At 51.3% G+C, this 57,259-nt stretch carries 55 protein-coding genes; 32 read left to right on the top strand and 23 right to left on the bottom strand.

The features are described 5' to 3' along the window. Positions 1-719 precede the first annotated feature (719 nt). Positions 720-1,001, bottom strand: coding sequence for a hypothetical protein (locus tag DCW36_RS21140; RefSeq protein WP_114783058.1), 282 nt, complete (start codon positions 999-1,001; stop codon positions 720-722). A gap of 530 nt (positions 1,002-1,531) precedes the next feature. On the opposite strand from DCW36_RS21140, the gene DCW36_RS21145 reads away from it, so the two are divergent. The 9 genes from DCW36_RS21145 to argH all read left to right on the top strand — a co-directional run bounded on the left by DCW36_RS21145 (position 1,532) and on the right by argH (position 11,559). After that, positions 1,532-2,170: a GNAT family N-acetyltransferase gene (locus DCW36_RS21145; RefSeq protein ID WP_114783059.1), complete on the top strand. Its 639-nt coding sequence runs from the start codon at positions 1,532-1,534 to the stop codon at positions 2,168-2,170. Positions 2,171-2,180: 10 nt separating this feature from the next. Then, positions 2,181-3,377, top strand: coding sequence for an argininosuccinate synthase (locus DCW36_RS21150; RefSeq protein WP_114783060.1), 1,197 nt, complete (start codon positions 2,181-2,183; stop codon positions 3,375-3,377). Continuing rightward, positions 3,377-4,378 carry an N-acetyl-gamma-glutamyl-phosphate reductase gene (argC, locus tag DCW36_RS21155; protein WP_114783061.1) on the top strand — a complete coding sequence of 334 codons (1,002 nt, stop codon included), beginning with the start codon at positions 3,377-3,379 and terminating at the stop codon, positions 4,376-4,378. Before DCW36_RS21150 ends, argC begins: the two co-directional genes overlap by 1 nt. 186 nt (positions 4,379-4,564) lie before the next feature. Continuing rightward, complete coding sequence (locus DCW36_RS21160; protein WP_114783062.1) at positions 4,565-5,692, top strand: aspartate aminotransferase family protein; 1,128 nt, start codon at positions 4,565-4,567, stop codon at positions 5,690-5,692. Between the two features lie 12 nt (positions 5,693-5,704). Next, positions 5,705-6,658, top strand: coding sequence for a Rossmann-fold NAD(P)-binding domain-containing protein (locus tag DCW36_RS21165; protein ID WP_114783063.1), 954 nt, complete (start codon positions 5,705-5,707; stop codon positions 6,656-6,658). Positions 6,659-6,665: 7 nt separating this feature from the next. Next, entirely contained in the window at positions 6,666-7,460 is a 795-nt protein-coding gene (argB, locus tag DCW36_RS21170; protein WP_114783064.1) for an acetylglutamate kinase, read from the top strand. Positions 7,461-7,678: 218 nt separating this feature from the next. Continuing rightward, a complete protein-coding gene (proC, locus tag DCW36_RS21175; protein ID WP_114783065.1) occupies positions 7,679-8,497 on the top strand; it encodes a pyrroline-5-carboxylate reductase in 819 nt (272 codons plus the stop codon). Between the two features lie 424 nt (positions 8,498-8,921). Then, positions 8,922-9,992, top strand: a complete 1,071-nt coding sequence (locus tag DCW36_RS21180; protein WP_114783066.1) for a M20 family metallo-hydrolase — start codon at positions 8,922-8,924, stop codon at positions 9,990-9,992. A gap of 232 nt (positions 9,993-10,224) precedes the next feature. Beyond that, positions 10,225-11,559 (top strand): argininosuccinate lyase, encoded by a 1,335-nt coding sequence (gene argH, locus DCW36_RS21185; RefSeq protein ID WP_114783067.1) that lies wholly within the window; start codon positions 10,225-10,227, stop codon positions 11,557-11,559. A gap of 250 nt (positions 11,560-11,809) precedes the next feature. Here argH and DCW36_RS21190 read toward each other — a convergent pair whose 3' ends face one another. Continuing rightward, a complete protein-coding gene (locus DCW36_RS21190; protein ID WP_114783068.1) occupies positions 11,810-12,559 on the bottom strand; it encodes a metallophosphoesterase family protein in 750 nt (249 codons plus the stop codon). A 132-nt stretch (positions 12,560-12,691) separates the two neighbouring features. On the opposite strand from DCW36_RS21190, the gene DCW36_RS21195 reads away from it, so the two are divergent. The 6 genes from DCW36_RS21195 to DCW36_RS21220 all read left to right on the top strand — a co-directional run bounded on the left by DCW36_RS21195 (position 12,692) and on the right by DCW36_RS21220 (position 18,859). Continuing rightward, positions 12,692-13,570: a peptidase-C39 like family protein gene (locus tag DCW36_RS21195; protein WP_240676269.1), complete on the top strand. Its 879-nt coding sequence runs from the start codon at positions 12,692-12,694 to the stop codon at positions 13,568-13,570. Positions 13,571-13,573: 3 nt separating this feature from the next. After that, positions 13,574-15,043, top strand: coding sequence for a RimK family protein (locus DCW36_RS21200; protein ID WP_114783070.1), 1,470 nt, complete (start codon positions 13,574-13,576; stop codon positions 15,041-15,043). Next, positions 15,036-16,289, top strand: a complete 1,254-nt coding sequence (locus DCW36_RS21205) for a carboxylate-amine ligase (protein ID WP_114783071.1) — start codon at positions 15,036-15,038, stop codon at positions 16,287-16,289. The genes DCW36_RS21200 and DCW36_RS21205 overlap by 8 nt, the downstream gene beginning before the upstream one ends. Before the next feature lie 4 nt (positions 16,290-16,293). Further along, entirely contained in the window at positions 16,294-17,028 is a 735-nt protein-coding gene (locus tag DCW36_RS21210) for an N-formylglutamate amidohydrolase (protein ID WP_114783072.1), read from the top strand. A gap of 167 nt (positions 17,029-17,195) precedes the next feature. Continuing rightward, on the top strand, positions 17,196-17,801 hold the full coding sequence (locus tag DCW36_RS22910; protein WP_240676270.1) for a YqaE/Pmp3 family membrane protein: 606 nt from the start codon (positions 17,196-17,198) through the stop codon (positions 17,799-17,801). Positions 17,802-17,938: 137 nt separating this feature from the next. Continuing rightward, positions 17,939-18,859 (top strand): DnaJ C-terminal domain-containing protein, encoded by a 921-nt coding sequence (locus DCW36_RS21220; protein ID WP_114783073.1) that lies wholly within the window; start codon positions 17,939-17,941, stop codon positions 18,857-18,859. 6 nt (positions 18,860-18,865) lie between these two features. On the opposite strand, the gene DCW36_RS21225 is transcribed toward DCW36_RS21220, so the two are convergent. After that, positions 18,866-19,579, bottom strand: a complete 714-nt coding sequence (locus tag DCW36_RS21225) for a pseudouridine synthase (RefSeq protein ID WP_114783074.1) — start codon at positions 19,577-19,579, stop codon at positions 18,866-18,868. A 162-nt stretch (positions 19,580-19,741) separates the two neighbouring features. Here DCW36_RS21225 and DCW36_RS21230 point away from each other — a divergent pair, with 162 nt between their 5' ends. Beyond that, positions 19,742-19,954, top strand: a complete 213-nt coding sequence (locus tag DCW36_RS21230; RefSeq protein ID WP_114783075.1) for a hypothetical protein — start codon at positions 19,742-19,744, stop codon at positions 19,952-19,954. A 16-nt stretch (positions 19,955-19,970) separates the two neighbouring features. On the opposite strand, the gene DCW36_RS21235 is transcribed toward DCW36_RS21230, so the two are convergent. Further along, complete coding sequence (locus DCW36_RS21235) at positions 19,971-20,234, bottom strand: hypothetical protein (protein WP_114783076.1); 264 nt, start codon at positions 20,232-20,234, stop codon at positions 19,971-19,973. A gap of 352 nt (positions 20,235-20,586) precedes the next feature. Between DCW36_RS21235 and DCW36_RS21240 the strand changes: the two genes are divergently transcribed. The 6 genes from DCW36_RS21240 to DCW36_RS21265 all read left to right on the top strand — a co-directional run bounded on the left by DCW36_RS21240 (position 20,587) and on the right by DCW36_RS21265 (position 25,180). Continuing rightward, positions 20,587-20,877 carry a GIY-YIG nuclease family protein gene (locus DCW36_RS21240; protein WP_114783118.1) on the top strand — a complete coding sequence of 97 codons (291 nt, stop codon included), beginning with the start codon at positions 20,587-20,589 and terminating at the stop codon, positions 20,875-20,877. A 152-nt stretch (positions 20,878-21,029) separates the two neighbouring features. Beyond that, the gene (locus DCW36_RS21245; RefSeq protein ID WP_114783077.1) at positions 21,030-22,028 is read left to right on the top strand and encodes a cation diffusion facilitator family transporter; all 999 of its coding nucleotides are present in this window, start codon (positions 21,030-21,032) and stop codon (positions 22,026-22,028) included. Between the two features lie 70 nt (positions 22,029-22,098). After that, positions 22,099-22,773 carry a peptide-methionine (S)-S-oxide reductase MsrA gene (gene msrA / locus DCW36_RS21250; RefSeq protein WP_114783078.1) on the top strand — a complete coding sequence of 225 codons (675 nt, stop codon included), beginning with the start codon at positions 22,099-22,101 and terminating at the stop codon, positions 22,771-22,773. Positions 22,774-22,961: 188 nt separating this feature from the next. Then, positions 22,962-23,366: a phage holin family protein gene (locus tag DCW36_RS21255; protein ID WP_114783079.1), complete on the top strand. Its 405-nt coding sequence runs from the start codon at positions 22,962-22,964 to the stop codon at positions 23,364-23,366. A gap of 252 nt (positions 23,367-23,618) precedes the next feature. Next, a complete protein-coding gene (locus DCW36_RS21260; RefSeq protein WP_114783080.1) occupies positions 23,619-24,734 on the top strand; it encodes a CapA family protein in 1,116 nt (371 codons plus the stop codon). Positions 24,735-24,907: 173 nt separating this feature from the next. After that, complete coding sequence (locus DCW36_RS21265; RefSeq protein ID WP_114783081.1) at positions 24,908-25,180, top strand: hypothetical protein; 273 nt, start codon at positions 24,908-24,910, stop codon at positions 25,178-25,180. A gap of 105 nt (positions 25,181-25,285) precedes the next feature. Here DCW36_RS21265 and DCW36_RS21270 read toward each other — a convergent pair whose 3' ends face one another. Next, on the bottom strand, positions 25,286-26,425 hold the full coding sequence (locus DCW36_RS21270; RefSeq protein ID WP_114783082.1) for a putative sensor domain DACNV-containing protein: 1,140 nt from the start codon (positions 26,423-26,425) through the stop codon (positions 25,286-25,288). A 203-nt stretch (positions 26,426-26,628) separates the two neighbouring features. Between DCW36_RS21270 and DCW36_RS21275 the strand changes: the two genes are divergently transcribed. After that, positions 26,629-26,898 (top strand): hypothetical protein, encoded by a 270-nt coding sequence (locus DCW36_RS21275; RefSeq protein ID WP_114783083.1) that lies wholly within the window; start codon positions 26,629-26,631, stop codon positions 26,896-26,898. Between the two features lie 146 nt (positions 26,899-27,044). On the opposite strand, the gene DCW36_RS21280 is transcribed toward DCW36_RS21275, so the two are convergent. Next, positions 27,045-27,260, bottom strand: coding sequence for a hypothetical protein (locus DCW36_RS21280; protein WP_125185449.1), 216 nt, complete (start codon positions 27,258-27,260; stop codon positions 27,045-27,047). Positions 27,261-27,582: 322 nt separating this feature from the next. Here DCW36_RS21280 and DCW36_RS22670 point away from each other — a divergent pair, with 322 nt between their 5' ends. The 4 genes from DCW36_RS22670 (at position 27,583) to DCW36_RS21300 (ending at position 30,692) form a co-directional block, all read left to right on the top strand. Continuing rightward, the gene (locus tag DCW36_RS22670; RefSeq protein WP_164891206.1) at positions 27,583-27,906 is read left to right on the top strand and encodes a hypothetical protein; all 324 of its coding nucleotides are present in this window, start codon (positions 27,583-27,585) and stop codon (positions 27,904-27,906) included. 280 nt (positions 27,907-28,186) lie between these two features. Then, entirely contained in the window at positions 28,187-29,452 is a 1,266-nt protein-coding gene (locus tag DCW36_RS21290; RefSeq protein ID WP_114783085.1) for an asparagine synthetase B, read from the top strand. A 124-nt stretch (positions 29,453-29,576) separates the two neighbouring features. After that, positions 29,577-29,810 carry a hypothetical protein gene (locus tag DCW36_RS21295; protein ID WP_114783086.1) on the top strand — a complete coding sequence of 78 codons (234 nt, stop codon included), beginning with the start codon at positions 29,577-29,579 and terminating at the stop codon, positions 29,808-29,810. Positions 29,811-29,837: 27 nt separating this feature from the next. After that, positions 29,838-30,692 (top strand): Mut7-C RNAse domain-containing protein, encoded by an 855-nt coding sequence (locus tag DCW36_RS21300; protein ID WP_114783087.1) that lies wholly within the window; start codon positions 29,838-29,840, stop codon positions 30,690-30,692. Here the strand turns inward: DCW36_RS21300 and DCW36_RS21305 are convergent. From DCW36_RS21305 to pbpC, 3 genes are all read right to left on the bottom strand, one after another. Further along, the gene (locus DCW36_RS21305) at positions 30,599-31,909 is read right to left on the bottom strand and encodes an NCS2 family permease (protein ID WP_114783088.1); all 1,311 of its coding nucleotides are present in this window, start codon (positions 31,907-31,909) and stop codon (positions 30,599-30,601) included. The genes DCW36_RS21300 and DCW36_RS21305 overlap by 94 nt on opposite strands. Positions 31,910-32,004: 95 nt before the next feature. Next, a complete protein-coding gene (locus DCW36_RS21310) occupies positions 32,005-32,880 on the bottom strand; it encodes an alpha/beta hydrolase (protein ID WP_114783089.1) in 876 nt (291 codons plus the stop codon). Between the two features lie 52 nt (positions 32,881-32,932). After that, complete coding sequence (gene pbpC / locus DCW36_RS21315; RefSeq protein WP_114783090.1) at positions 32,933-35,287, bottom strand: penicillin-binding protein 1C; 2,355 nt, start codon at positions 35,285-35,287, stop codon at positions 32,933-32,935. 215 nt (positions 35,288-35,502) lie between these two features. Between pbpC and DCW36_RS21320 the strand changes: the two genes are divergently transcribed. Beyond that, positions 35,503-35,745 carry a hypothetical protein gene (locus tag DCW36_RS21320; protein ID WP_125185450.1) on the top strand — a complete coding sequence of 81 codons (243 nt, stop codon included), beginning with the start codon at positions 35,503-35,505 and terminating at the stop codon, positions 35,743-35,745. A 23-nt stretch (positions 35,746-35,768) separates the two neighbouring features. On the opposite strand, the gene DCW36_RS21325 is transcribed toward DCW36_RS21320, so the two are convergent. The 5 genes from DCW36_RS21325 to DCW36_RS21345 all read right to left on the bottom strand — a co-directional run bounded on the left by DCW36_RS21325 (position 35,769) and on the right by DCW36_RS21345 (position 44,433). Then, positions 35,769-36,257, bottom strand: a complete 489-nt coding sequence (locus tag DCW36_RS21325; RefSeq protein WP_114783092.1) for a 3'-5' exonuclease — start codon at positions 36,255-36,257, stop codon at positions 35,769-35,771. Between the two features lie 72 nt (positions 36,258-36,329). Further along, positions 36,330-37,340 carry a pseudouridine synthase gene (locus DCW36_RS21330; RefSeq protein ID WP_114783093.1) on the bottom strand — a complete coding sequence of 337 codons (1,011 nt, stop codon included), beginning with the start codon at positions 37,338-37,340 and terminating at the stop codon, positions 36,330-36,332. Positions 37,341-37,502: 162 nt separating this feature from the next. After that, a complete protein-coding gene (locus DCW36_RS21335; protein ID WP_114783094.1) occupies positions 37,503-38,648 on the bottom strand; it encodes an efflux RND transporter periplasmic adaptor subunit in 1,146 nt (381 codons plus the stop codon). A gap of 2 nt (positions 38,649-38,650) precedes the next feature. Then, entirely contained in the window at positions 38,651-43,018 is a 4,368-nt protein-coding gene (locus DCW36_RS21340) for a CusA/CzcA family heavy metal efflux RND transporter (protein ID WP_114783095.1), read from the bottom strand. A 206-nt stretch (positions 43,019-43,224) separates the two neighbouring features. After that, positions 43,225-44,433: an MFS transporter gene (locus tag DCW36_RS21345; RefSeq protein ID WP_114783096.1), complete on the bottom strand. Its 1,209-nt coding sequence runs from the start codon at positions 44,431-44,433 to the stop codon at positions 43,225-43,227. Between the two features lie 566 nt (positions 44,434-44,999). Between DCW36_RS21345 and DCW36_RS21350 the strand changes: the two genes are divergently transcribed. The 4 genes from DCW36_RS21350 (at position 45,000) to DCW36_RS21365 (ending at position 47,961) form a co-directional block, all read left to right on the top strand. After that, positions 45,000-45,323, top strand: coding sequence for a hypothetical protein (locus tag DCW36_RS21350; protein ID WP_114783097.1), 324 nt, complete (start codon positions 45,000-45,002; stop codon positions 45,321-45,323). A gap of 166 nt (positions 45,324-45,489) precedes the next feature. Continuing rightward, positions 45,490-45,957, top strand: coding sequence for an Hsp20/alpha crystallin family protein (locus tag DCW36_RS21355; RefSeq protein ID WP_114783098.1), 468 nt, complete (start codon positions 45,490-45,492; stop codon positions 45,955-45,957). A gap of 292 nt (positions 45,958-46,249) precedes the next feature. Next, entirely contained in the window at positions 46,250-47,653 is a 1,404-nt protein-coding gene (locus DCW36_RS21360) for an FAD-binding oxidoreductase (protein WP_114783099.1), read from the top strand. A gap of 11 nt (positions 47,654-47,664) precedes the next feature. Continuing rightward, on the top strand, positions 47,665-47,961 hold the full coding sequence (locus DCW36_RS21365) for a hypothetical protein (RefSeq protein ID WP_114783100.1): 297 nt from the start codon (positions 47,665-47,667) through the stop codon (positions 47,959-47,961). Between the two features lie 172 nt (positions 47,962-48,133). Here the strand turns inward: DCW36_RS21365 and DCW36_RS21370 are convergent, their stop codons facing one another. From DCW36_RS21370 to DCW36_RS21410, 9 genes are all read right to left on the bottom strand, one after another. Next, the gene (locus tag DCW36_RS21370; RefSeq protein WP_114783101.1) at positions 48,134-48,613 is read right to left on the bottom strand and encodes an RES family NAD+ phosphorylase; all 480 of its coding nucleotides are present in this window, start codon (positions 48,611-48,613) and stop codon (positions 48,134-48,136) included. Positions 48,614-48,615: 2 nt separating this feature from the next. Next, entirely contained in the window at positions 48,616-49,032 is a 417-nt protein-coding gene (parS, locus tag DCW36_RS21375; RefSeq protein WP_114783102.1) for a type II RES/Xre toxin-antitoxin system antitoxin, read from the bottom strand. A gap of 571 nt (positions 49,033-49,603) precedes the next feature. After that, positions 49,604-49,879, bottom strand: coding sequence for a Txe/YoeB family addiction module toxin (locus tag DCW36_RS21380; protein WP_114783103.1), 276 nt, complete (start codon positions 49,877-49,879; stop codon positions 49,604-49,606). Continuing rightward, the gene (locus DCW36_RS21385; protein WP_114783104.1) at positions 49,869-50,159 is read right to left on the bottom strand and encodes a type II toxin-antitoxin system Phd/YefM family antitoxin; all 291 of its coding nucleotides are present in this window, start codon (positions 50,157-50,159) and stop codon (positions 49,869-49,871) included. Before DCW36_RS21385 ends, DCW36_RS21380 begins: the two co-directional genes overlap by 11 nt. A gap of 75 nt (positions 50,160-50,234) precedes the next feature. Continuing rightward, positions 50,235-51,848: an arylsulfatase gene (locus DCW36_RS21390; RefSeq protein ID WP_114783119.1), complete on the bottom strand. Its 1,614-nt coding sequence runs from the start codon at positions 51,846-51,848 to the stop codon at positions 50,235-50,237. Positions 51,849-52,170: 322 nt separating this feature from the next. Then, a complete protein-coding gene (locus DCW36_RS21395) occupies positions 52,171-53,304 on the bottom strand; it encodes a tetratricopeptide repeat protein (protein WP_114783105.1) in 1,134 nt (377 codons plus the stop codon). Positions 53,305-53,406: 102 nt separating this feature from the next. Next, the gene (gene gyrA / locus DCW36_RS21400; protein ID WP_114783106.1) at positions 53,407-55,986 is read right to left on the bottom strand and encodes a DNA gyrase subunit A; all 2,580 of its coding nucleotides are present in this window, start codon (positions 55,984-55,986) and stop codon (positions 53,407-53,409) included. Between the two features lie 76 nt (positions 55,987-56,062). Then, entirely contained in the window at positions 56,063-56,311 is a 249-nt protein-coding gene (locus DCW36_RS21405; RefSeq protein WP_125185451.1) for a hypothetical protein, read from the bottom strand. A 125-nt stretch (positions 56,312-56,436) separates the two neighbouring features. Then, positions 56,437-57,210: an SDR family oxidoreductase gene (locus DCW36_RS21410; protein WP_114783120.1), complete on the bottom strand. Its 774-nt coding sequence runs from the start codon at positions 57,208-57,210 to the stop codon at positions 56,437-56,439. Positions 57,211-57,259 lie beyond the last annotated feature (49 nt).

Below are 57,259 nucleotides of genomic sequence, written 5' to 3' on the forward strand. Positions count from 1 at the left end.
ATGCGCCGATGGTACTGGAGTCACATCCGGGAGAGTAGGTAGCCGCCAACACCATTCCAACAGCCCCTGTACAGCAATGTGCAGGGGCTGTTTGCATTTTAGGATGATTGTAGTATGTTTAACTGCTCCTACTTAAGGAGCAAAGGCTGTGGTGAGAGTGGCAGCAGGATTCCTGAGCTACATTACTACACGGGAGTGTGTCGTAAAAAGGAAGCTAAGCAACAGCAGCGGCTGTGGTGGCAGGTGCAGTAGATTGTCTGCACCACGAATCAACAGATGGGTAGCATCTACTTTGCCACACCATTTTGTGTTTTCTTGTCAGCTTGTAAAAATTTTGTGGCCAAGATCCAAACAGGTAGTACCATTACCCACTTCCGTAAATATAAGCCCTCTTGTCATCCCTAAAGATGACAAAGTAACGAATAGTTTTGTGGGACTGCGAAAAAACAATCTGCTGTAAATTGTACTATTCCATTGTGTCTTCTAGCCTGCAATCACCTGAAGCTGTCTTTTACTGAATGCAAATTTCTTTAAAAGATTCAATTTGTCTCTTGTTGCTCTATTGACTATCTGTGGTTATTGAAGCAACATCATCCCAGTCTTTATCCTAACAAAGTGATTGCAACCACGGCACCGGTACATAATTGAGAAGACCAAAAGCTATGCACCACCAGCCACCAGACCCACTGCTGCTGCTCTAAGGCAGTATCCACCAAATCCTACTCCACCTGCTGCATATCCAGGTAAATCTGGAAGAATAAGAGTAGCACCGCAAAAACGATCAGGAAAAGCCCCGTATAGAATCTCGCTTTTGGAACAGGCGCAAACGAGACGGTACCATCTTCATTCTTGCGTTTAAATTTATAATCGGTGAGAATGAGGCCGTTACCAAAACTTAACCAGATAGCGGAAGTTAAAATTTCTCTTGTAAGAAAAAGGGAAGCAGTACCGATAGCCGAAAAAGCAATACCGATGAACAACCTGATAGAGTAACCTTTCATTATTGAACTTAAATATAGAAATGAAAGTTAAGGCTTTGTGTTTAAACAAAAATAAAAATTTAGAAATTTCCTTAAAATTGGCTGAGTTTTTGTTAATTTTAAAGCGCAAAAACTGGTAATTTCTGAACACATAACAATATATTTTATTTGCCTGTTGTTTTTTACAAAAATTATAAGAAACATTTGCGCCGATATCTGGTATAAACAAGGCAGATACAATTACCATAGATTATAAAATGAAAAAAAAGACGCTTTTATCATCTGAAATGATAAAACACTCCTTACAAGCGAGTGCGACTTTTTCTACCTTCTCCGACAAGGTAGTTTTGCAGGCTTTTGTAACACCTTTCTTTTACAGGCCGTAGGCCGGCACGCATTCCGATTGCCTAAGCGGTAGTCATTTTATTCCCACACTTTCCTTTATTTAATAATAAGCCGGTAGTTATACTGCAGGTATAACTTGATTATTGCTGTCATTTTATAAATCAGAATTTTTCTTTCGCTGTTTCATAAACAGCGCTTATGTTAAGATGAATAATCAAACTTCTTTTATAATTACAGTTGCCGATGAGCAACATGTTAAATATGCCTCTCAGATCTGTGACGAGATGGAATCTTCTGCCAAAGCAAGGGGCACCGGTATTGCCAAGCGCTCCCCTGATTACATTGCGCAGAAAATGCTGGAAGGCAAAGCTGTTATTGCATTACAACAGGACGGCACCTGGGCTGGGTTCTGTTACATCGAAACCTGGAGCCATGGCGAATATGTAGCCAACTCCGGTTTGATTGTTTCGCCTGATCTGCGCAAAAGTGGTTTGGCTAAACAAATTAAAAAGAAGATATTTGAACTTTCGCGCAAGAAATACCCGGATGCCAAGATATTCGGACTCACAACTGCGCTTGCTGTCATGCGCATCAACACAGAACTGGGTTACTCTCCGGTAACTTATTCTGAGTTAACGAAAGATGAAGCGTTCTGGCAGGGCTGCAAAAGCTGCGTGAACTTCGAAATTCTGACCATGAAAGGCCGTACCAACTGCCTGTGCACAGCCATGCTGTATGATCCGGAACGCGAAAAAAAGCGGATGGCCGCGAATGAGCAATATCGTTCATTGGCGGCAGAAGCAACAGAAATAGAAAACCCAAACCTTCAACCTATACACAGTTAAAACCTTTATAATGAACAACAAAGTAGTATTGGCCTTTAGTGGCGGACTGGACACATCGTACTGCGTAAAGCACCTGAAAGAAGACAAAGGGCTGGAAGTATATTCGGTGTTAGTAAATACAGGCGGTTTTTCGGAGGAGGAGCTGAAAGATGTGGAAGCTCGTGCTTACTCGCTTGGTGTAAAAGACCACACCACGCTCGACGAAACCGCATACTACTATCAGAGCTGCATTAAGTATCTTGTTTTTGGCAATGTACTTAAAAACAACACCTATCCCTTATCGGTAAGTGCAGAGCGTGTAACGCAGGCAATTGCCGTTGCCCGTCATGCCAAAGCCGTAGGTGCTGCCTATGTGGCCCACGGCAGTACAGGAGCCGGTAACGACCAGGTGCGTTTCGACATGATCTTCCAGATGATGATTCCGGATACGGAGATCTTAACGCCGATTCGTGACAACAAACTTTCAAGAGAAGAGGAAATTGAGTTCCTGCGCAAGCATGGGGTGGAGGTAGATTTTAAAAAGGCACAATACTCAATTAATAAAGGAATCTGGGGTACATCTGTGGGCGGAAAGGAAACCTTAACATCCAACCAGCCACTACCCGAAGAGGCCTATCCCACCCAACTGAGCAAGGAGCAGCCGGAGCGTGTTACGCTGCACTTCGAGAAAGGCGAACTGAAAGGTATTAACGACAAGACTTATGAGAATCCGGTAGAAGCTATCCAGGCGCTGCAGGAAATGGCAGGTCCGTTTGCCATTGGCCGCGACATCCACGTGGGCGATACCATCATCGGCATCAAAGGTCGTGTAGGCTTTGAAGCTGCTGCACCGATGGTGATCATTAAGGCGCATCATGCGCTGGAGAAGCACGTGCTTACCAAGTGGCAGATTTACTGGAAAGACCAGCTGTCGGTATGGTACGGCAACTGGCTGCACGAAGGTCAGCTCCTGGACCCGACGATGCGCGACATCGAGGCGTTCCTGGAGCATACGCAGGAGAACGTAACCGGAAAAGTATTCGTACTGCTGGCGCCTTACCGTTTCCAGATTGAAGGTATTGAGTCGGAGCACGACCTGATGTCGTCGAAGTTCGGTAGCTACGGCGAGATGAACAAAGGCTGGAGTGGCGACGATGTAAAAGGCTTCTCGAAGATATTCGGTAACCAGTCCGTGATGTACCACAAGATAAACGGAACACTGGACTAATGGCAGAAAAAATAGTGGCAGGCCTTGTGGGTGGTGCCGGGTATGCAGGCGGCGAATTGCTGCGCCTGCTGCTCAACCACCCACAGGTGTCTTTAGCCTTCGTACAAAGCCGCAGCCAGGCGGGAAAGCCCGTTTACGAAACGCACCCTGACCTGCTGGGCGAAACAGATATTACCTTTACTGCTGAAGCAGATGCTCCCGTTGACGTGCTCTTCCTGTGCACGGGTCACGGCGAGGCCAAAAAGTTCTTAGCTACAGCCACCATACCCGCTGCTACCCGCATCATCGACCTGAGCCAGGATTTCCGCTGGAACGAAGGCACGGAAGCAGCTTTTGTGGAAGCTGACGGTAAAACATTTATCTACGGACTGCCGGAACTACAGCGTGAAAAGATAAAGGAGGCACAGCACATCGCCAACCCGGGCTGTTTTGCTACGGCCATACAGCTGGGCTTATTGCCGCTGGCTGCTGAGGGAAAACTGGATGCACCGGTGCACGTGAGCGGCATTACCGGCTCCACCGGTGCCGGCCAGAGCCTGAGCGCGACTTCGCACTTCAGCTGGCGCACCGAGAACGTGTCCACTTACAAAGTGATGGAGCACCAGCACCTGCGCGAAATCAGGCGCACGCTGAAGCAGCTGCAGTCGGAGCAGGTACCACCTATCCATTTTATCCCGTACAGGGGCCCCTTCGCCCGCGGTATCTTCATTACGTCCTACCTGCAGACAAACCTAACGCTGGAGGAAGCGCAGGAGCTGTATGAAGGCTATTATGCCGGTCACCCGTACGTGCACCTCACCAGGCAGAATCCGGACCTGAAGCAGGTGGTGAACACCAATAAGTGTATCATTCAACTGCAAAAGCACGGCGACCAGCTGGTCATCACCAGCATGATCGACAACCTGCTGAAAGGAGCTGCGGGTCAGGCGGTGCAGAACATGAACCTCGTGTTCGGCTTAGAAGAAACCGCCGGCCTGAAGCTGAAGCCTTCGGCGTTTTAGAATTTTGATATTGGCATTTCTGTCCCCCTTTGAAGGGGGTAGGGGGATGATTTACATAAGCGAATTACTGGCTTGAAGCCTTTACTGTACAGGCTGTAGGAATGCAGGTTTTTCCTACAGCCCGTGCCTCATCCCCCTTACCCCCTTCAAAGGGGGACAATTATTCACCGATTCAACCTCAACAACATGAATCTTTTCGACGTTTACCCGCTTTTTGATATAGAACCTGTTAAAGCTTCCGGCCTGAAGGTATGGGACAAGCAGGGAACCGAGTACCTCGACCTCTACGGCGGTCATGCCGTTATTTCCATTGGTCACAGCCATCCGCATTATGTGCAGCGCGTACAGGAGCAGCTGAACAGAATAGGCTTTTACTCCAACGCCGTTAAAATGCCCATGCAGGAAGAACTGGCGCAGAAGCTAGGACAGCTAAGCGGCTACGACGACTATAGCCTCTTCCTGTGCAATTCCGGTGCCGAAGCCAATGAAAATGCCCTGAAACTCGCCTCTTTCCATACCGGGAGAAAAAAGGTGATCACGTTTAAAAACGCCTTCCATGGCCGCACATCCGCTGCCGTGGCAGCGACTGATAATCCTGGCATCATCGCGCCCATCAACGAAACGGATAATTTCCTGTTTCTGCCATTCAACGATCTGAATGCCGTAAAAGAAGCTTTTGCAAGCGAAGAAATAGCCGCTGTAATTGTAGAAGGCATTCAGGGTGTAGGCGGTGTGTATATTCCGGAGCCGGCGTTCCTGCAGGAAGTACACACGCTGTGTAAGGAGAAGGGAGCGCTCCTGATCCTGGACGAAGTTCAGTCGGGCTATGGCCGTTCCGGTAAATTCTTCGCGCACCAGCACGCTGATGTGCGTCCCGACATTATAACGGTAGCCAAAGGCATGGGCAATGGCTTCCCTATCGGGGGAGTACTGATCAATCCTGCTATCCAGGCGAAACACGGCATGCTGGGCACCACCTTTGGGGGGAACTACCTCGCCTGTGCTGCTGGTCTGGCTGTGCTGGAAGTAATGGAGCAGGAAAACCTGCTGGAAAACACCACGACCATCGGCAATTACCTGATGGAAGAGCTGAAACAACTGCCGGGTGTAAAAGAAGTACGCGGACAGGGCCTTATGATCGGGGTGGAACTTGGGGAAAACAGCGCGCCGCTGCGAAACAAACTGCTGAGCGAGTACAAAATTTTTACCGGTTCGGCTTCGAACAAAAACACCTTACGCTTATTGCCTGCCTTAACCATTTCGAAAGAAGAGGCAGATCAGTTTTTAAATGCTTTTAAAGCCTTACTTTCCTAAAAAGAACCTACTATGAAAAACTATACTTCGGTACATGATGTGCCTGATGTGGCTGCACTGGTACAGGAAGCCCTGGAACTGAAAAAGAATCCGTATGCGCATAAATCGCTGGGAGAAAATAAAACACTGGGCCTGATATTCCTGAACCCCAGCCTGCGCACGCGCCTGAGCACCCAGAAAGCAGCCTTGAACCTGGGCATGAACGTGATGGTGATGAACATGGACAAGGAAGGCTGGGCGCTGGAAACACAGGATGGTGTGGTGATGAACGGCACTACGGTGGAACACATTCGTGAAGCCGCTGCCGTGATGGGCCAGTACTGCGATATTCTCGGGCTACGTTCCTTTCCAAAACTGCAGAGCCGGGAAGAAGATTATTCGGAAGACATCCTGAATAAATTCATGAAGTATGCCGGGGTGCCAATTCTGAGCCTGGAATCTGCCACACGCCACCCGCTGCAAAGCCTGGCGGACCTGATCACCATCACCGAGCACAAACCAACCGGGTTAAGGCCGAAGGTGGTACTAACCTGGGCACCGCATGTGAAGGCCCTGCCACAGGCAGTTCCTAACTCCTTTGCCGAGTGGATGTGCGCCGCTGATGTAGATTTCGTGATCGCGCACCCGGAAGGCTACGAACTGGAAAGCAGCTTTACGGATGGTGCCACCATTACCTACGACCAGGATGAAGCGCTGCAGAATGCCGATTTTGTGTACATTAAAAACTGGTCATCTTTCCACGATTACGGTAAAGTACTCACAGAAGGTGAAGGCTGGATGATGACGAATGAGAAACTGGCAAAAACCAACAATGCCAAAGTCATGCACTGCCTGCCGGTTCGCCGCGGGCTGGAACTGAGCCATGAAATTCTCGACGGTCCAAACTCCATCGTCATTCAGGAAGCTGGCAACCGGGTTTATGCAGCGCAGGCTGTTATCAAAAGACTCCTGGAAAACAAAGCGTAAGTTTCTCATGCAGACATTACACATTGTAAAGATCGGGGGTAACATCCTGGACTCGCCACCAAAGCTGCAGCAGTTCTTGGCTGATTTTGCTTCGCTGGAGGGGCCAAAGCTGCTCATCCATGGGGGCGGTAAAATTGCTTCCACTATCGGGCGGCAGCTCGGTATTGAGCCCAACATGGTAGATGGCCGCCGCATCACCGATGCTGAAACCCTGAAACTGGTAACGATGGTATACGGGGGCCTGGTGAATAAAAATGTAGTAGCGCAACTGCAGGCGCTTGGCTGCAACGCCATCGGTCTGACCGGTGCCGATGCCAATATCATTCCGGCCACCAAACGCCCGGTAAAGCAAGTTGATTACGGTTTTGTTGGCGATGTGGCAGGTCCGGAAACAGTCGGTGCCAATGCGTTGGATACATTTCTGAAAATTGGCCTGACACCTGTCTGCGCTCCGCTCACACACGACGGGCAAGGCAACCTGCTCAACACGAATGCCGACACCATTGCCTCGGTACTGGCTACAGCCATGGCGTCTCTTTACCAGGTAAAGCTGATTTACTCGTTCGAGAAACGCGGCGTGCTGCAGGATGCGGAGGATAACGATTCCGTTATTCACCATATTGATAAGGCAAAATACCAGGAACTGAAGGAAACTGGCGTCGTTTCAGCGGGCATGATCCCGAAACTCGACAATGCCTTCGATGCACTGGATAAAGGCGTACGCGCAGTGGTGATAGGCGATGCCGCTGAAATTAATACCATCGTAGCAGGAGGGGAAGCTGGTACGCTGATCACCTTGTAACTTAATTTGCTCAGATCTTTCTTTGCTCTCTTTTGTCATCCTGAAAAGGAGCTCGTGAGCGAGCGCTTGGAATGCTGGCAATGGAAAAAATAAAGATTAGAATTCAAGTAGTTAAATTAGTACCTTCCGCTTTGGCTTTACTGCATCTCGCCCACAAGATCATTTCAGGATGACAGGAGAGAAGAGATAAGTATGGTAGAATCTTAATTTAAACAAAAATGACGAACGAAAATAAGAAAGTAGCTATTCTGGGCGGGGGCAACATGGGGTATGCCCTGGCAAAAGGAATGGTAGCATCCGGTAAATACACAGCAGAAAACATTACCCTGACCCGTCGGAACCTGCGAAGCCTGGATGGTATGGCAAAAGAAGGCTTCCAGGTGAGCACCGACAATCCAGCTGCCGTAGCAGGCGCCGACATTGTGGTGCTGAGCATTCTGCCGCAGCAACTGGATATGGTGCTCGATTCGATTGCAGAAAAAATTGATCCGTCACGCCACCTGCTCATTTCTATTGTGACAGGCGTAACAGTGCAGGATATCCGTAACCGCATTGGCAAAGAGGTGGAAGTTGTTCGTGCCATGCCTAACACCGCCATCGCCATCCGCGAATCCATGACCTGTATTACCAGCAGCAAAGCTTCTCCGGAGAACCAGGCACTGGTAAGGGAGATCTTCGAAGCCGTTGGCGAAACTGTGGAGATTGGGGAAGATATGATGACGCCTGCAACTGCCCTGTGCGCCTGTGGCATCGCCTTCTTCCTGCGTTCTATCCGTGCCGCTGCCCAGGGAGGTACCGAAATCGGCTTCCACGCCAAAGAAGCCCTCCACATGGCCGCCCAGACAGCCAAAGGGGCAGCTGCTTTACTGCTCCAGAACCAAAGCCACCCGGAAAACGAAATCGACAAGGTAACTTCTCCGAAAGGCTGCACCATTGCCGGTCTGAACGAGATGGAACACTATGGCTTCAGTTCCGCCATGATCAAAGGCATCAAAACCTCTTCCCAGAAAGCAGAGCAGCTGTATCATAAGGATTGATTTAGCTGAAGCAGTGTAACTAAGTCCCCCTTTGAAGGCTAATCTTGTAGGGAAAATATTGAACATTATATTATGCCTATTGACATATTCATAGATACATATCGCCAGTTTGAGCGCAGCGGTAACTGGTGGTTGTCCATGAGGCCAGTTTGTAACTGGCGTGGTTACAAAAGCACGAATATTCAGCTACGCCAGTTGAAAACTGGCACCATATATAGCCACAAGTTACCGCTGCGCTCAAACTGGCGGCAGGAATCATTTTATTATTCCATTTTTTCCCTACAAGATTAGCTTTGAAGGGGGTAGGGGGATGTATTACACCTGAGTACAAATTTATTGAGGGCAATTAATCATTTAACTTTATTCACAGCCCGTGCAACATCCCCCTAACCCCCTTCAAAGGGGGACTTTTCGCGTTTAGTATATGAACAAAGAATACCTATTTCAGGAAGCACTGGATCTGCTGCAGGAACTTATTTCTATTCCTTCGTTCAGCAGGGAAGAAGATAAGACGGCTGAGGTAATAGCGGCCTTCCTGGAAAAGCATGGGGTAGAAATAAAGCGACAGGGAAACAACGTCTGGGCGTACAACAAGCATTTCAAGCCCGAACGGCCGACCTTGCTGCTCAACTCGCACCACGACACCGTAAAGCCCAATACCGGCTACACCCGCGACCCGTTCGCACCTGCCATAGAAGACGGCAAGCTGTATGGCCTGGGCAGTAACGATGCCGGTGGTTGCCTGGTGTCGCTGCTGGCTACGTTCCTGTACTTTTATGAGCAGGAAAACCTGAGCTACAACCTGGTAATGGCCGCGACGGCTGAAGAAGAAATTTCCGGTAGAAACGGCCTGGAATCCATCCTGCCGGAACTCGGTGAACTGGAAGTAGCGATAGTAGGCGAACCAACCTTGCTGCATTTGGCGGTCGCTGAAAAAGGCCTGATGGTGCTCGACTGTGTAGCCGAAGGACGCTCCGGGCACGCTGCCCGCGAAGAAGGGCTGAATGCCATCTACGAAGCCCTGCCAGACATCCTCTGGTTCCGCGACTATCGTTTTCCAAAAGAATCCGCTTACCTGGGACCAATCAAAATGTCGGTTACGGTCATACAGGCTGGTACGCAGCACAACGTGGTGCCGGACCGTTGCCAGTACACGGTAGATGTTCGCCTCACCGATGCATATAGTATGAAAGAAGTACTGGAAATCATCCGGTCGAATGTGAAGTCGCAGGTAACGCCGCGTTCCATGCGCTTGAAACCTTCGTCCATCCCGATGGAGCACCCGCTGGTGCAGGCTGGCATCCAAATGGGCCGCAACACCTACGGCTCCCCAACCACCTCCGACCAGGCCATGCTCTCTATCCCATCGCTCAAAATGGGCCCCGGCGACTCCGCACGCTCCCACATGGCTGACGAGTTTATTTATGTGCAGGAGATAGAAGAGGGGATTAACACCTATATTGCCTTGCTGGAGAAGGTGATAGTGAAGAAGTAAAGAAAAATACTGTAGCCAAAAAGTACCTGCTGCTCACAGCTCTTTCGGATGTTTTCATCCGAAAGCAAACTGCAGGGGATCTCCAGATCCCCGTAAACCAGCAGCAGTTACAACCTTTGGTACGGGGATTTGTAATCCCCTTCCTAAAAACTTCCGGATATAATATCCGGAAGAGCGAAAGACAATAAAAGAATTAGCACATCAGCACATTAACCCATTAGCACATTAAAAGATGAAGCTCTGGCAAAAGAACACAAGCGTAGCAGAAGAAATAGAAAAGTTTACCGTAGGCAAAGACCCGGAATTTGATTTGCAACTGGCCGCCTTCGATGTGCTGGGATCATTGGCGCACACCCGCATGCTCGAAAGTATCGGACTGTTGGAAAAAGAAGAGCTGGACGAATTGCAGCGGGAACTGAAGGTAATCTATGCTTCCGTTCAGGAAGGCAGCTTTGCCATAGAACCGGGTGTGGAGGATGTGCACTCGCAGGTAGAACTGGAGCTGACGCGTCGTGTAGGCGATGCCGGCAAGAAAATCCACAGCGGGCGCTCCCGAAACGACCAGGTGCTGCTTGACCTCAAGTTGTTCTTCCGCCACCAGCTGCAGCAAACGGTGGAGCAGGTTCAGCTTTTATTCCAGACGCTGCTGGAGCAAAGTGAGAAGCACAAGGATAAATTGCTCCCAGGTTACACGCACCTGCAGGTCGCCATGCCATCGTCCTTCGGCCTCTGGTTCGGCGCCTATGCCGAAAGCCTGGTAGATGACGTTACGATGCTGCATGCTGCTTATAAAATTGCCGACAAAAACCCGCTGGGCTCTGCTGCCGGTTACGGCTCGTCTTTCCCGCTTAACCGCCAGATGACAACGGACTTGCTAGGCTTCGAGGCGCTGAACTACAACGTGGTATACGCGCAGATGGGCCGCGGCAAAACAGAGCGGGTGGTGAGTGTGGCCATTGCTTCGGTAGCTGCTACGCTGGCCCGTATGTCCATGGACCTGTGCCTGTACATGAGCCAGAACTTTGGCTTTGTAACGCTGCCTGATAACCTGACGACCGGTTCCAGCATCATGCCGCACAAAAAGAACCCGGATGTATTTGAAATAATGCGCGGCAAGTGCAACCGTCTGCAGGCGCTACCAACAGAGGTATCCATGCTGCTTACCAATCTGCCATCCGGGTACCACCGCGAGCTGCAGCTCCTGAAGGAAGCTGTTTTCCCGGCCTTTACGGAACTGGAGAACTGCCTGGGCATGATGACCTACATGGTACAGCACCTGCAGGTGCGCGATAACATCATGGACGAAGAAAAATACAAATACGCTTTCAGTGTGGATGCCGTAAATGCTGAAGTACTGAATGGTGTACCTTTCCGGAATGCGTATAAGAAAGTAGGAGAGTCAATTGAAGCTGGTACCTTTACCGTTCCAGAATCTGTAACGCATACGCACGAAGGCAGTATTGGCAACCTCTGCAACGAGCAGATCAGGCAACTGATGCAAAAGCAGGTGGAGGCTTTCCATTTTGAGCGTGCCGGCAATGCCCTGCAGGAACTGGTAAAGGAATAGAAGTTTGCCTTTTTGGCTACTCCGGATTTTTTAATCCGGAGTATGATGGTGGCGGGGCTCCAGACCCGCCTACTCATTTTTTGGAGGAGCAGAGGCTGTGGTGGCAGCTGCAGTCTTTAGTTCTGGCACCACTTTTTTTCTTTCATCACCTCTACAAGCGGTTCAGACGATCTGCAGCAGTCACCATTCCCTTTGCGCCTGCTTTAAAAGTCTGCTGCTGCTGCCACCACAGCCTCTGCTGCAGCCGGACTCAGATTTCCAGCAGATAAAATGGTGTTGCATAGCCTTCCTTCAGCAGGATGTTTTTAGACACGTTGAACACCCGCACACCTGTGGAGGTGGCGCCTTCCAGTACGCCGATGTGGGCATGTCCGTGAAAAGCAGCCACCACATTCCGGCGGTTAAGCGGTTCCTCCAGCCGTGAACTGCCCAGGAAAGGATAAATAGCTTCCGGTTCGCCCTCCACGGTAGCCTGGATCGGGGCGTAATGCAGCAGCACCACCTTTTTCAGCTCCGCGTGTTCGCTGTCGAGGTGCGCCAGTGCGGCGTCCAGTTTTAAGGCTTCGTTTACCGTTTCCTGCACAAAGTCCTTGTTCAGCTGCTCGCCGAACATGCCCAGCATGTATTTATCGAAACCGCCGCCGTAGCCTTTCACCCCGGCAAACCCCACATCATTGATCACTTCAAAATCACCGTCCAGAATCCGCATATTAGCATTGGTAAGAATTTTCTTCAGTTTTTTTACCTGGTCGTGGTCGTAGTCGTGGTTGCCGAGTACGGCCAGCACCGGAATGGAACAGGATTTTAGTTCATTGGCCAGTACTTCGGCCTCCGCTTCTTTGCCTGTATCGGTTAAATCGCCGCAGAGCAGCAGCACGTCTGCCTTCTCCGACACTTCCCTGAAAAAGTCCGACCACTTGCCGCTGTCATGTTCATGTATGTGTATGTCGCCAACGGCTGCTATTCTTGTCTTCCGGGTCTCAGATTTTTCTTTTGCCATAGGTCAGGGTAAAATTGATGTAACCCTCTTATAGTGATATCGCCTTAAATGGTTGCACGCAGGGCGGGGGCTGCGTGTAAATAAATCCCATAAGCGCATCACAAATCAACTTCCTCGGATTTACAGGTTCTCATGCTACAGCCAAAGTATGAGGCACTTGCACAGGCGCAGAAAGCAAGCGGCAGGACACCCGCAGGAGCAGTAAAGAATATCTTGCTGCGTTCCTATAACTTATGCCAGCTGGTGCGTATAACAGGCAAATGTTTTTCTGAAGCTAAAACATATGCCGTGATTCCGATAAAGATACACACACAACCAGACGACTCCACCTGTGGCCCTACCAGCCTGCATGCCGTGTACAGGTATTACAAAGACCCCATCAGCCTTTCGGATGTAATAAAAGAAGTGCCTTACCTCGACGAAGGGGGCACCCTGGAAGTACTGCTGGCCTGCCATGCCCTGGAGCGGGGCTACAAAGCCCGGATTTATACGTATAACCTGCATGTTTTCGACCCCACCTGGTTTAAGCTGGGAAACGAAGAAATTATTCAGAAGCTGGAAGCACAGCTGAAAATCAAAAAAGGCAGTAAGCTTAAAAGAGCTACCATGGCGTATATCGATTTCCTGGAGCTGGGCGGCGAACTACGCTGTGCCGACCTTACAAAATCGTTGCTGCGGGGCTATTTCGACAAAGGCATTCCGCTGCTGACAGGTCTCAGCGCCACCTACCTGTACCAGAGCGCCCGGGAATACACCACGCCGACAGGCGAATCGGCTTATGACGATGTGCTGGGCTACCCGATGGGGCACTTCGTGGTTCTCTGCGGCTTTGGAGAAGATCAGCAGCACATTGTAGTGGCCGACCCGTACCAGGAGAATCCCTACTTCAAAAACAATTACTACGAGGTAAGTGCAACCCGTTTACTTAACTCCATCATGCTGGGCATGTCTACGTACGATGCGAATCTGCTGGCCATCCAGCCTGGTGCGAATGAACCCGTTCAGGAATAAAGAATGCGAAAAATTGTAGTGGTCGACAATCCCAAAGACTGGGGTGTGACAATAGAGGATGTAGAAGTGGTGGATGTTCAGAATTACCTGACAGGAAGTAGCTACACAGAAATTAAAAACGCCCGCATCTTTAACCTTTGCCGCTCTTACAAATACCAGAGCGCCGGATACTATGTGTCGTTGCTGGCAGAGGCCCGGGGGCATAAACCAATTCCCAGCGTTACTACCATGCAGGACCTGAAAACGCCTACCATTGTGCGGGCTATCACGGTGGAATTGGAAGACCTGATCAAAAAGAACCTGAGCAGCCTGCGCTCCAAAACCTTCACGCTCAGTATTTACTTCGGGCAGAATGTAGCTACCAAATACGAAAAACTAAGCAAACAGCTCCACGACCTGTTCCAGGCGCCCCTGCTGCGGGCGCATTTTGTAAAGAAAGACGAATGGGTGCTGCAGTGCATTTCGCCCATCCCGATCAACGAGGTGCCGGAGCATCACTGGAAATACCTGGTACGGTTTGCCAAAGCCTATTTTTCGAGACACCGTTTTTCGGGGGCACGCATCAGCCGCAAAATTTACGACCTGGCCATCCTGGTAGACCCGAACGAAAAAGAACCGCCATCAAATAAAAAAGCAATTCAGCATTTCCTGGATGCAGCTGATGCACTGGGGTTTTATGCCGAACTCATCACTCGGGAAGACTACCGGAGGCTGGCCGAATTCGACGCGCTCTTTATCCGCGAAACCACTTCCGTGAACCACCACACCTACAAGTTTGCCCGCAAAGCACATGCCGACGGGCTGGTGGTGATAGACGATCCGGTGTCCATACTCAGGTGCACGAACAAGGTCTATTTAGCGGAACTGCTTGCCAAAGCGAAAGTGGCCACGCCTAAAACCATGATCATCCACCGCGACAACAAGCTACAGGTGGAGAAGGAACTGGGGCTGCCCTGTGTGCTGAAAAAACCGGACAGCTCCTTTTCGCAGGGGGTGGTGAAAGCCAAGGATACGGAAGGACTGCAGGAAGTGCTGGACGAAATGCTGTCGGATTCGGAGCTGATCATCGGGCAGGAGTTTATTCCAACGGATTTCGACTGGCGCATTGGCGTGCTGGACAAGCAGCCGCTCTATGCCTGCAAATACTACATGGCCAAAGGGCACTGGCAAATCTATAACTGGGAAGGCAAGAAACAGGACACCGAAGGCGATGTGGAAACAGTGCCCTTTGAGCAGGTGCCATTCTTCGTACTGCACACGGCCCTGAAAGCGGCCAACCTGATAGGCAACGGTTTGTATGGCGTTGATGTAAAAGAAATAAACGGAAAGGCCTATGTGATTGAGGTAAACGACAACCCGAGCATTGATGCCGGCTGCGAAGATAGGATCCTGAAGAAGGAGCTGTACCAGTCCGTTTTGAAATCAATTAAAAGACGCATCGATAACAATAAAAATATCCGTAGCGATGAATAGCGAAACAAATCACCTGCACCTGTTTGCCGGATTTGGCGTGGAACTGGAATATATGATCGTAAGCAAGAACGACCTGCGGGTGCTCCCGGTTGCTGACAAACTGATTTATGATGAAGTAGGCGCCTACGTGTCGGATGTGGAATTCGGGAATATTGCCTGGTCCAACGAACTGGTGCAGCACGTGGTAGAGCTCAAGACCCAGGGGCCGGTGGCCTCGCTGGTTGGCTTGGCAGACACCTTTCAGCAGCACATTCAAAAAATAAACGGGATGCTGGAAAAGTACGATGCCATGCTGCTGCCAACCGGAGCCCACCCGCTGATGGACCCGCACCAGGAAACCGTTATCTGGCAGCACGAGCACAACGCCATTTACGAAGCCTACAACCGCATTTTCGACTGCCGCGGGCATGGTTGGGCCAACCTGCAAAGCACACACCTCAACCTGCCCTTTGCCGACGATGCGGAATTTGAAAAGCTGCATGCGGCTATCCGGATGATCCTTCCCATCCTGCCTGCGCTAAGCGCCTCTTCGCCCATTCTGGATGGTAAACTGACCGGCTTCCAGGACACCCGCCTGGAAGTGTATCGCCTGAACCAGCAGAAAATTCCCTCCATTACCGGGCATGTGATACCGGAGCGGGTGTTCAGCAGGAAAGATTACGAAGAACAGATACTGCAACGCTCTTACGCTGATGTGGCGCCTCATGACCCCGATGGCGTGCTGATGGACGAGTTCCTGAACTCCCGTGGCGCTATTGCGCGGTTCGGGCGCGGAACAATCGAGATCAGGCTGCTCGACATACAGGAATGTCCTGCCGCAGACATGGCCATTCTGCAGGCGGTGGTGGTGGTGCTGGAGGCATTGGTTGGCGGACGATGGGGCAGGTGGAGAACCCTGGAAGAGCAGAAGCAGTTCGACGAAAAAGAACTGGCCGACATTTTCCTGCAGGTGATCCGGACAGGGCAGGAGACACTGCTGACCGATATCAAATACCTGCACTTTTTCAGCATGGATAAAGCCGAAGGCTGTTCGGCCGGGGAGTTGTGGTACCACCTGTTATTCGACCTGGCAGATTTCAGCGAACAGCCGGAGGTGAAACACGCGCTGGATGTCATTCTAACCCAGGGCAACCTTTCCAGGCGAATACTAAAGGCGCTGGGCGAGAACCCTACACCCGAACGGATACAGGAGGTTTACCGGCAGCTGGCCGCTTGCCTGCAGAACGGGAAAGTATTTACTCCTTAAGGCTATGTTAAAGCTACTGCTAACCTGTGAACACGGCGGCAACAGCATTCCGCCTGCCTATCGCGCGCTATTCGAAGGGCACGATGCCTTGCTGGCCACCCACCGCGGCTACGACATCGGCGCACTCGACCTGTTCAATCACCTGAAAGACCTGACGCCCGACAGCTTTTTTGCCGTGGAAAGCCGGCTGCTCGTAGAACTGAACCGGTCAGTTGGCCAGGAAGACCTGTTTTCAGGCATAACCGGAAAGCTGACGGAAGAAGAAAAGAACGTGCTGCTGCAGAAACACTATTACCCCTTCCGCAACCAGGTGGAGCAGGTGGTGCAGGGGCATATGGCGGCAGGCAACCAGGTGCTGCACGTGGCCGTCCATTCGTTCACGCCCGAGCTTAATGGCGAAATAAGGCAGGCAGACATCGGCTTGCTGTACGACCCGGAGCGCGGGCCGGAGCACCTGTTTTGCTCCGACTGGAAAAAAGCGCTGGAGCTCGAGGCCCCGGAGTTCCAGGTGCGGTATAACTACCCGTACCTGGGCACTGCAGACGGCTTCCCGACCTACCTGCGCCATAAATTTGATGCCTCACAGTACGGCGGCATAGAACTGGAAGTAAACCAGAAGTACGCACAGGAAGCGCACAGGCAGTGGCACCGGCTGAAAGTTGTCCTGCGGAAAACGCTTCGGAGTACCTTTGAAAAACATTCCCAGGGGTTCGCTGCACAACAACCCCTGACACCCTGAACAGCTTGATCAGGAAAAAAACAAATGTTGCTACTTTGCATTAGCAGAACAAAAGGAAGTAATAGAAAGTATGGTTACTATCATCAGCATGTTATAAATTTGCGTTGCCTTTTGGCAGTTGAATAAGAGTATTTAGTTAAATCAACAAAATTTTACCACCTAAAACTATGAATCTAAAAAGTTTACGTCACCTCGTTCTGGTCCTGTTCGCGGGCCAGCTGCTGTTTTCCTGTAACTCCGCCAGGTATTACGAATTTTCGGCTCACAAGCAGGAACCGTACCACCAGCTGAAGCAAAAGCCGGCACCAGCTCCTTCCTTAGCAGAAGTTGCCCTTGCCGCAGCAGAAGCAAAGGCTGTGGAGGCAGCTGCAGAACCAATTCTGGAAGCCAGTACGCTAACTGCTCCGGTTAAAGCCGCCCCCAAAGCTGTTGCGCCAAAAGTTAAAGCAGCAGAGGCTGTGGTAACTGCTGCTGAAAATGCGGAGAAGAGCCTGACGGAGGCTGAAGCTGTGGCGATGGCTAAAGAGACCATGGCTTCTATGACGAAGGCTGAGAAAAAGGAGCTGAAGAAACAACTGAAAGAAAACCTGCGGCAACGGAATGCGGGCAATGTATCGGTCGTCGAAATCATTTTATCGTTCCTGTTGCCTCCGCTGGCCGTGTACCTGCACTCCGACATTGGCACCGAGTTCTGGATCAGTGTTATCCTGACCTTGCTGGGCTGGATTCCGGGAATCATCTACGCCTTACTGATTGTGACTGACACCATTTAACAACCAAAAGAAGTCAACGTAAAAAGCACCGTATCGCGCGGTGCTTTTTTAATTTTGTACAGCTAAACTCAATTTTCCCGGCATCGTTAATTTCTGAAAAGCGTTGTCTCTATCATTGCTGATATACATTCTGATGTATGGAATACAAGGACTATTACAAAATACTGGGCGTTGATAAAAAAGCCTCACAGGCCGATATCAAAAAGGCATACCGCGCGCTGGCCAAAAAATATCACCCTGATAAAAACAAGAACGATCAGGCAGCAGAAGAAATGTTCAAAAACATAAGCGAAGCATATGAAGTGCTGGGGGACGAGGAAAAACGAAAGCAGTACGACCAGCTCGGTTCCAACTGGAAACAGTATCAGCAGGGTGGTTTTGGAGGCGGCCAGTACCAGGGCTTCGGAGGCCGTGGTGGCTTTGGCGGCGATGCAGGCGATGTATTCGGGTCTGACTTTTCCGATTTTTTCCAGCAGTTTTTTGGAGGCGGCGGTTTTGGCCAGGCCGGTGGCGGCAGGCGCACCCGTAGCCAACGCGGACAGGATAACCAGGCTGATATGGTGATCACGCTGGAGGAAGCTTACCACGGCACCGCCCGCCTGATCACGGTAAACGGGCAGCAGCTGCGCATCAAAACCAAACCGGGTGTGGCCGACGGGCAGGAGCTGCGCATCAAAGGCAAAGGCGGACCGGCTGTAGTGGCGGGTGGTGAAAGCGGCGACCTCTTCATCAAAGTGCATGTGCAGCCCCATCCGGTGTTCGAACGGAAAGGAAACGACCTCCACCTTCCCCTGCAGCTCAGCATGTACGATGCCATTCTCGGCGGCAGCGCTGAAGTAAAGACGCTCACCGGCAACATCAAACTGAACATACCAGCCGGCACCCAGCACGGGCAATCTCTGCGGCTGAAAGGCAAAGGCATGCCCCTTTACGGCAAAACCGACCAGTTCGGCGATTTATATGTCAAGATAAAAGTGGTGCTGCCAACCGACCTGACGCCGGAGGAAAAAGACCTGCTGCAGAAACTGCGCGACCTCCGGACGGCAAAGCACAGGTAACCAGAATTAAAAATGTTCAGTCAGCGCCTCTGTCCAGTTAAATTGCCGGCAGAGGCGCTGCATGTTTTCGGGCATGGCCGTTTTAATGGTAACCGGCTGCTGCGTGTAAGGGTGCAGAAACCGGAGTTCAGCGGAGTGCAGCAGCATATAAGGGCTGTCCAGCTTTTCGCGGAACATCTGGTTATGCCGCCAGTCGCCGTGCCGCTTATCGCCCACAATATAGTGCCGGATATGGGCAAAATGCTTCCGGATCTGGTGCATCCGGCCCGTCTCCGGCTTTACTTTCACCAATGAATAGCGCGCTGTGGCATAGCGGCCCACTGGCTCCGGTAGTTCTACCGTTGCCAGCCGTTCGTAATGCGTTACGGCCTCCTGCGGCGCTTTATGCTGGTGGTCTTTGTCGGGGCGGATAGGAGAGTCTATCGTTTCTGCAGTTGCCGTGTAGCCGCGCACAATGGCGTAATACGTCTTTTCCACCTGCCGCTCATCAAACGCTTTTACCATACAGGCGGCTGCCTCCGGACTTTTGGCAAACAGCAGTACTCCGGAGGTGCCGCGGTCGAGGCGGTGCACCGTGTAGAGGTGGTAGCCCAACTGGTCGCGGAGCAGCTGCAGCGCAAATTCTTTTTTCTCTTCGGCAATCCGGGTGCGGTGCACCAGCAGCCCGTTCGGTTTATGGATGGCGACATACTGCGCATCCTCATAAATAACTTCTAACACAGAAACCGGTAATTAGATGAACGGGTAAAGATAAGCCATCGGAAAGCGAATCAAAAACATTGCTGCACCTGCCACCACAGCCTCAGCTCCACAAAGCGGTAATTTTATTTCTGCAAAACCCTATCTTTGGAGTTCAGGTACAGTGATAAAAAAGGAATTACAATGGCACTATCGTTTGATAACCTCCGGATAGGAAAAAAATACAGCCTGCGCAACTTTGGCGAAACCTTCGATTTTCAGGTAATAGCCATGCCCGAAGAAGGCTCCTACAAGGTGAAAGACCTGAATACGCTGGAAGTGTTCCTGCTGGAGGACCTGGTGCAGTATGGAAAAGGGAAGGATTTTGATTTACAGGAGCTTGGAAACCTGGACTAACACTGTTCCTCTTTTACTACATTCCACGAGTAACTTTTCCCTTCAAGTCCCAGTGGCTTTTCAGGATTTCGTCGCTGTTTGGTTTACGCACAATTTTTCGCGTATAGCGTTCCCCGGCAATGGCGCCATCCTCGCGTCGTTTGCCAATAAATAACGTGACCGGCTCACCAAGTTCATTCGTTATAAAGGTGATGTCTTTGCCATGGTAGCTGTCATCAATGCGGGTATCCGGGGCATACTTCTTGTTCAGTTTTGCCACCAGCTTTTCGTTTAAGGCCATCGTGTCGCTCTGGTTTTTCTTCTGGTACGCAACAACCCTTGCTTGGTTAACCCTGCTTATCCCGACACAGGAGTAAATGGCAACTATATTGGGTTATTAACATAAGTAAAAAAATAATTAACATAGTGCAACAAAGTTTCTGCCTTTTCTGTATCTTTGTTCAAGCACACGCACATATTCCACCGAATCGCCTGCTAACACTGTTACTGACCCGATTTCACTTCGGTTTTGTACAGGAATTAACCTGGCCGGGTTCACCATAAAATAATTCACCCTTAAACACGTTATGTAAAGATAAATTTAACGCAGGTTCGGCGTGGTAAAAACGCGCCAACTGTTTAAGAGTTTAATTATGGCAACAACAGACCCGCATTTTTTTGTTTATATATTTGGCGATGAACCCCGAAGTGGTGTTGATATCGGCATAGCAGGCGACCTGCAGCAGCATGTACAGGAGGTAACCGGTAACGTAAAAGAGCCTGCCCCGGTAAACCAGAAGCTGGTTTATTATGAGTATTATATTGCCGAAGAGGTGGCTGTAGCCCGCGAACAGCAGCTCAAGCAGAACACCAACGACGCTAATTTTCACCTCATCGAGTCGATGAACCCTAACTGGCTGGACCTTAGCGATACACTGGAATAGTACCTGGCAAGCAACTTTGCTCAACCGGCACAAGTCCGTGAACAGAACGTCACACGGGCTGTTGCCGGTTTTTTTTCGTTCCCCATTACCCCACCAAATCCGTATCTTTACAGGCTAAGGGAACATGAATCCCGATCAATTTCCGAAGTTTGATGTTAAAACACTTAAACAACTACAGCGAAAGCGTTCGATTTCAAATGTTTGTCGTGCTGGTGGGGATCCTGTTGCTGCTGGGAAAATTCATCGCTTTTTTTCTTACCAATTCAAACGCTATTCTGACCGATGCCCTGGAATCTATCATCAACGTGGTGGCCGGTGGCTTTTCGCTTTACAGCTTAATCCTTTCTGCCCGGCCCAAAGACGAAAACCACCCGTACGGTCACGGCAAAATCGAGTTCATTGCTTCTTCGCTGGAAGGTTCCCTGATCGTGGTGGCGGGGGGGATCATTATCATCAAATCGATCTATAACTTTTTTCAGCCCGTGGTGCTCGAAAAGCTGGACTATGGTATCCTGATCGTTGCTGTTTCCGGGGCTGTGAACTATGTGGTGGGCTATATTACCGAGAAAAAAGGCAGCGAGAACCAGTCGATCGTGCTGGAGGCAGGGGGCAAGCACCTGAAGTCGGATGCGTACTCTACGGTTGGCATACTGGTGGGGCTGGTGCTGATCCTGCTCACCGGGCTGACCTGGCTCGATAATGTGGTAGCAATCCTGTTTGGCGGCATTATCTGCTACACCGGCGTGAAAATAATCCGGTCTTCTGTTGCCGGCATCATGGATGAGGCCGATTACGAGTTGCTGAAACGGATCGTGCAGGTGCTGAACGAAAACAGGCGTGCCAACTGGATAGATATTCATAACCTGCGGGTAATCAAATATGGCTCCACGCTGCACATCGATTGCCACCTGACCGTGCCCTGGTACCTGAACGTGCAGGAAGCGCATGATGAGGTGGAAGAGGTCGGGCGGCTGGTACGGGAAAAGATTGATCCGGGCATCGAACTGTTCATTCACACCGATCCCTGCATTAAGCTCTCCTGTACGATCTGCGATAAAGACGGGTGCCAGGCACGTGAGACGCCTTTTCAGCAGCGCTTGGAGTGGGAACTGGAAAAAGTGATTGCCGATAAAAAACACGGCGCCTACTAACGCAGTAGGAGAAAGAAAACTTAACGGCCGGTTGCCTGTTAACAAAGTACATACGCTTAAATGGAATGACATGAAAATAAGAACACTCTTACTCATACCGGTTTTGTTCCTGCTGGCCAGCAGCTGCTCCGAGGCACGAAAAGGGCAGCCCCACACAGCGGATGCTGCCGCTCAGGATAGCGTCAGCCAGATTGACACCACCGGCCTGGCAGTAGCCACTTTTGCAGGAGGCTGCTTCTGGTGCACGGAAGGTTATTTTGAGCGGCTGAAGGGCATAAAACACGTGGTAGCCGGTTACGCCGGGGGCACCAAACCGAACCCCACGTACGAGGAGGTAAGTTCAGGGAAAACAGGCTACGCCGAGGCCGTTCAGATTTACTATGATCCGGAAGAGGTAAGCTACCAGGACCTGCTCGAGGCGTTTTTCCTGACACACGACCCCACCACCCTCAACCGGCAGGGACCGGACGTGGGCACGCAATACCGGTCGGCGGTGTTTTACCACAATTCGGAGCAGGAAAAGCAGGTACGGGATTATATTAATAAGCTGGAACTGGCCGGTACCTACCAAAACCGGATCGTGACGCAGGTGGCGCCTTTTACGACCTTTTATGAAGCCGAAGAATACCACCAGGACTTTTACCGCCGCAACCCGAACAACCCTTACATCCGGTCGATTGCCGAACCCAAAATGAAAAAGTTTGAAAAGGTGTTCGGCGATAAAATGAAAGAAAAGCAGAAATAAAATGACAAAGTTAGATTGAGTGAGAAATTACCCTGGCCTCCCGGTGAGCGCCAGGGTAATTATGTTTTAAGTTAGTAGCTGCTTCCTTTATTGCTACACAGGAGGAGCGGTGCTGTTCTATATCCATTTCTTCCGAAGACCGTAAGAGGTAAACATTTTACCTTCATCCGAAACAAAAAACGAAAACAATGGATTTAATTATCAATTTACTCGTTAGTGCCGGTGTACTGTTCCTGCTGGCCTACATCATGCCCCAGGTGCATGTGAAAAGTTTTGGCACTGCCTTATGGGTTGCTATCCTGATTGGTTTGCTAAACGCTACAATCGGCCTTATCCTGAGCTTTATTTTCAACCTGTTCACGCTGTTTTTGCTGAGTTTTATTGTGCGGCTGGTCGTGATGGCGCTCATCGTGAAGCTGGTAGACAAGCTGGTGCGGAATTTTAAAGTAGATGGTTTCTGGCCTGCCCTGGTCATTGCGGTTGCCCTGGCCATTGCCGGTACCCTTATCGACCGTTCCAATGCAAAAGACGGCGACTTGACCATGCTGGAGAACAGGCCGGTGCAGGAAGCACAACTGTTTGCCGCCCGCTAATAGTTACTCCTGAATTTACGGGTTCCTCCTTCCAAAAAGCCGGTATCTTCTCTGTTAAGGTACCGGCTTTTCAATTAAGCGGGACGTGAGGAGCAGTGGGAGTGGTGGCAGGTGCAGTGCATATTATCCACACCTAAAACGGCTAAAGAGCAGTATACTGAAAGATAGATGATCGGTAAAACTGTTGTACTGCTTTCCTGTTCCGTTCTGGCGGCCGTTGGTCTGCAGGCGGACCAACTACAATCTGATGCTATGACACCTCCCTCAGCTGCTGTTTCGTTGTTTTTGTGCGGCGATGTGATGACCGGCAGGGCCATCGACCAGGTGCTGCCGCAGTCGGTAGAGCCGCAACTGTACGAGTCGTATGTGAAAGATGCGCGGGCTTATGTGCAACTGGCGGAACGACGAAACGGCCCCATCCCAAAGCGGGTGCCGTATGCCTACATCTGGGGCGATGCCCTGGACGTGTGGCAGCAGCAGGCGCCCGACCTGAAGCTCATCAACCTGGAAACCAGTATTACCACCAATCCCGAACCCTGGCCCGACAAGGGCGTAAATTACCGGATGCACCCTGCCAACATCCCCTTGCTGAAAGCTGCCGGCATCGATTTCTGCTCCTTAGCCAACAACCACATCCTCGACTGGCAGCGGGAGGGGCTGCTGGAGACCCTGCAGACCTTGCAGGAAGCTGAATTACCGTTTTCAGGGGCAGGTCAGAACCTGGCAGAAGCCCGTAAACCAGCCATCCTGAAAACAAAGCAACACCGGGTGATCATTTTTGCCTACGGCTACGGCAACAGCGGCATCCCATCCGACTGGGCCGCCTCGCCCCAACTGGCTGGCATAAACCTGCTGCCCGATTTGAGTCCCGAAACGGTAGACGACATCCGGAAGCAGGTGCGGGCAGTAAAACAGGCAGGCGATGTTGTGGTTTTTTCCATTCACTGGGGCCCCAACTGGGGCTATGAAATTCCGCCCCGCCACCGCGAATTCGCCTACAGGTTAATAGACGAGGCGGGTGTAGATGTGATCCACGGCCATTCCTCGCATCATCCGCTGGCCCTGGAGGTGTATCAAGACAAGCTGATTCTGTACGGAGCCGGCGATTTTATCAACGATTACGAGGGCATCAGCGGGCACGATGAGTACCGCAGCGACCTTGCCCTTATGTATTTTACCGAGCTAAACCCGGCCAACGGCACACTCGTTTCGCTGCGCATGGTGCCCCTGCAACTTAAAAAATTCCGCCTGAACCATGCCTCAGAAGCAGATGCAGCCTGGCTTACCCGGGTGTTGGACCGGGAAGGCGAAAAAGTAGGCACGAGCGTCAGGCTGAACAGTGATGGAACACTATCCCTGCATTGGTAAGTAACCGGGCCGATTCGTTTGCACCAAACTTTCTTTTCTCCTGCTTCGGATGTATAAGATATTTCACTATAACACGTTACTCAGCAAAGGAAATTGTAGACTTTACATTATCAGAAACTCCCGGAACGAAATTTATTACGGTCAGGGGTGGATTAGGAATGACAGCTTGTGGTATGAAGGAAAACAAATTTGAACATCTTGCCAATTTCAGCAAAATGCCCGCCTGGGCTCAGGCAGAGGTTCTGGAACGCGAAGGAACGGAACTGGCCCGCCGGCTGCACAAGGGCTGGGAGGTGCGCCTCTTTTCCATCGACAACTATTACGTAGAGCTCTGGGAAAAGCAGGAGCTGAAAATTACCACTACCTTCCGGAATTCCGCCAAAGCCCTTGCCGTGCTGGAACCTTATCTGGGAGGCATAGCGGTACAGGACCTGGTCGGTTTCTGAGTTTCGTGCTCGTTTCGTTTTGCTGCTCCTATCACCACTCCCGCTGTTGCATCCAACCACATCAGGTAGTAGAGAACCACCCTTTGGCTAAGGTAACGGACAAGTTTACAACAGCAGCGTCCCGATCCGGTGTGCCCGTACAATTTCTTCCTGTGCAGACCAGGAGAAGATCGTGAAACGCCCGTCCTGGGAAGCAACCAGGGCCAGGGCATCGCGTTGGTCGTGCACAAACTGAGCAGCCGACAGGTGCCGCGTACCGCCGTTATGGGCAGGCGGAATAACCGTAGCTTTAACCCCAACCACAGGCTCGGAAACCAGCAGCTTATCAACCGGGGCGTTTCCTTTCCGGCGGCCGATTTTGGCGCCAAACGCCAGCACTTCGTATTCATCGTTGATAATGGTTGCACCGTCTAAAGCCGTGAGTCCTGCAATGCTTTCTACTTCCCGGTGCAGTTCCTGCTGCCACGATCCCTGGCTGCGCACGGTTACTTCCTGGCGCATTAAACCGGATAGGCCGCTGTAGGGGGGCACAACGGGGTAAGAGATGGGGTGTACGATGGATTCGCGCCAACTGTCGGAACCGGCCGGTACAATCAGCATGGAGCCGCCGCGTTTGTGGGCCCGCATCGAAACCGCCAGCTGAACCAGCACATTCAGGGAGTTGTTCCAGGAGGAAGAAGTGAAATCGAGAAAGGAGGCGAGGAGGGCGGTGCTGTCGGGCAGGGTTAGGCTGTTTTCATCCACCACCTTCACCTGGTCGCCAATGAGAACGGCTACGTTTACAAACTTGCCATAGCCATCGAGCCGGCGGTGTTTTACCACCAGCAAGCCCGGATCCGACACATCCAGCACCAGGCAAAGCGCACGGATATCGCGGGTAGTTCCCCACACATACAGCTCCTCTCCGTCCTGCCACACCCCTAGGTGGATGCCGGGACGTTCTACTCCGGGCGCTAGTTTTAACAGGATGGCAGGCAGAAGCGGCAACCGCTTCTCGAACAGCAACGGCATGCCGGCCTGTTCAGGAGGAACAAAAGCCAGTGAAATTTTGGGTGGCTGCCCTTCCTCGCGCCGCAGGCTGGCCCAGAACGCAGCATCAATCATGGCCTCAACAACTTTTGCTGTTGGCGCTGGTTCCACGCCCGTTACGCCGCGCTGCCTTGCCTCGGCCAGTTGATTTGCAAAATGGGTTTCCACGGTTGGGGCCACTGCCTTTGCCGCCTGGTACGTTGTTCTTCTGGTCATGCTTTATCGGAAGTCATTCAACCCTTAAGGTACTCAATTATGACAAAAAAACCTTACAGCTGCTGCCTCCATTCCCGCTGCGGCTCTTCCGGAAAAAAAATGGTGATGTCCGGGAAAAGTTTTGCTTTTTACCCGGCAATCCGTAGTTTAAGCAACACCAGGTTCCTGGCGGAATGAGAAATACATGAAAAAGAAATATAAAGATGAACACAGCTTATAAACCAGTCGATCGGAAATTTTATGACGAGCTGCAGGCGCTGGCAAAAGAGAAAGCGTACGTACGCATCCAGTTTTACACGGACATACACGAGTTCCTGACAATCAACGCTTCCCTGAAGGGGCTGCACCAGCAGGGGGAGGAAGAGTACCTGCTGGTGTCTACCGGCGAGGAAATCCGCCTCGACAGGCTTGTACGGGTAGGCAACACAGCGGCACCCGGCTATGACGAAGACTACTTTAAATGCGATTGCTGATTACCTGCAGGATAGTACAGTCTTATACCTATGACGCAGCAAAGCCTGACAGTTTCAGAAAGAAGCTTTGTACTTTTTTCTGAAATTAATCAGGCTTTGCTGTGTCTGTCCTTTTAGAAAAGTATAATTTAGTTGAATATGCTTTTTTAGAGGTCAGAACCATCTTCAAAAACATCCACAGGTTCATCCTCATCTATAAAGTCTTCGAATTCATCTTCTTCAAAACCAGGATCATTATCCCCATCGTTATCAATAGTACCGGTTGGGGTTATAGCCATGGGCCTGATTTCATCGTCATCATCGCAACTGCTCAGGCTTACTCCCATACAAAGAGCCAGGCCTAGTATTAATATATTTTTCATAGTTACCTTGTTCTTTAGTAGAAATTTATATACTATTTAACTGGCTTTATATCAATAAGTTTCAATAACAACTGCTTTTGTTTTGATACTGTGTAAATATGAATATTTGAATAAAAGCATAATAATTGCACAGTTCCAGGGCTAATGCCGGCAAACATTGCCGGAACAGGTGCCGGAACGGGTATATTGTGCTGCCAACATCGTCCGTTCAGAGCCTCCAGTTGTAGTATCTGCTTTATTATCAATTTGTTAAATATGAAACAAGGGCACGCGTTTCACCTGTCATTTACCTATCATTGTAAAAACAACAAACACGAAAGCTATGACACAGGAAATTCAGTTGCTGATAAGCAGCAGCAGCCTGCCCGACACCAAAGTGGCTATTGGACTTACAATTGAAGAACACGGCAAGAAAGCAGCCATCGCAATAGCAGAAAAGTTTTATCAGGATGTAATTTGCCTGCTCCAGGCTACCAACGACCACCACACCAGCAGCATGATCGTCAGCGAAGCAACGGACCTGTTCCTGGATGATGAGGTGGAGCAGGAAAACGAAGCTGAGGAAGACGAAGACGAAGAACTGGAGTGGGACTGGAGCCTGGATTTGGAAGACGACGAAGAGGAGAGGCGGGACAATTATAAGTAAAACCGGATCCATTTCTCCTTTCCGTACGGATTTAAGCGGTGAAATAAAAATTATCCGGCAACCGCAATTTTTAGCATCATTTCAGGAACAGATTTGCTTTCACAAAGGTATAATACAGGTGGAAGCAAATCTGTTTTTTTCTTGCCTTTTCTTTTGCAACCGGAGGCGTTACGAGGCCGATGCGGGTAATTGGCTCTGATTATCAGCGAAGTAGAAGTCAGGCATGGTGCAAAAAAAAAACAGGTGCTCTTTGATTCTTTTACCCTCTAAGCTTACACCTATGCGCATCCGACTTTTATCCGGCATCTTTTTAGTAGCCTTGGTTGCTTTTGATGCTACCGCCTCTCAAATACTGGTGCCCATGGACGGGACACAGAAAAATCACCTGAAATCGTATGGGGTTGCTTACTGGGTGCTGCAAAACCACGAGGAAGTAGACTGGCTGCTCAACTACAGGGGCGGCAGCTTCGCTTTCCGGCATTCTGCCAAAATTGAGAGCGAATTAACGGTAAGAGGAGTTTCCTATGCCGTGCTATCGGATGCGCAGTACCAGTCCATTCTTGCCGAGATCAGCAATCCGGAGGTAAACATGGACCTGATGAAGCTGGAGAAAGCGCCCAAAATTGCTGTTTACTCCCCTAAAATAAAAGAACCCTACGACGATGCCGTTACGCTGGTGCTCGATTTTGCTGAAATCCCGTACGAGCTGGTTTTTGATGAAGAGGTGCTGGACAAGAAGCTGCCAACCTTCGACTGGCTGCACCTGCACCACGAAGATTTTACTGGCCAGTATGGGAAAGTGATGGGCCGCCGCCGCCATAACGAAGCTTTCCTGGCCCAGCAGCAGGAAGCCGAAGATGTTGCCCGGAAGTACGGCTACGCCAAAGTCTCTCAGATGAAACTGGGGGTGGTAACTAAAATAAAAGAATTTGTGGCTGGAGGAGGCTTTATGTTTGCCATGTGCTCCGCTACCGACACCTACGACATTGCCCTGGCTGCCGACGGCGTGGACATCGTGGATGCCATCTACGACGGAGACGACATAGATCCGGAGGCGCAGCAGAAGATCGATTTCAACAAAACCTTTGCTTTCCGCGACTTTGCCATCAGCCTGAGCCCCTACGACCGCAGTTTTTCGAGTATCGACAACCAGCGGCGGGAGCGGGGGCTTTACGAAGAAAACGACTTTTTCGCCCTCTTTACCTTCTCCGCCAAATGGGACCCCATCCCAACCATGCTCACCCAAAACCATGAAAAGACCATTAAAGGGTTTATGGGGCAAACCACGGCTTTCAAAAAAGTACACGTAAAGCCGGATGTAACCGTGATGGGCGAAACAGAAGAAGCAAAGGAGGTACGCTACATCAACGGCACCATCGGCAACGGCACCTGGACATTCTATGGCGGGCACGACCCGGAAGATTACCAGCATATGCCCGGGGAACCTCCCACCGATTTGTCGCTGCACCCCAACTCACCGGGCTACCGCCTCATCCTGAACAACATCCTGTTTCCGGCTGCCCGAAAGAAAAAGCCTAAAACCTGAAATTTTACAGGCTGTACCAGCTACTTTATTTTCATTTTTCAGAACCTTCTGCCTCCGATTCCCATATGAAGGTAAAAGCAGTTCGGAAGCCAAAGCTGCTGCACACCAACTAACAACGGACGCTATGAGAGCAAAAGGAGGGAAAAAGCCAGGTAAGGATGAAATGAAAGGTGGTAAAAAAGCAAAAGCGAAAGCAGCAGCAACCGAACAGCAACACACTTCTCCTGAAACTACAGGCGCTGCGCAAACGGACGATACGCCCGAAAAAATTATCGTTGTTCAGGCTATGACCGGGCAAAATGAACAGGGGGAGCAGCAGGAGGTTGGCGGCGAACTGAACCGGGAGCAGCTGTGGTAATGGTGACAGCAGCAGAAAGGTTTTGTTATGACTAAAACAGCCGCTTTTCTGTTTCATGGCGCGCTGAACGATTTCCTGCCCGCTGCTAAAAGAAACATACGGTTTGATTATACCTTCAATGGCAGCCCTGCCGTGAAAGATGCCATCGAAGCCCTAGGCGTTCCGCACCCGGAAGTGGATGTCATTTTAATAAACGGCGCTCCCGCCGGTTTTGCCCAGCAGCTTCAGGCACAGGACCAGGTGGAGGTTTTTCCGGATGCATCTGCGTTCGGGTTACCTGAAGCGCATTCCATACAGGCCTTGCTGCCTGTTTCCGATAAGTTTGTGCTGGATGTGCACCTGGGCAAACTGGCCAAAGCCCTGCGCATGCTGGGTTTCGACACCTTATACCAGAACGATTACGACGATGCCACCATCGCCCGCCTTGCCGACCAGGAAAACCGGATTGTGCTGACACGGGATGTAAACCTGCTCAAAAACAAACGCATTAATCGTGGCTATTGGCTGCGGTCGCAACACGCGGAGGAGCAGTTGCAGGAGGTGCTGACCTATTTTGAACTGCTGCTACAGCTAAACCCCTTCACCCGGTGCCTGGAATGCAACGGCCCTATTGTGGCCGTCGCGAAGGAGGAGGTGCTGGAACAGCTGCCGCCAAACACCCGCTTGTATTTTCATGAATTTTACCAGTGCCGCAACTGCAGGCGGGTGTACTGGAAAGGCTCGCATTACGAACGGATGCAGCAGTTTATACAACGCCTACATACTGGAACGGGGCACAGAAGCTCCTTTTACAGCAGCGCCAGGATACAAATGGCATCAATCACCAGCAAGCCAATTCTGATTTCGGAACTTTTGCCGGTCACCAGCTTAATAGCGGTATAGCTGAGGAAGCCCCAGATAATGCCCTGCGAGATAGAGTAGGTAAAGGGAATGAGCACCATCGCCAGGAAAGCAGGAATTCCCTCGTCGAGTTGCTGCCAGTTAATCTTTGTTACAGGCCTGATCATAAACACGCCCACCAGCACCAGTGCCGGAGCCGTGGCAATGGCCGGAATAATGGACAGCAAAGGCGCCACGAAAAGAAACGGCAGAAACAGGAAGGCGCCCACTACTGCGGTCAGCCCGGTTCGTCCGCCTGCTTCTATCCCCACCGCCGATTCGATATACGCTGTTCCGGGGCTGGAACCCACCAGCCCGGCGAGGGTCGTGGCTACAGCATCCGTGAGCAGCGAGCGCTTGATGTTGCGGGGTTCCCCTTCTTCGTCGAGCAGGTTGGCGGCTTCGGCAAGTCCCACAAACGTGGAAACGCTGTCGAACATATCGGTGAAAACAAACGCAAAAATTACAGGCACAATGGCCAGTTGAAACGAATTCGCTAAATCCAGCTCGAACAGCAGGCTGAAATCCGGGGTAGAAAAAGCGCCCTGCCAGTTTACCAGCGGCGCGGCCGCTGTTGCTTCGTCCACACCCCACCAGCGGCCTAGCGGGTAAGCAGCCAGCGTGGTAAAGAGAATCCCAAGCAGAATGGCGCCTTTCACCTGGCGGGTTACCAGGGTCGCCGTTACCAGCAGCCCGACCAGGAACGTTATCAGGGCAGGGTTAAGCGGGCTGATCCCGACAATAGTGGCCGGGTTGTGTATGATAAAACCGGCATTGATAAAGCCAATCAGGGTGATAAAAAGGCCAATGCCTGCGGCAATAGCAGAACGCAGCGGGCGCGGGATGGAAAGTACAATCAGCGTCCGGACGTTAAACAGCGAGAGCACCAGGAACGCTACCCCCGACCAGAACACTGCGCCCAGCGCCACCTGCCAGGGCACCTTCATGCCCAGCACGGCCGAATAGGTAAAAAATGCATTCAAGCCCATGCCGGGCGCAACCAGGATCGGGTTCCGTGCATAGAGGCCCATCATCAGGCTGCTGAAAAAGGAGACCAGAATGGTGGCGGTAAGCACCCCGGAAAAAGGCATGCCGGCCTGGCTCAGAATGCTGGGATTTACTACAATGATATATGCCGTGGCCAGAAAAGAGGAGAGGCCCGCAATGATTTCGGTATGCAGGGTAGACCCGTTTTTCCTTATCTCGAAAAATGATTGCATCAATAGGTTCGTTTGCTTTTGTGCTAAATAAGGAAATAAAGTCCTGCAGACAAAAATATGTTTTTACAAATACGGCGTTACAGGCAGAGCACGCGCTACTTTGTCCAACCATTCCCGATCATCCAGTACCGCACGCGTTCCAGCCAGTTATCGATAGGAGCGCCTTTCGAAAAACCGTGTTCGCCTTTGGGGTATAGGTGCATTTCGGCTGGTACATTTTTTTTCAGCAACGCTTCGTAAAAGCGGAGGCTGTTGGCTACCACCACCTTGGAGTCGTCGCCGGCGTGAACCAGGAAAGTGGGTGGTGTTTGGGGCGTTACCTGCAGCTCGTTTGAGTAAAGCTTTATCATTTCAGGCGTAGGAGAAGTGCCGATCAGGTTTTCCCGCGAACCCATGTGTGCGAGGCTGTCGCTGAAGCTGATCACCGGGTAAACCAGGATCATGAAGTCCGGGCGCAGGCTGATGTGTTCTTTATTCTCAATCACTTCCCGCTTAAAGTGTGTGCCCGCCGTAGAAGCCAGGTGACCTCCTGCCGAAAAACCCAGGATACCGATTTTGTTCGGGTTGATGTTCCATTCCGTTGCCCGCTGCCGCACCGTTTTGATGGCCTGCTGCGCATCCTGCAGCGGACCGATGCTTTTGTCTTTCATGGTGGCATCGCTCGGCAGCCGGTACTCCAGCACAAAGGCGGCAACGCCCATTTTGTTAAATTCAGCGGCCACATCGTGCCCTTCGCGTTTCATCACCAATCCGCGGTAGCCGCCGCCGGGGCAGATGATTACTGCTGTTCCCGTCGCTTTGTCTTTCGAAGGCAGGTAAACTGTTAAGTTAGGAGCAGTGGCTTTGGTGGCAGGAGCAGCAATTGCATTCGGGACCTTTCCGTCCGGGTACAGGGGCATTTTCTGCTGCGCTACACTTGTCAGGATTGTAAACAGGAAACAGGTGAACAGGAGGCTGGCTTTTCCGGTCATGGGGAGTGTGTTTGGTTGAGATGGAGGTAATATCGGAAAAAATAATGTGAATTTACTCTAGGAAACGCACTGTAATGTAGCTGTTGGTGTTGCGGCCCTGGTCGTCGGTGCAGGATATTTTGTAGCGGCCGGCCTGGGTGGGCTCGAAGAACAGTTTTTCGTTGGCGGCTCCTGCCTTCAGGAATTTATCGTTGATGTACCAGTACACCTGCTTTACCTCGTTGTGCGGGTTACAGTGCAGCATGAGTTTCTGGTGCTCACCCTGCTCCAGGAGGTACTCCATTTCCGCAGTGGGTGAGGTGATAACAGGAGCAAAGTCCAGAAAGATGCGGCTGCACGCCGGATTGTGTGCCGGGATGTGCTGGTACGGGATACGTTCGGAATGGAAGAAGGTCAGTATTTCGGGTGCATGGTTCGGGTACCACTTCAGCTTGAATCCTGTAACTGGCTGGCAGGACGTGCAGTATGCAAACTGCTCATCTTCCGATACGGCCACCTGTTTCAGGTGCGCGCACTTTGAAACAGGTGAAATGCCGGGGATAAACGTATCCAGCACCCGGTCCTTGCAGAAGCTGTTGGCAGGCAAGCCGCTCTCGATGCAGACGCTCCGGTTCGCCAGCCCTGCCGGTGCCGAAAACCAGCTATCGGAGCTGTTGTAGTCGATGGCATCGAAGATGTCGAAAAGCAGCGGTGTGGCGGAATCGGTGCCGTTGAGTTCGGGCACGCCTTCGCCTGAAAAGTTTCCTACCCACACGCCCACCGTGTATTTTTTGTTGTAGCCAATGCTCCAGGCATCTTTGCGGCCATAGGAAGTACCGGTTTTCCAGGCTATTTTGGGCAGGTGCCTGCTGTTCTGCGCATTGTGCGGCAGGTCGGGGCGCTGCAGCTGCGTCAGGATCTGGTTTACCATAAAGGCAGCGGCAGGAGAAACGAGTTGTTTTTTTATGTTAACCGAGTCGTGCTGCAGCCAGCGGATGGGTGCGTAATTTCCTTTGTTGGCAAAGGAGGCAAACAGGACTGTCAGCTCTTCCAGCCGCACATCGCAGCCACCCAGGATCAGCGAGAGCCCCAGCTGGTTGGCCTCCTTGTTCACCTGCCGGAACTCCGCCTGCTGCAGCTTCTTTACAAATGTACGCACGCCCAGCTGGTCCAGCACCTTTACGGCAGGCACATTCAGCGAGGTAGCCAGGGCCTGTTCTATGGTCACGTTGCCGTTGTAGTTGCCGAAATAGTTCTGTGGGCGATAACCGGCATAATCTACCGGTACATCAGAAATGATGGTCTTTGGTGTAAGTAACCCTTTATCAAACGCAGTGGCGTACAGGAATGGCTTCAGCGTACTGCCCGGCGACCGGATCGCCCGCACGCCATCCACCTGCCCATCGTGCTCATAATCCGAAAAATCGGCGGAACCCAGGTATGCTTCAACGGCACGGGTTTCATTGTTCAGGACGAGCACGGCAGCATTGTGGATGTTCTTGTAGCGCAGCCGCTGCAGGTAATTGTATGCCAGCTGCTCGACCTTTTCCTGCACCCGCCGGTTGAGGGTGGTGTGGATGACAGGCAGGTGCGGGTACTTGCGCTGCATGCGGTAAGCAAAATGCGGCGCCACCCGCGGGGCATCCTGTCGCACGGCTTCCAGCGGCTCGTTCAGCGCATCGGCCAGCGCCTCCGCCGGAAAGGCCTGCTGCGCGCGGTAGTACTGCAGCCACTTGTTCCGGAAGGCCACAATCCGCTCGTTCTGCTCCCCGATGCGCAACGTGGAAGGTTTGTTCGGTATCACCGTCAGCGTTACCGCCTGCGCCAGGCTGAGCTGCTTGGGCGACTGGTGAAAGTACAGCACAGCCGCTGCTTTCACACCCTCTATGTTCCCGCCGTAAGGCACCAGGTTCAGGTACAGCTGCAGGATCTCGTCTTTGCTGTACTGCCACTCCAGCTGAAATGCCCGGAAAACCTCGATGAGCTTGTTCCGGTAGGTCCGCTCCTTCGGATAGAGCAGCCGCACCACCTGCATGGTGATGGTTGAGGCCCCGGAGGTGGTTTTTCCTTCAGCTACATTATTCACAGCTGCCCGCACCACAGCCACCGGATTGACGCCCGGATGATAGTAAAAGTACCGGTCTTCTTTCAGCAGAACCGCCTGTTTTAGCACCGGGTTGATTTCGTCAGGTTGCAGCTGCATCCGCCATTTATCGTCGGTGCTCAGGAAGGCATTGATGACGCTGCCGTCGGAGGCAGTGATGACGGGCGAGTAAGGGATGCTCACCTGCAGCGGGTAGCGGTGGTTCAGGAACAGGAACAGAAGGAATGGAAACAGCAGCAGCAAAAGGCCATACTTCAGCCTGCTTCTCCGGTTGATGAAGAAAGGTTGTTGAAGCAGATATTTTATTTTTTCCGGCAGCTGCATTAGAGGTAAGATAACTTATAAACGGCTTACAGACAAGCTTCTTAATCGGGATATGGTAAGTCTTTATTTAAATTTTATCCCCTTAAGGCAAAAAAAGTTTACTGCTCCTGCCACCACAGCCGCTGCTCTTGCTTTTCTATAAAAAGTAACGGCTCAGACAAACAGAATAGTGGTTTCTTCAGTTTAACAGGAAAGACCATTTCATCCTTATGTTTATGAGCAAGCAGTATACCACTATCTTAAAGCTGGAAGATTATCCGGCAAAATTTGACTGTACCAAAACCCGGGATTTAAGCATTATTCCAACGCTTTACCAGGAAGCCACCATGGGCATGGGACTCGATGTGGACTTCGAGCAAATCCAGATTCTCAGCGTCGACACCGAAAAGCACGACAACCCGCCCATGGAACTGCATGTTAAATGGCAGATCAACGTCAGGAAACCAACGGCAGAATAGCTTTGGACAGGTAAATGTTGCGCCTACTGCACGCTTAGCCTTTCCAGGTGAAGCTGATATAACGCGGCACAGGCCAGTGCATCGCTGAGGGCATCGTGGTGGTTGAGCTGTATCCGGTGCTCCCGGCATAGCTGCGCCAGCCCTTTTTTGAAAATTTTATACGTGCACTGCTGCTGGTACGTCGGCTGTTCTACCTGGTAATAGTCGAGGGTGTGGCGCAGGCAGCTGAAATCGAACGCGCCGTTGTGCGCCACCACCGTCTGGTGCTGGATGTACGGTTTCAGTTCATGCCAGACCGCGTCGAAGGTTGGCGCGTTGCAGGTGTGGGCAGGGCCGATGCCATGAATTTCGGTGTTGCGGGAAAAGTAGAAGTTGTCGGGCGGGCACACCAGCTTGTTTATTTTGGCGGTTACCTGTCCGTTCTCTACCCGCACCAGCCCCACCTGGCAAATGCTCCAGCGTTTGCCCTGGGCGGTTTCAAAATCGATGGCGGTGAAGGAAGTATGGTTCATGAGCTGAACTTCGTTTTAATTGAACTAAAATTTATTTGCTGCACCAGCCACCTCAACCACTGCAGCTTTACATTAGCGCCGACCTCTTCCAGTCGAACCTTTCGGTGATGCACCCCTGCCGGTACCGCCGCGTTTGCCGGAAGTACCGCCTTTTGGAGCACCTTTGGCAGCTCCTCTGCTTCCCTTGGCACTGCCTGCCTTATGAGGCGCACTTTTGCCGATTCGTTTCCCGGAGCCACTGCCCGGACGGCTACCAGATGGTGCACCGGCTCTGCCAGGTCTGGCTGTTGTGCTGCCGGGGCGTGCGCTTCTGCTGCGCGTTGGCCGCTCTTCCTCTTCGAAATCAAAAAATGCTTCCTGCCTGGAGGCGCTTCTTCCGCCTTTAAAGGTACTGGCCAGGTTGTCTACTTCCTCCTGGGTAAGGGTGCGCCAGTAGCCGACAGGCAGTTTGGCAAGTGTAATGTCGTTGATGCGCAGGCGCTGCAGGTGCACAACCCGGTAGCCCAGGCCTTCGCACATTTTTTTGATGTTGTGGTTACTGCCAGGCTGCAGTACGATCCGGAAACGGGCAGAGCCTTCGCGTGCCACAAAGGTGCGTTGCCGGACAACTCCCTCCATCGCAGGACCGCCTTCGCCCATCTTAGCCAGGAAATCGGAGGAAATAATGCGGTCTAGTGTCACGACATACTCTTTTTCGAACTTGTTGTCGGCCCGGGTCATTTTCTGTACAAAGTTGCTGTCGTTGCTCAGGAAGAGCAGGCCCTCGGCTTCGCGCTCCAGGTGCCCGATGGGCAGGAGCGTGGCGGGGTAGTTGATGGCACGTACCACATTGTCGCGCACCGCCGGGTCGGACTTGGCCGACATGTTGGCCGGTTTGTTGAACACCAGGTACACGGGCTCTTCTTCGCGCACCTGCAGCAGCTGGTCGTCGATGCGGACTTTGTCTTTGGCTGTTACTTTTGTTCCGGCGTCCGGTTCTTTTCCGTTTACGGTTACGCGGCCTTCTTCTATGAGCCGGTCTGCTTCGCGGCGGGAGCAAAAGCCGGTGTCACTGATAAATTTATTTAAGCGTTTTGGTTCCATTCCGGTCTGGCAGCTGAAGCAGGTTTACAGGTAAAGTGGCTGCAACCAGCTGCTGTTGTTTTGGGTGAAAATTAATTTATGTAAAAGGGCTGAAGTAAGTAGGCAGCTTTAAAATAATGTCGGGGTTGTTTTAGAATACAAAGTAAGCCTATTTTCGCCATTTTATTCTTCCTCCTCTTTATTTTTAAGTTGCATGAGCAGCGTGTAGGCGCCTTTTGTTACGAATGTCTGGTTTTCCGGGTGCAGCGCCGGGCTGGGGACTAAGGCGGTATAGCCATGCCCGGAACTGCCTGCCTGGACTGGCACCATTTCAAAAATGTTATTTCCCTGCGCTGTGAAAACATATTGTTTGTTCCCGTAACGCACAATGGCCTCGTCGGGCAGCGTATAGATTTCACGGCTCCGGACTTCAATTTCTGCATTCATGAACATGCCGGGCACTAAGGCCGGAGCTGCTTCCTGAAGGTGGCAGCGTACTGCCACGGACCTGTCTTCTGCAACATCTTTCCCAATAAAAATAATGTAGGCTGGATATTTTACTTCCGGCTGGTTTGGCCGGTACGCCAGCACCTGTTGCCCCGTTTCCAGCTTATCCAGGTCTTTTTCGAATACCGTGAGCATGAGGTGCAGCTCGTGCGGGTCCACCAGTTCGAAGAGCACATCGGTGGGCAGTACGTACTTGCCGATATTCACATTCACTTTGGTCACATAGCCATGGATGGGAGCGTAAAGGCGGAGGGTGCGGCTAAGGTTGTTTTCTGTGAGTTTGGCCGGGTTCACGCCCAGCAGCCGCAGCTTTTCGGCCAGCGCCTGCAGCATCACCCGCTGGCTCTGGTACTCCGCCTGTGCCTGCTGGAAAACTTTGTCGCTGCTGGCTTTGCTCTGGTTCAGGTCACGCTGGCGCGCATACTCCTGCTCCAGGTAGCCCAGGCGTGCTTTGGTAGTGAGGTAGTCCTGCTGCAACTGGATATAATTCGGGTCTTCGAGCTCGGCCATGAGCTCGCCTTTTTTCAGGTGCATGCCGGGCAGGAGTTTGGTTTTCTTCAGGTAACCGCCCAGCGGCACACTCACGGAAATAACATGCTGGGGCGGCGCTTCCATGACGCCGTTCACCTGGAGTGCCGTGGAAATTGTTCGTTGTTCGGCTTTGCCGGTTTCAATTTCAGCCTGCTGCAGCTGGGCGGGAGTTAGCTGCACCAGGTTGCTTTCCTGTGGCGCTTCATCAGGCGTAGTTGCGGCCGGTTGCTCGCTGCTGCAGCTGAACAGGAGCCAGGCGGCAACCGGTAAGGTAAGGATTGTCTTTCTCATTGTTAAAGGGTAACCGTCAGCATCCTGATTTCCAGCACCCGCTGGTTGTAGTCTCTGACCGCATCAATGTATGCTGTCTGTAGCTCTATTGCCTGGTTTGTCAGCAGTACCCATTCCAGGTAGTTTATTTCTCCGTTCCGGAACTGCAGGTCTGCCGTGCTGATGATCAGGGAAGCGTTGGGCAGGGCTGTTTCTTCAAAATAACGCAGCATATCGGTTGCCTGCCGGTATTGCTCCAGCGCCTTCTGCAACTGTGTTTCCAGCTGCAGCCTGCCGGCGTGGTAACGGTTCCGGGCAACCTGCTCCTGCAGCTTTGCAGCCTGCACGCGTGCTTTCTGCGGCCCGAAAAACAGCGGCAGCCCCACGCCAACCTGCACGGCTGAAAAGCGGTCGGAGGCGGTGAAGGTGCGTTCTGTTCCGTTTACATCCTGGATGCCGGTAATGCTTTGGTTGTTGTAGCCCAGCTCCAGGTCGGGGAGGAACAGGGATTGCGCCACCTGTGTCGTAGCCTGCGATACCTCCTGCTGTTGCTGCAGCAGTTTCAGGTAAGGATGGGCGGCAGGAGCCGTGGTGTCAGCTGCAGCAGGCGGTTTCATTTTCAAAGGGTGTGCAGCGAGTGAAAACAGGGTATCGTCGTTGAGCAGCACCTGGAACTGCTGCTGCAGCTCGGCCAGGTCCTGCTGCACCTGGCGCAGGCGCAGTTGTACCTGCCCGCGCTGTGTCTGCGCCGTGCTTTTTTCCAGGATGTTGCTGGCGCCTTTGGAAAAGCGAAGCTCGGCGTTTTGCAGGAAGGTGCTGAAAAGGCTGTCGGTGCGCTGCAACAGCTGCTGCTTTTCGCGGGCGTACAACAGCTCGTAAAAGACCTGCGTTACCTGGAGCTCCAGTTCATAGGCGGCCAGTTCCGATTGCAACACCCCCTGCTGCCATTCGCGCTGGAGCAGCTGTTTCTGCCGGGTATACACCACCGGGAATTTCAGGCTTTGCACCACACCGAAGCGGGTGTCTTTGTAGTAGCTGTTGAGTTGCCCGTACTCTGCCACCACACTGGTTTGCGGAATATCCCAGGCCGTTCCCTGCAGCTTTTGAAGCCTGGCCGCCTGCAGGCGCTCATTCTGCAACTGCGGGTTTTGCCGGATCGCTTTGGCTTTGGCCTGTTCCAAAGTTATAAGTTGCTGACCCTGTGAGAGCTTAGGAAGCAGCAGTAAAAGAAAAACCAGAAGCACTGCCAATGGTTTTGGTGAAGCGGTAGCAGGATGGTGTCTTTTCTCAAACAGGATGTAGAGCGAAGGCAGCACGAAGAGCGTGAGCAGGGTAGCCACCAGCAGCCCGCCAATCACAACTGTTGCCAGCGGGCGCTGCACTTCGGCCCCGGCGGTCGTAGTAAGCGCCATCGGCAGAAAGCCCATCGAGGCGACGCTGGCAGTCATCAGGATAGGGCGGAGGCGGGTTTTGGTTCCTTCCAGCACCACTTCCTGCAGCGTCAGGTTATTTTCTTTTCGCAATCTATTAAATTCAGCTATCATCACAATCCCGTTCAGCACCGCCACCCCAAACAGTGCAATAAAACCAACCCCGGCCGAAATGCTGAACGGCATCCCGCGCAGCGCCAGTGCAAAAATACCTCCAATGGCCGATAAGGGAATGGCAGAGTAGATAAGCAGCCCGTAACGTACCGACTTAAAGGCAAAGAACAGCAACAGGAAAATCAGCGCCAGCGCCAGGGGCACGGCAATAGTTAAACGCTGCCTGGCGGCCTCCAGGTTTTCAAAAGCGCCCCCGTACACGACAAAGTAGCCCGGCGGTAGATCCAGCTGCTGCTTTACTTTCAGCTGCAGCTCATCTACGATGCTCTGCACATCGCGGCCCCGCACGTTAAAGCCAACAATAATGCGTCGCTTGGCATCTTCGCGCTGTATCTGGTAAGGGCCCTCCACCAACTGTACATCCGCCAGCAGGTAAAGGGGCACCTGTTGGCCGCCAGGCGTTGGAATAAGTAGGTTCCGGACGTCGTTCAGGCTCTGGCGCAGCTCGCCCTGCAGCCGCACCACCAGGTCGAAGCGCCGTTCGCCTTCGAACACCAAACCGCTGCTAACGCCTGCAAAGGCAGCGTTCACGGTTCTGTTGATGTCGGCGATGTTGGAGCCGAACTGCGCGATGGCAGCATGGTTATAGTTGATCACAATCTGGGGCATTCCCGTCACAGTTTCCACGTACAGGTCGCTGGCGCCGTTTACGGTGTTTACGATTCCGCCGAGGCGACGGGCGAAGTGGGCCAGGGTATCCAGGTTCTCGCCGAAAATTTTGCAGACCACATCCTGCCGTGCCCCCGTCATCAGTTCGTTAAAGCGCATCTGCACCGGGTACTGGAAACCGGTAGTAATTCCCGGAACCTCCTGTAAGGCTGTTCCCATTTTAGCGGCCAGTTCATTGAAAGAAGCAGCTGAAGTCCATTCTTTTTTTGGCTTGAGGATCACCATCATATCGCTCGCTTCGATGGGCATGGGGTCGGTGGGAATTTCGCCGGAACCGATTTTGGTCACGACCTTCTCCACTTCCGGGAACCGCTCCAGCAGGATGCCGGCCGCTTGCTGGGTAGAGGCAATGGTGGTGTTCAGGTTGCTGCCCGTGAGCACACGCGTGTCTACGGCAAAATCGCCTTCTTCCAGGGCCGGAATAAATTCGCCTCCCAGCGACAGAAGCACCAGCAGCGCCACCCCGAACAGCATAAAAGCCGAAGCAATAACCGTTTTCGGATACACAATTACCTTGCGGAGCCGCTTCTGGTAAAACTCTTCCAGGCGTGCCATCATTCTGTCGGAGAAGGTTGGTTTGTGGCTTATTTTCCTGCTCAGGACCAGGGCGCTCATCATGGGCACATAGGTGATGGACAGGAGGGCGGCACCCAGCAGGGCAAAGGAAACGGTCTGGGCCATGGGCCGGAACATTTTGCCTTCGATGCCCTGCAGCGTCAGGATGGGCAGGTACACAATCAGGATAATGATTTGCCCGAAGATGGCGCTGTTCATCATGCGGCTGGCCGAACGCTGCACGGTCGTATCCATTTCCGCCTGCGTTAGTCTGGTGGTTGTGGCAAAGCGTTTGTCCAGCGCGAAGGTGTGTAACACAGCCTCTACTATGATCACGGCGCCGTCAACGATCAGCCCGAAATCGATGGCGCCCAGGCTCATCAGGTTGCCGCTCACGCCAAAGGTGTTCATCATGGTAACGGCAAAGAGCATGGAAAGTGGGATTACAGAAGCTACCACCAGCCCGGCACGCAGGTTGCCCAGGAACAGCACCAGCACAAACACCACGATCAGCGCCCCCTCCAGCAGGTTTTTCTCCACGGTCCGGATGGCATTGCTCACCATCTTGGTGCGGTCCAGGAAAGGTTCGATGATGACCCCTTCGGGCAGCGACTCCCGGATCAGGGCGATGCGTTCTTTCACATCGCGGATTACCTCGTTGCTGTTGGCGCCTTTCAGCATCATGACCACGGCCCCGGCCACTTCGCCCTGGGTGTTGTAGGTGATGGCGCCATAGCGGGTAGCGTGGCCGAATTCCACCTCCGCCACATCGCGCAGGTAAATGGGGGTACCGTTTTCGGTATTCTTTACGGCAATGCTGCGGATGTCGTCGAGGCTGCCCAGCAGGCCTTCGCTGCGGATAAAAAGCACGGCCGGGCCTTTGTCGATGTAGGAGCCGCCGGTGTTCTGGTTGTTGTTCTCCAGTGCCACGTAAACATCGGAAATGGTTAAGCCATAGGACTTTAATTTAGAAGGGTTAACAGCCACCTGGTACTGCTTGAGTTTCCCGCCGAAGCTGCTGACATCGGCTACTCCTTTTACACCCAGCAGCTGCCGCCGTACAATCCAGTCCTGGATGGTGCGCAGTTCGGTCGCATCGTACTGGTCTTCGTAGCCTTTTTGGGGCCGCACCACGTATTGGTATATCTCGCCAAGGCCGGTGCTGACCGGTCCGAGTTCCGGCACACCTACGCCTTCGGGTATCTGCGACTGCACGGCCTGCAGCCGTTCCGTTACCTGCTGCCGCGCCCAGTACACATCCACGCCATCTTCAAACACAATGGTTACCAGCGACAGGCCGAAGCGGGAGAAGCTCCGGATTTCTTTCATGCCCGGAATGTTGCTGTTGGCTAGTTCCACCGGGAAGGTAATGAGCCGCTCCACATCCGGCGCACCCAGCGAGGGCGCCACCGTAATTACCTGCACCTGGTTATCGGTAATGTCGGGTACGGCATCAATTGGCAAACGGGAAACGTTATAGACACCCATCACGATGAGGCCCAGCACGAAAAGCCCGATAATGAGCTTGTTCCGGATGGAAAAGGAGATGATTCGGTTGAGCATTGCTTACGAAATTATATACTTCCGAAGGAGGTCTTGTGCAGCTGCCGCTATTGGTGCAGTTGGGTTGCTCAGGCGGCTAAATTTAGGGATTAGATCATTCAGAACAATTCTGTATTACCTACAATCTTTAACGCAAAGAGCAGAGGCTGTGGTGGCAGGTGCAGCAAACTTATTATACGTCATACAGGAAGATTTAAAGCTCCAGTTCAGGTCTTATCAGGCGTGTCAGCTTTTGGTCCGGGAGACTTAGTGGCCACAGCCAGGTACACGATGACCGCTACGGTAACAACGCCTGTCAGGCCAAAGGCAACCGCTGCGCCATACACCTGCCAGACCAAACCGGTTAGCGAGCTGGCCGCAAACGTGGCGATGCTTTCGAAAGCGCCATACGTGCCTATGGCTGTTGCCGTATCTGCGGGTGCACTGATGTTGGATATCCAGGCTTTTGAAACGCCTTCGGTAGCTGCAGCAAAAAAACCGTACATAAATATCAGGAAAATATATACCTGCTGCTCCTCAAACACGGCCATGCCCAGGTACACGACAGCAAAAAAACAGAGCCCTGCCAGGTACACCCGTTTTAGCCCCCAGCGGTCGGCTGCCATGCCCATGGGGTAGGAGGAGAGGGCATAGATAAAATTGTAGAAGATATAGATCCCGATGATAGCGGTATCGTGAAGGCCGGCTTCCTTCATGCGGAACAGCAGGAAAAAATCGCTGCTGTTTACCAGGGCAAAAAGGAGCAAACCGATGAGTAGCCGCCTGTAGGCCGCCGGGCTTTCTTTCCAGTAATGCAGAAAAGCGAAAAAGTTGTACCTGCCGGTTTTGCTGCCAGATGCCGCCGGTTTCCTTTTTTCACGCAGCAGGTATACCAAACTCACCGAGATGAGTCCTGGAATAAAGGCGATAAGAAAAAGTGTTTTATAGTGACCGGGAGCGAAATGCAGGTACAGGAGGGCAATGGCAGGTCCAAAAACAGCGCCCAAGGTATCCATGCTGCGGTGAAAGCCGAACACACGCCCTTTGGTGGCAGCCGCCGCCTCCTCCGACAGGAGCGCATCACGGGCACCGGTCCGCAATCCTTTTCCGAGGCGGTCGAGCGCGCGTATGCTGACTACCCAGAGCGGCAGATGAAACAGCACGAGCAGGGGCTTGGAGATAGCCGCCAGAAAATAGCCCCACCGGACAAACGGGAGCCGAACACCAAGGCTGTCGGACAGTTTGCCAAAGTAGCCTTTGCTGAGTCCTGCCGTTGCCTGGGCAATTCCCTCCAGCACCCCGATCAGCAGCACAGAAAAGCCGATGCTGTTCAGGTAAACCGGCATGACGGGATACAGCATCTCGCTGGCCACATCGGCAAACAGGCTCACAAAAGCCAACACCCAAACGGTACGGGAAATTATTTTATGGTTCATAGCACCAGCTCCGGGTTAAGGACATGCCTTTTACAGGTACGAAAAACTTACTGCTGCAGCCACCACAGCCTCTGCTGCATAACCCAAACAGCGCCTGGTGCTGCTCTCTGGTGGAACGGTGTCGCTCACAAACCGGGTTCGGTTTCCGATGCTTTCTTCTGGCTAATTGGTTGGTTATCTGGAATGTTTAAAAATTATTTTTTTTGCTTCTCCTGCTTTACCGTTTAAAAAGTAAATCGTATAACCCAATATATAAATACCTAATACAAGTATATTTTACTCCTGAAATGTTACCTGCTGCTTTAACTGGTTTAGTTTAGCGGATGTAACGGAAAGCGCACCAACTACCATATGCGGATGATCGTCCGCTCGCACAGATAAAAAGGAAACGATGTCAGTTCAGGTAATTCGCTTCCTCCCGACCGAGCCTTTTCATTTTCTGATAGCATGAAAATATAGCACGTGCAAAAGAAAGCTATCCTGAACATGTTAAAGAACAGAAATTAACATTCTAATTCATGCAGTTACCTATGGTTTGAGTTTTACAATTTTTATCGATTATTCTTATGGAGAACAAAAGCAAAGCCGTTCAGGAAATGTTTGGCTGTAAGCTGGAGGAAGATTTATGCAGCAGGTTATATAACGACACATATGGGTATATTCTTTACAACGATACACAATCTTTTCTTGAACTGCTGGACTACAGCATGAGCCTGAAAGATTTAAATGTTACCCCGTCCGAAGACTTTCTGGTATTTAAATACATGCTCCGGCTCATGTTAAAAAAACACCCTAAAAAATTGTTGATGCTTCTTCCTGCATCAGCAAACAATAGCATTAAAAAACGTATAAATAGTAAAATATGTACTTTTAGCCAGCAGCAAAGATGACGTTGGCATGGCGCAAGGGCCATTATTTTTGATTGAAGACGGTTAAGGAAGTAACCGCAGGTAGCGTGCAGGATACTTTCTGAAACCGGTCTGCCGATAGCATATTTTTAAATTGAAATTTGATTTAACTTCTTTAACGATTGTTTAACCTATCAAACTTAAAGCTATGGCAAATTTAACAAGAAGAAGCGGCGAGTCCAGGATGCCGTCTCACTCCATTTTTTCTGATTTTTTTAGCGATGTAGATCGTTTTTTCGACAAGGACATCTTTAATGCGCCCATGCGCTGGAGAAAGCAACTCGAAGGCACACTGCCTGCCGTAAACATCCGCGACAACGAAAAAGATTATGCCATCGAGGTAGCAGCCCCCGGCATGAAAAAAGAAGACTTCAACATCGATATGGATGAAGGCATTCTTACCATCAGCAGCCAGAAAGAAGAAGACAAAACCGAAGAAAAAGAAAATTTCACCAGGCGCGAGTACAACTACAGCTCCTTCAGCCGCTCCTTCAGCCTTCCGGAAAATGTGAAAGCTGATGAAATCAAGGCACAGTATAACAATGGGGTACTTTGTATTACAGTCCCAAAAGCTGAAACAAAAGAACAGCCCAAGAAGAAAATAAACATTGAATAAACAGTCTGCCTTCTAGCAAAGCAATCGCTCATCACCCTTATCCCGAATTCACCCTTCGAAGGAAGTTCATGCGACTCCGTCCTGTTACCCCCAACACCAGGCAGCCGGAACTGCAAGCAAAGCTCCGGCTGTAACTTCCTTCGTCTGTTTAATGCTTGCTGCGCTCCCTGCAGTTGTACTATGCTTTTGCCCTTGTTCAGGTATTTCTTCAGCTGTTCAGATATAACCAGCAGATAATTAGCTGATTAACCAGAGATCGCACTTCATTTTTGTCAAGAAAAAATTACCTGCCATGAAAAAAGAAGCTCCTATCGACAACACTTCGCTGCAGTATTTACAAACCAGGCTCCGGGGAAACATGCTTTTGCCTGGCGATTCCGGTTTTGATGCGGCACGCAGCATCTGGAACAGCATGATCCTGCGCGAGCCTGCCCTGATCGTCCGGTGTAAAACCACGCACGATGTAATTAACGCCGTCAACTTTGCGCAGGACCAGAACCTGGTGGTATCCGTGAAAGGCGGCGGACACAATATTGCGGGCAATGCTGTTTGTAACGGCGGCCTGATGATCGACCTTTCGGAGATGCAGGCAGTGGAGGTGGACCCGGAGAAGAAAACAGTTCGGGTAGAAGGAGGATGCCTGCTGGGCATGGTGGATGAGGCCACGCAGCAACATGGCCTGGCCGTACCTGCAGGCGTTGTCTCCACTACCGGAGTTGCCGGTCTTACCCTGGGTGGCGGGTTTGGCTGGATCAGTCGCAAGTATGGCCTTTCCATTGATAACCTGCTTGAAGCAGAGGTTGTAACGGCGGATGGCAACTGTATCACGGCCAGTAAGAAAGAAAACCCCAACTTGTTCTGGGGGCTCCGTGGCGGGGGCGGCAACTTTGGCATCGTTACCCGCTTCACTTTCCGGCTACAACCGGTAGGGCAGGTGTATTCCGGGCTGATCGTGCATCCTTTTTCAGCTGCCCGCGAGCTGCTACAGTTCCACCGCGATTTTATAGCGCAGGCACCCGACGAGCTGACCCTGTGGGTGATTATCCGGCACGCGCCGCCGCTGCCTTTCTTGCCGGAAGCGGTGCACGGGCAGCTGGTCGTGGTGGTGGCCTTCTGTTATGTGGGCGATGAGGCTGCCGGCGCGCAAGTAATGGCCCCTTACCGCGCCTGGGGCAGCCCGCTGGGCGAGCATGTGGGCATGAACCCCTTTGCCGACTGGCAGAAAAGTTTTGACGGGCTTAGCACATCCGGCGCCCGCAACTACTGGAAATCACATTACCTGCACGAAATCAGCGATGCTTTCATCGACACTGTTATCCCGTACGCCGCTGATTTTCCTTCTCCTGACTGTGAGGTACTTATTCCCCAACTCGGTGGAGCCATCAGCAGGGTACCGGAAGATGAAACAGCCTTTACCAACCGCCAGGCGCCCACCCTGATTAACCTGCATACCCGCTGGGAAAAAGCAGCAGACGACGAAAAGAACATCCGCTGGGCCCGGGAGTTTTTTGAAGCCCTGAAGCCTTTTTCAACGGGGGGAGTTTATGTCAACTTTATCGGCGAGGAGGACGAAACCCGGGTGCACGATGCCTATTCAGCAGCTACCTGGAAAAAGCTGGTTAGCCTGAAAGTAAAGTACGATCCGCAGAATTTTTTCCATATGAATCAGAATATCCGTCCATCACAGTATCATTAAAAGCGACAGCCATGTACATTATCCGTGACATTTTTTATTTAAAATTCGGTCATTTTAAAGACGCTAAAGCCTTGCTGACCGAAGCAAAACAGAGCGGCATTTTACCGCAAGCAAAAGCATTCCGGTTTCTGTCCGATTTTACCGGCGATGCCTACCGTTTTATTATGGAAGAAGGTTACGATTCGCTGGCCGACTATGAGAAAGCGCTGGGAGAGGAGCTGGCCACCGATGAATGGCAAAAGTGGTATGCTAAGTTTAAAGAGCATGTAGAGCGGTCGCACCGGGAGATACTTAAAGAGATAATGTAGTTTGCTGCTCTCGTTAAACGTGTTCTGCAGAGGTACAGCAGCGGCTTTGGTGGCTGGTGCAGAAACATATTTTTTCGCAATACCACTTATTATGTTAAGTAGTAGTGACTGAAACAGCTACTACGATACAGGCGGGGAGAAGCATTACCTTCAATTTCTGGTGAGATAGCATTTATTTTGACTTTTTCAGCTTCAGGTCCATTTCTACGAAGCGGTAATCATAGGTAAAAGGCTCTCTGGCTTTGATTTTAATTTTTGTGAAATCCGGGTGGCGGGCGTTGATGACGTAATTGTGTTCCGTGGGTACAACAGCCGAGGGTACTTTAAGCAGCGGTGTTTCTGCTGCCTCGTACCAGGCTGAACCTAAGGGTTGTGTGAGGCTGTAGCTGCTGGCCAGTTTCCAGTCGGTGGGCAGCTGGTGCAGCGAAATGGTGGTTTGTAAAAGGTCGTCGGGTAGCTCCAGCACCATCATCATGAAGCGGGAGCCCAGCACACCCTGACCCATTTTATGTACCATGTTTTCGAGGGAGCACAGCGAGCGGTTGGAGCCGGCGTAAATAACAAACTCGCCGTCGTAGTTCCAGCGGCCGGAGAAGCCGGGGGCATACAGCCGGTCCGCAAACCGCTCCAGTACAATCCGATACAGCTCCATGCTTAAGCGGCATACCCGTGTGCAATCCGCATCAGTTGCTTTTCAACTTCAGCAATTCCAGAAATGGAATGCAGCAAATCGATCGGCCGCTTATTTTCCAGTCCGGGCGAAGGAATGTCAAGCCAGTCGGTAAACTCTGTGGTAGAACCAAACAGCTCGTCGCCGAGGGCAAAGAGGCGGTGCAGGTGCAGGATCTTTTCAGCCGCGTCTTTGATGAACTTTTTTTTGGAGTTGCGGTAATTGTCAACCGTTTTCGGATCGATGCCCACAAAGCCGGCCAGTTCGTCTTTGCGAAGCCCGGAGTGTTTTTGCAGGGAAACAAAATAAGAAGCATCGACGCCTTCGAGCGACTTGTTGATCAGGGCCAGGTTATTTGGAATGACAGTCAAGCTTCCGGTTTCTTTTGCAGATGTTCTCATAATTCGTGTCTCTTTAGTTGACACTATAAATATACGGAATTTTCCTTAATAAGCACGGAAATTTCTTAAAAGGAATTTTCTTTGTCATCCCGTCAGGTATCTTTTAGGTGGGTAACAGAAAGGGTTACTAAGGATAAAGGTCCGCACAATTGAGTTTGGAGCTTTGACTGCAGGTGAACTGTTTCATAGTTGGCTTTCTTGTTCTTTTTGCCTTGATGCAAAAAGAACCAAAAAAATCAAGACCCTCCAAACTCGCTGAACGCTCGAAGAGTGGAGTGTCATTATAGGCACCTGGCTGGCGGTAGTGCTTCGTAGTTGAAAGTAACTTCACCAGTGATTAATAGAAATTATGCCGGCAATATCTGACATATACTGCACACGCGACTCTTGCTGCAAAACCAGGACAATGCTGCAGCTGCAAAAAACTACACCTATTTAACATAAAGTATATTATCAGTGACACTTATAAAGAGATATTTTTATCGTATTTTATCAGTCTTATAATTTATATTATGTTAAGTAATGTTTTTTATAACTTAGTTTAACTACAACTACTAGCTCTCCCTCTACATCAATCATCATAATGAAACCGGCACTGAATAATGGAACAGATTTGATCTACACCTCTTGTGCCACAAATACGGTAAACCAGCCGATGTTCGCCTGTAATGCGACGTGACCAAAAACCTTTAAGATCATGTTTAAGAGGTTCTGGCTTGCCCAAGCCCTTGAATGGATCTGTTTTAATCGCCCGGAGTAACTGTAGTACTTTGTCAGCCGCATCCGGTTCATTTTCAATTAAATAGATGAAATCATCCCAGGCATGGGATGTGAATTTAATCTCCATGCCTGAGTTTAAGTTTTGCTTCTAATTCATCCAGTGATAACCCGTTTGTTTTCCCTTCCTGAAGTTGTGCAACAGACTCATCCAGCCTTCTCCTGTTTGCTGCCGTAGAGTTCAGGTAGCTTGTTTCCATCAGCGAATTGTACTCCCTGATCGACATAATTACCACTGCATCATCTTCGTTATTGCTGCGCGGCACAATGATAGTTTCCATCGATCGGCTTACGCGATCCAGGTAGTGTTTGATGTTGTTTCTGAGAGATGAAATTGTGATAGCCTGCATAACTGGAAAATAAATTTGTACTTACTAAGGTACGAAATTTTGTACAACATGATTCCAAAACCAGCGGCCATCACTTTACTTCTTCTTCCGCTGCCTGTCATACTCCTGCAGCTGCGCAAATGGAACTACGTCGGCGTGTTCGGCCCAGGCATCGTACAGCTTTGCCAGTTCCTGCACCTTTTCAGGATATTTGGAACTTAGGTCATTCAGTTCCGAGCGATCGGTTTTCATGTTGTAGAGTGCCCATTGATTTTCCGGGAAAATGGAAACAAGTTTCCAGTCGCCCTGGCGAACGGCACGGTTGCCTTCGTGCTCGAAGAATATTTCTTTATGCCCTGCCCATTTTTTACCATTGAACAAAGGCACCAGGCTGGTACCTTCCATGGGTTTAATAGGATGCCCCTTGTATTTGGTTGGGTACTCCACTCCTGCCAGTTCCAGGCTGGTGGTCATCAGGTCGATGATATGCGCCGGTTGGTGGTTGACGGTGTTTGGCTTAATGCGACCCGGGAAATAAGCGATAAACGGTGTGGAAATGCCCCCTTCGTGTACCATGTGCTTGTACTTCCGGAAAGGCGAATTGCTAACATTGGCTCCTTCGTATTCGTAGGCGGTAAAGGAAGTCGGGTCGCTCGACGGTTTTTTGCTGGCTTCGAGAATTTCCTGCGTGAACCCCGGACCGTCGATGTCTTCGTAACTGCCGCCGTTATCCGACAGGAACAGTATGATCGTATTTTTGTCTGCCCCGGTTTCTTTCAGCTTCTGAAGCAGTTTCCCAATGTTCTGGTCCATGCGGTCGACCATGGCAGCATATACCGCCATTTTTTCATCCCAGCGCAGTTGCTGCTCTTTGGTAAGTGATTCCCAGGCCGGCACATGCTCATCACGCGGCGAAAGCTGAGTGCCTTTCGGAATCATGCCCATGCGCTGCAGGCGCTCGAACCGCTCCTGGCGCAGCTTATCCCAACCTTTCATGTACTTGCCTTTGTACCTGGCAATATCCTGCGGCAAGGCATGCAGCGGCCAGTGTGGTGCCGTATAGGCCATGTACAGGAAGAAAGGTTTGTCTTTGGCCTTGCTTTCTTCCACAAATTTCAGGGCAAAATCGGTATAGGCATCCGTAGCATAAAACCCCTCTCCTGGCGAATACTCCTCATCGTTCAGCGCATAGGTCAGCTTCTGGTTTGGCCGGTACGGGCGGTTTCCGAAGTAGCTGTTGGCGCCATCCAGCAAGCCAAAGTATTTGTCAAACCCCTGCCGCACAGGCCAGTGCTCCGGGCGGGCGTTCAGGTGCCATTTACCGGTCATCAGGGTGCTGTAGCCTCCCTCCTTCAGCGCTTCGGCAATGGTTACGCAGCTGTCGCTGAGCATGCCGCTGTAGGCTGGTATGTCCCGTTCGTTCACCATGTGCCCCACCCCTGCCTGGTGCGGATACAGCCCGGTTAGCAGCGACGCACGGGTCGGACAGCAGCGGGAAGCGTTGTAGAACTGCGTCATTTTCAGGCCGCCTTTTGCCAGGGCATCCAGGTTGGGCGTTGCTATTTCGGAGCCGAAACAGCCAATGTCGGAATAGCCCATGTCATCGGCAAGAATGATCACGATGTTGGGTTTGGTTTGCGGCGGGGTCTGGCTCACCAGGAGCCCGGTTGCCAGCAAGAGAGACAGGTTGAGAATACGTTTCTTTATCATAAGCTTTTTAAGCATTGCTCCAGTTTACCCAGCTTAATAATTAAATGGCTGGATAGGAGCCTTTCTGTAATTTCTGAAATTTTGCCGTTTGTACAATACCGGTCCTGCAAACTAACGAACAATTGCGAAGGAATCTATCCTGTGCTACCATGACCATAGCCATAGCTTGGCAGTAGGCAGGAAAAGTTTACTGCTCCTGCCACCACAGCCGCTGCACATCTTCGTAAACCGAAATGCAAAGCCAACAGCTTTAAGATCTTTTGGCAGAAACAAAAAAGGAAGCATTTCTGCTTCCCTTTTTTGTTCTGGTGTCTTAGTTAAATTATTCGCCTAACAGCTTGTTCATACGGGCAGCGTCGGCTTTACGGTCCAGGCGGGTATACACGCGCATCAGGTTCTGGATAGTTGCCGCATCTTCCGGCTGAATTCTGTGGGCTGCCTCAAAAAATGGCAACGAAGCTTCGAAGTGTTTCTTCGCTTCAGCCTCTAATGGTTTACCTTTTTTCTGGTAAGTGGCATAATCCATTTTGGCAGCTTTGTTAAACAGGTCGGATGCCTTGTTGTATTCAATAACGCCTAAGTTATAAAAAGCGTCGAAGTTATTCGGATCTACTTCGGTTGCTTTTTTGTAGCTCTGGTAAGCACCATCAAAATCTTTCCTGCGCTCCTGCAGTGTACCTAACACCGCATACAGGCTGGCGTTATTCGGGTCGGCGGCAATGGCTTTCTCCAGTTTGGCATAGGCCTCGTCGCCACGATTCTGCGCAAGTAAGATTCTCAGTTCTTCCTGCATCAGGAATACGCTGTTCGGGTGCTCTTTCAAACCTTGTTGTACCACAGCCAGAATTTCATCATCCTTTGCCTCTAACGAATTCATCAGCTGGATTTTGGCCTTGTAAACAGACTCTTTTTTGTGGCCCATTTCCAGCAGCTTGTCGTAATGCTTGAGGGCCTCTTTATAATCACCTTTACCCGTAGAAGCCATGGCTGAATAAAGCACCACGGTAGTATCTTTCGGACTAACTTTGTGTGCAAATTCGTACTTTTCAAGCGCCTTGTCCCACTCCTGGTTGTTGTGGAATTCTACAGCCTGGTTGAAAGTCTGACCATACAACAGGTTTAGTCTTTCCGGCACCTGCTTTCCGTATTCGCCACTTTTGCCATCCAGCTCCAGCGTTTTGTTAAAAGACTCCAGGGCAATATTGAAGGTTTCGTCGGTTACATTTTTGCCATAAACCGGGTTACCGATCATGTCCTGGTAAATAACACCGCGGTAAAACCAGGTCTTGGCTTTATCCTTGGTTTTCTTATGTTCGATTGCCTTGTCGATGTCGGCCTGTGCTTTGTCTAAAACGCCACTTTTGTGGTTAAGCACAGCGCTGTTCACGGCTGAGTTCTGAGCCACAGCAACCTGAATACTCGCGGCTGCCAGGGCTGTTAAAAGTACTTTTTTCATACTTGTTTCAGGATAGTTGGTTTATTTTATGTTGGTTATTATCTGTAAACGTAAAAAAAGCAGCAGATAATTCCCATGATTTTTAAAACTGATCTTTATCATTTATTCCGTATCTGCCAGATCTTCCGGCAAATCATCCGCATCTTCTACCGGTGGCTGTTCCGGATCGATCATATCGTCGGGCTGCAACGAATCTTCCGGTTTTAGTTCTGACTCCAGCAGTACTACCTCTTCTTCGTCTTCTTTATCCACTTTCGCCACCGACGAAATCATGTCGCCTTCGTTTATTTTGATCAGGCGCACACCCTGCGTGGCACGTCCGATGGTTCTGATTTCAGAAACACGCAGGCGGATGGTGATGCCCGAACGGTTAATGATCATCAGATCGTCGCCGTCTACCACGCCTTTTATGGCTACCAGTTTTCCTGTTTTTTCCGTTACGTTCAGCGTTTTCACACCTTTACCGCCACGGTTGGTAATGCGGTATTCTTCCAGTTTGGAGCGTTTGCCAAAGCCGGTTTCCGATACTACCAACAGATCGGTGCTCTCATCATTTACACAAACCATGCCAACCACCTTGTCATCCGGACCAGCCAGTGTTACCCCCCTTACGCCTGCCGCGTTACGGCCCATCGGCCTTACCTGGCTTTCGTTAAAACGGATGGCTCTGCCCGATTCCAGCGCGATTATCACTTCGGTATTGCCGGTGGTTAACTGCACATCCAGCAGCCTGTCGCCTTCGTTTATGGTGATGGCGTTGATACCGTTGGCTCTCGGACGGGAATAGGCTTCGAGCACGGTTTTTTTGATGGTGCCCTGCTCGGTACAGAATACCAGGTTGTGGTTCAGGATAAAGTCCTGGTTCTTCAGGTCGTGTACATTGATAACGGCACGCACCTTGTCGTCTTTCTCGATGTTGATGAGGTTCTGAATAGCGCGGCCTTTGGTAGTTTTGCCGCCTTCCGGAATTTCGTAAACCTTCATCCAGAACACCTTGCCAAACTCCGTGAAAAACATCATGTGGTGGTGCGTGTTGGCGATAAAGATGTGCTCCGTGAAATCGCTTTCCTTGGACGCGGCCACGCCCCGGGAGCCTACGCCGCCACGACTCTGGCTGCGGTACTCGCTTAAGGAAGTGCGCTTAATGTAGCCTTCATGCGAAATGGTAATCACCATGTTCTCTTCCGGGATCATGTCTTCATAGGAAATATCCCCGGTCGAAGCTTCGATGCTGGTACGGCGCTCGTCGCCATACCGTTCCCGGATCTCGGTGAGTTCGTCTTTGATGATCTGCATGCGCAGGCCTTCGTTGGACAAGACTTCGTTCAGGTGGTCGATCAGCTTCATGATCTCCTGGTATTCCTGCTGAATCTTGTCGCGCTCCAGGCCGGTGAGGCGCTGCAGACGCATGTCCAGGATGGCGCGGGCCTGAATTTCGCTCAGGTTGAAGCGTTCGATCAAGCCATTGCGGGCAATTTCCGGATCGCGCGAAGAACGGATCAGGTTGATAACTTCGTCCAGGTTATCGAGGGCGATCAGCAAGCCTTCGAGGATGTGCGCACGTTTTTTAGCTTCGTCCAGCTCAAACTGCGTTCTTCGTACAACTACCTCGTGCCGGTGATCTACAAAGTGCCTGATCTGGTCTTTCAGGTTCAGCGTCATCGGGCGGCCGCCTACCAGCGCTACGTTGTTCACCCCGAACGAAGACTGCAGCTGCGTGTACTTGTACAGGTTGTTGAGCACCACATTCGGAATAGCATCGCGCTTCAGGTCATACACAATGCGCAGGCCGTCGCGGTCCGATTCGTCGCGCATGTCGGCGATGCCTTCAATTTTCTTTTCGTTGATAAGCGCGGCGGTTTTCTCGATCATGGAGGCTTTGTTCACCATGTACGGAATCTCCGTCACGATAATCTGCTCTTTGCCGCTGGCAGAAGTTTCGAAATTGGCACGGGCACGCATCAGCACACGTCCGCGGCCGGTTTCGAAAGCTGCTTTTACGCCATCGTACCCGTAGATGATACCACCGGTCGGGAAGTCGGGCGCTTTGATATAGTCCATAAGTTCCGCAATGGTAATTTCGCGGTTGTCGATGTAGGCGATAATGCCGTTCACTACTTCGGTCAGGTTGTGCGGCGCCATGTTGGTAGCCATACCCACTGCAATACCGGAAGTACCGTTGATGAGCAGGTTCGGAATTTTAGCCGGCATCACCGACGGCTCTTTCAGGGAGTCGTCGAAGTTCGGTACAAAGTCTACGGTATTTTTTTCCAGGTCAGCCAACAGCTCGTCAGCAATACGCTTGAGGCGTGCTTCGGTATAACGCATGGCAGCCGGCGAATCGCCGTCGATGGAGCCGTAGTTTCCCTGCCCGTCTACCAGCGGGTAGCGCAACGACCACTCCTGGGCCATCCGCACCATGGTGTCGTACACGGAGGAGTCGCCGTGCGGGTGGTATTTTCCTAATACCTCTCCCACGATCCTGGCCGATTTTTTATAAGCTTTATTATAAGATACCCCCAGTTCAGACATACCGTAGAGCACGCGGCGGTGCACCGGCTTTAGTCCGTCTCTGACATCGGGTAAGGCTCTTGAAATGATGACAGACATTGAATAATCGATGTATGCTCCCCGCATTTCATCTTCAATGTTGATCGGAATTATTCGTTCGCCTTCTATCATACGTGGTTTCTAAAAGTGTATATGAATGGTTGTTAATTTGATAAGCAATTTATGGAAAAAAGACTATATAGCATAACTACTTTGTTTTATTCTTGCTCTTGCTGTGGCGTTTTTTGGTTGGTTCGCCCTCTATTTTTGGCACCTTCTCCCCCATTTTCGGATTCTGCTTTTTCCAGAACGGCTGTCCGCGGAATTCGCTCTCGCCATGCGGGTGCACCATGCGCACCTGGCAGGAAGAAATAGGACACATCGGCTTGCAGGAAGTGATAAGGGAAAAGAAAAGAATTGTAAAGCAGAATGTTAAGAGTAGTCGGGTAATCTTCATGAATTTCCGGATAATTTAAATGGCCTTCCAGGGTTGCTTTTCAGAAAAGCCCAATTAAGCAAAAGTACACATTTTTACACTCATTTACCAGTTATATCAGCTTTCTTTACTGGGTCAGCTGTCTTTTACTGTGGATGAAAACCATTGATGGTAAAGCCCCCGTCCACGGCCAGGCACTGCCCGGTAATGTAAGCTGCGGCAGGCATGCAAAGGAAAGCCGTGGCGCCGGCCACATCTTCCGGTTTTCCCACCTGCCGCATTGGAGTGCGACTAACAACAGCTTCCATAAAGGGCTCGTTCTGCAATACAGTTTGCGCCAGGGGCGTGCTGATGTACCAGGGCGCAATGGCATTCACGCGTATACCGTCCGGGGCCCATTCGGCCGCCAGGTTTCGCGTAAGTTGTATTAAAGCTGCTTTGGTCATGCCATACACCGCACCGGTACGCACGTGGGTTAAGCCGGCCACTGAACTTATCTGCACAATATTCCCCTGTTCCGACACTTTGAGCAGCGGGTAAAACAGCCTGCTCAGCTCAAATGCCGAGACCAGGTTGGTGTTCATGATAAATTCATATTCGGCAGGTTTGTAGTCGATGGTCGCTTTGCGGATGTTGGTACCGGCATTGTTGACGAGGATATCCAGTTTGCCCCATTGCTTTTGCACGTGCTCTACCAGGTAGCTGCGTTCGGTTGCTTCGCTTACATCGGCCTGCAGCACCGAGAGTCTTTCCGGAAACGTTGCGAGCAGTTGCTCCAGGTCTGCTTTTTTTCGGGCAACAGCCAGCACCTCGGCACCCAGCGCCACGAATTCTGCTACGATTGCAGCTCCAATACCTTTAGAACCACCTGTTACCACTGCTTTTTTACCGGTGAGCGTCCACCTGTTTTGCCTGTTCATCATAAAACGTTTTTTTGTTAAAAAAATACCACCTGGTTCGTTTGAAAAC

The sequence above is a fragment of the Botryobacter ruber genome, from assembly GCF_003347595.2.
In the GTDB taxonomy this organism is placed as follows: Bacteria; Bacteroidota; Bacteroidia; order Cytophagales; family Hymenobacteraceae; genus Pontibacter; species Pontibacter ruber_A.

Coding starts and splice junctions, on each gene's coding strand:
- DCW36_RS21410 (WP_114783120.1), bottom strand. CDS start 57,210: ATGAACAGGCAAAACAGGTGGACGCTCACCGGTAAAAAAGCAGTGGTA.
- DCW36_RS21230 (WP_114783075.1), top strand. CDS start 19,742: ATGGCACTATCGTTTGATAACCTCCGGATAGGAAAAAAATACAGCCTG.
- DCW36_RS21180 (WP_114783066.1), top strand. CDS start 8,922: ATGAACAAAGAATACCTATTTCAGGAAGCACTGGATCTGCTGCAGGAA.
- DCW36_RS21260 (WP_114783080.1), top strand. CDS start 23,619: ATGACACCTCCCTCAGCTGCTGTTTCGTTGTTTTTGTGCGGCGATGTG.
- DCW36_RS21310 (WP_114783089.1), bottom strand. CDS start 32,880: ATGACCGGAAAAGCCAGCCTCCTGTTCACCTGTTTCCTGTTTACAATC.
- DCW36_RS21255 (WP_114783079.1), top strand. CDS start 22,962: ATGGATTTAATTATCAATTTACTCGTTAGTGCCGGTGTACTGTTCCTG.
- DCW36_RS21270 (WP_114783082.1), bottom strand. CDS start 26,425: ATGACCAGAAGAACAACGTACCAGGCGGCAAAGGCAGTGGCCCCAACC.
- msrA (WP_114783078.1), top strand. CDS start 22,099: ATGAAAATAAGAACACTCTTACTCATACCGGTTTTGTTCCTGCTGGCC.
- DCW36_RS21305 (WP_114783088.1), bottom strand. CDS start 31,909: ATGCAATCATTTTTCGAGATAAGGAAAAACGGGTCTACCCTGCATACC.
- DCW36_RS21380 (WP_114783103.1), bottom strand. CDS start 49,879: ATGGAGATTAAATTCACATCCCATGCCTGGGATGATTTCATCTATTTA.
- DCW36_RS21330 (WP_114783093.1), bottom strand. CDS start 37,340: ATGGAACCAAAACGCTTAAATAAATTTATCAGTGACACCGGCTTTTGC.
- DCW36_RS21190 (WP_114783068.1), bottom strand. CDS start 12,559: ATGGCAAAAGAAAAATCTGAGACCCGGAAGACAAGAATAGCAGCCGTT.
- pbpC (WP_114783090.1), bottom strand. CDS start 35,287: ATGCAGCTGCCGGAAAAAATAAAATATCTGCTTCAACAACCTTTCTTC.
- DCW36_RS21235 (WP_114783076.1), bottom strand. CDS start 20,234: ATGGCCTTAAACGAAAAGCTGGTGGCAAAACTGAACAAGAAGTATGCC.
- DCW36_RS21385 (WP_114783104.1), bottom strand. CDS start 50,159: ATGCAGGCTATCACAATTTCATCTCTCAGAAACAACATCAAACACTAC.
- DCW36_RS21335 (WP_114783094.1), bottom strand. CDS start 38,648: ATGAGAAAGACAATCCTTACCTTACCGGTTGCCGCCTGGCTCCTGTTC.
- DCW36_RS21160 (WP_114783062.1), top strand. CDS start 4,565: ATGAATCTTTTCGACGTTTACCCGCTTTTTGATATAGAACCTGTTAAA.
- DCW36_RS21195 (WP_240676269.1), top strand. CDS start 12,692: ATGCTACAGCCAAAGTATGAGGCACTTGCACAGGCGCAGAAAGCAAGC.
- DCW36_RS21140 (WP_114783058.1), bottom strand. CDS start 1,001: ATGAAAGGTTACTCTATCAGGTTGTTCATCGGTATTGCTTTTTCGGCT.
- DCW36_RS21345 (WP_114783096.1), bottom strand. CDS start 44,433: ATGAACCATAAAATAATTTCCCGTACCGTTTGGGTGTTGGCTTTTGTG.
- DCW36_RS21370 (WP_114783101.1), bottom strand. CDS start 48,613: ATGGAGCTGTATCGGATTGTACTGGAGCGGTTTGCGGACCGGCTGTAT.
- DCW36_RS21210 (WP_114783072.1), top strand. CDS start 16,294: ATGTTAAAGCTACTGCTAACCTGTGAACACGGCGGCAACAGCATTCCG.
- DCW36_RS22670 (WP_164891206.1), top strand. CDS start 27,583: ATGACACAGGAAATTCAGTTGCTGATAAGCAGCAGCAGCCTGCCCGAC.
- DCW36_RS21290 (WP_114783085.1), top strand. CDS start 28,187: ATGCGCATCCGACTTTTATCCGGCATCTTTTTAGTAGCCTTGGTTGCT.
- gyrA (WP_114783106.1), bottom strand. CDS start 55,986: ATGATAGAAGGCGAACGAATAATTCCGATCAACATTGAAGATGAAATG.
- DCW36_RS21405 (WP_125185451.1), bottom strand. CDS start 56,311: ATGAAGATTACCCGACTACTCTTAACATTCTGCTTTACAATTCTTTTC.
- argH (WP_114783067.1), top strand. CDS start 10,225: ATGAAGCTCTGGCAAAAGAACACAAGCGTAGCAGAAGAAATAGAAAAG.
- DCW36_RS21395 (WP_114783105.1), bottom strand. CDS start 53,304: ATGAAAAAAGTACTTTTAACAGCCCTGGCAGCCGCGAGTATTCAGGTT.
- proC (WP_114783065.1), top strand. CDS start 7,679: ATGACGAACGAAAATAAGAAAGTAGCTATTCTGGGCGGGGGCAACATG.
- DCW36_RS21325 (WP_114783092.1), bottom strand. CDS start 36,257: ATGAACCATACTTCCTTCACCGCCATCGATTTTGAAACCGCCCAGGGC.
- DCW36_RS21360 (WP_114783099.1), top strand. CDS start 46,250: ATGAAAAAAGAAGCTCCTATCGACAACACTTCGCTGCAGTATTTACAA.
- DCW36_RS21390 (WP_114783119.1), bottom strand. CDS start 51,848: ATGATAAAGAAACGTATTCTCAACCTGTCTCTCTTGCTGGCAACCGGG.
- DCW36_RS21365 (WP_114783100.1), top strand. CDS start 47,665: ATGTACATTATCCGTGACATTTTTTATTTAAAATTCGGTCATTTTAAA.
- DCW36_RS22910 (WP_240676270.1), top strand. CDS start 17,196: ATGAATCTAAAAAGTTTACGTCACCTCGTTCTGGTCCTGTTCGCGGGC.
- DCW36_RS21145 (WP_114783059.1), top strand. CDS start 1,532: ATGAATAATCAAACTTCTTTTATAATTACAGTTGCCGATGAGCAACAT.
- DCW36_RS21350 (WP_114783097.1), top strand. CDS start 45,000: ATGGAGAACAAAAGCAAAGCCGTTCAGGAAATGTTTGGCTGTAAGCTG.
- DCW36_RS21205 (WP_114783071.1), top strand. CDS start 15,036: ATGAATAGCGAAACAAATCACCTGCACCTGTTTGCCGGATTTGGCGTG.
- DCW36_RS21300 (WP_114783087.1), top strand. CDS start 29,838: ATGACTAAAACAGCCGCTTTTCTGTTTCATGGCGCGCTGAACGATTTC.
- DCW36_RS21275 (WP_114783083.1), top strand. CDS start 26,629: ATGAACACAGCTTATAAACCAGTCGATCGGAAATTTTATGACGAGCTG.
- DCW36_RS21355 (WP_114783098.1), top strand. CDS start 45,490: ATGGCAAATTTAACAAGAAGAAGCGGCGAGTCCAGGATGCCGTCTCAC.
- parS (WP_114783102.1), bottom strand. CDS start 49,032: ATGAGAACATCTGCAAAAGAAACCGGAAGCTTGACTGTCATTCCAAAT.
- DCW36_RS21295 (WP_114783086.1), top strand. CDS start 29,577: ATGAGAGCAAAAGGAGGGAAAAAGCCAGGTAAGGATGAAATGAAAGGT.
- DCW36_RS21165 (WP_114783063.1), top strand. CDS start 5,705: ATGAAAAACTATACTTCGGTACATGATGTGCCTGATGTGGCTGCACTG.
- DCW36_RS21320 (WP_125185450.1), top strand. CDS start 35,503: ATGAGCAAGCAGTATACCACTATCTTAAAGCTGGAAGATTATCCGGCA.
- DCW36_RS21245 (WP_114783077.1), top strand. CDS start 21,030: ATGTTAAAACACTTAAACAACTACAGCGAAAGCGTTCGATTTCAAATG.
- DCW36_RS21340 (WP_114783095.1), bottom strand. CDS start 43,018: ATGCTCAACCGAATCATCTCCTTTTCCATCCGGAACAAGCTCATTATC.
- argC (WP_114783061.1), top strand. CDS start 3,377: ATGGCAGAAAAAATAGTGGCAGGCCTTGTGGGTGGTGCCGGGTATGCA.
- DCW36_RS21280 (WP_125185449.1), bottom strand. CDS start 27,260: ATGAAAAATATATTAATACTAGGCCTGGCTCTTTGTATGGGAGTAAGC.
- DCW36_RS21200 (WP_114783070.1), top strand. CDS start 13,574: ATGCGAAAAATTGTAGTGGTCGACAATCCCAAAGACTGGGGTGTGACA.
- DCW36_RS21265 (WP_114783081.1), top strand. CDS start 24,908: ATGAAGGAAAACAAATTTGAACATCTTGCCAATTTCAGCAAAATGCCC.
- DCW36_RS21150 (WP_114783060.1), top strand. CDS start 2,181: ATGAACAACAAAGTAGTATTGGCCTTTAGTGGCGGACTGGACACATCG.
- argB (WP_114783064.1), top strand. CDS start 6,666: ATGCAGACATTACACATTGTAAAGATCGGGGGTAACATCCTGGACTCG.
- DCW36_RS21240 (WP_114783118.1), top strand. CDS start 20,587: ATGGCAACAACAGACCCGCATTTTTTTGTTTATATATTTGGCGATGAA.
- DCW36_RS21220 (WP_114783073.1), top strand. CDS start 17,939: ATGGAATACAAGGACTATTACAAAATACTGGGCGTTGATAAAAAAGCC.